A 57,202-nucleotide genomic window follows, 5' to 3' on the forward strand; every position below is an offset into this window, starting at 1 on the left:
GCGAAGTGGGTCGTACCCGCCCTCGCCGGCGTCTTCTATCTCCTCTTGATCGCCCACACGCTGTTCCCGCTCGGCGTTCAGGTGTACCTGCCCTACTTCTCCGATCGGTTCAAGATCACCCTGACCCTCGTCTTCCTCATCGGGTCGACCCTCGCCATGTACTCGCGGAGGATTCCGCTGAACGACTGGATCGGTGCGGCGTGCGGCGTCGTGATGGTCGTCACCCTGTTCACCGGCGGATGGTTCTTCCTGGGGTATCCCGCCTACGCCTACTTCGTGCTCTGGCTCGCGGCTCGGCTGCCCCAGCGCGTCCAGTGGATCGGCGCGAAGAACGACTACTCCTACGGCATGTACGTGTACGGCTTCCTCGTGCAGCAGTTCACCGCGTTCCTCGGCTGGCACCTGCTCGGCTACTGGGCGTGGGTCGTGCTCACGATCGCCGTCACCGCAGGGTGCGCCTGGCTGAGCTGGCACCTCGTCGAGAAGCGGGCGATGGCGTTGAAGGACCGTGGACCGGGCCGAGGCATCGCCTTCCTCTCGCCGCGGTCTCGTCCAGTACCATCGAATGTCGACTCGCCTACAGCTAAGGACACCGCTTCGTGACTGCATCAACCCTCGGGACCGTTCTCGTGACGGGAGGCGCCGGCTTCATCGGCTGCGCGCTCTCGCACAAGCTGGCTGCGGCCGCGGAGCGCTGGGTCGTCATCGACAAACTGCACCCGCAGGTGCACCCGAGCGCGGAGCGCCCGGCGGACCTCCACGAGGCGGCTGAACTCGTCGTCGGCGACGTCACCGACGCCGCGGCGTGGGACGCGCTGCTCGCCGACGTCCGGCCCGACGTCATCGTGCACCTCGCCGCTGAGACCGGGACGGCGCAGTCGCTCCACGCCGCGACGAGTCACGCCGAGGCGAACGTGGTCGGCACGACGGAGATGCTGGACGCCCTGGGGCGCGCCGGGCAGGTCCCCGGGCACTTCGTCCTGTCGTCGAGTCGCGCGGTCTACGGCGAGGGGCAGTGGCAGCGGGAGGACGGCACCGTCTTCGAGCCGGGACAGCGTTCGCACGCCCAGTTCGAGCGGGGTGAGTGGGACTTCCCGGCGGCGAAGCCGTTGCCGAGCCGTGCCGCGGTGACGATGCCGGCGCCCACGAGCGTCTACGGCGCGACCAAGCTCGCGCAGGAGCACATCCTGTCGGCATGGACGGCCGCCCACGACGCGAAGCTGACCGTCCTGCGACTGCAGAACGTCTACGGTCCCGGTCAGTCGCTCATCAACTCCTACACGGGCATCGTGTCCCTCTTCTCCCAGCTCGCCATGGACGGCGGCACCATCCAGGTCTACGAAGACGGCCGGATCGTCCGCGATTTCGTGTTCATCGACGACATCGCCGAGTCGTTCCGAGCCGTCATCACGGCGGGGCCCTCGGCAGACGTGTCGCGCTTCGACATCGGGTCCGGCGTCGGCACGACGATCCTGGAACTCGCGCAGGCGATCGCGGCGTACCACGGGGCTCCGGCTCCGATGATCAACGGCAAGTACCGCGACGGCGACGTCCGGCACGCCGAGTGCAGCATCGAGGACTCGCTCGCGGGTCTCGACTGGGCTCCGGCCTGGGACGTCACGCGCGGTGTGGCGGCACTGCAGGAGTGGATCGCCGCCCAGCGTGGCAGCGACGTCCGGGGATAACGGCGTGTCGCCCGAGGCTGCGCGCCGCGGGCCGAACGGAGCCGTCCTGATCCTCCTGGCCACCGCCGTCGGCGGGGGAGCGGGGTACCTGCTGCAGATCGTCACCGGGGTCGCGCTCGGGACCGCCGCCTACGCCTCGTTCGCGGTCTTCTGGTCAGCGCTCTACCTGCTCGTCAGCGCGTTGTCGGGCGCTCAGCAGGAGATCGCCCGGGCGACGCACCCGCTCGACCGATCCGGGGCGTTGCCCGGGGAGACCCGACGAGCCCCGGTGGTGCGGAACTTCACCCTCGTGGCGGTGGTCGGCATGGCGGCGATCCTCGCCGGTTCGGCCTGGATCTGGGTCGGCGCGGTGTTCCCCGACGACGGTTGGGCGCTCGTGCCACCGCTCATCCTCGGCGTCTCCGCCTACCTGGTGGTGGCGGCCGTCTCGGGCGTGCTGTACGGGCTGTCGTTCTGGGCCGCGGCGGCCGCGATGACCGTCATCGACGGTGTCCTCCGGTTCGCCCTCGTCGGCGGCCTGCTCCTGGTCACCACCGACACCGCCGTCCTCGCCTGGGGCGTCGCCGTGCCGTTCGCCGTCACTCCGGTCGTCCTCTGGCTGTTCATCCGCCGCGGGGTCGTCGGGCGGTTCGCCGTCGACGTCGGTCCGCGGGAACTCAGCTGGAACGTGCTCCGCACCGTCGTCGCGGCCGCGGCGACCGGTGTCATGGTCAGCGGTCTCCCGCTGATGATCCAGGCCACGGGCGACACCGTGTCGCCGGACGCGTTCGGCTCGCTGACGTACGCGATCACCCTCACCCGCGCACCGATCGTCATCGTCGTCCTCGCGTTGCAGAGCTACCTCGTGGTGGTGTTCCGATCCCATGCCGACGCGGTCCTCGGCTGGGTCGCCAGACTCTCCGCGCTGGTCCTCGTCGGTGCAGGACTGCTCGCGCTCCTCGCCTGGTGGCTCGGCCCATGGGCGCTCTCCGTCCTCTTCGGACGCTCCGACGTCCTGGCGGGAGGAACGATCGGCCTGCTCGTCGCGACCGCCGGCCTCGTCGGCGTGCTCTGCGTGACCGGAGCTGCGACGCTGTCACGAGCACAGCACGGCGCGTTCGCGGGCGGCTGGATCCTCGCCGCCGTCGTGACGGTGGGGATGCTGCTCCTTCCCCTCGGGCTGCACGAGCGGACGATCCTGGCGCTGACCGTCGGCCCGCTCGCGGGACTCCTGCTGCAGGGCGCAGCCCTGTTCCGCCAGCCGAGGGCGGACGCCGCCGGAGCAGGCGCCCCGCCCGTGCCGCCGACGGCCTGAGCCGTCGGCCTCAGGAGGAGCGGCCGCCTCGACGTGAGTCTGCCAGCCGCTGCTCCAGTGCGCGGATGCGGAGGTCCTGCAGCGCGACCTCTTCGGCGAGGGTGCGGCTGCGGTTCTCCAGCGTCGTGAGTTCCGAGCTGTGCTGGATGCTGACGAGGAAGAGGATGAGGATGCTGACGAAGAAGACCAGGTTCGTCGGGATCTCGACGCCGATCACGCCGGCTGCCCAGACGAGGACCTGCGGGAAGACGCCGATGACGAGTGCGAGCAGGCCCGCGATCAGCCACCAGATCGCATGGCGTTCGCGGAGCTGGCGCCGACGGAGCATCTCGACGACGAGGCCGAGCGTGAACAGGGCCGCGACGATGCCGAGGATGTACGTGCCGATGGGGATCACGCCGTCACCACCCCTTCGTGGAGCGCGACGGGTGGTCGGATCAGCGCGAAGACGAGCGCGAGACCGGCCCTGGCGAGGTACCGGGCTGCCTTGAACGGATTGTGCGAGGGGGTACCGCCGGCGCGCGGGCGCATGGCGACGGGCACCTGGCGGATGACGCAGCCGGCGCGCGCGGCGATGACGAGCGACTCGATGGTGTCACCGAGGTACTCCGCCGGGTAGTGCTCGGCGAAGAGCCGGACGGCACGAGGACCCGTGGCACGGAAGCCACTGGTGGTGTCGGTGAGCTTCGTCCTGGCGACGCCGCTCAGGACGCCGGACAACACGACCATCGCCCACTTGCGCGGACCCCGGACCTCGTAGTCGCCCTCACCCGCGAACCGCGCACCGAGGACGAGGTCGGCGGACTGCAGCTCCTCGACGAGGCGGACGACACCGGCGGGGTCGTGCTGGCCGTCCGAGTCGACCTGCACCACGTTGCGGTAGCCGTGGGCGAGCGCGTACTTGAACCCCGCACGCATCGCGCCGCCGACCCCGAGGTTGAACGGCAGCTCGGCGACGATCGCTCCGGCCGCACGCGCCTCGGTCGTGGTCGCATCGGTGGAGCCGTCGTTGACCACGAGCACCGCCACACCGGGTAGCTTCTCCTGGACCTCGCGGACGACCGTAGCCACGGACGCTTCTTCGTTGAGTGCTGGCATGACGATGAGGGTGCCGGCGAGGGAGGTCGTCATGTGCGGAATCCTAGCAATCGGAGGGCGGAGCGCTCGGGAGGTGGGGGCGGTCAGACCCTGGCGAACACGTGCTCGAGCAGGGCACGACGCCCTGCGGCGTTGCGGGACCGCAACGCTGCAGGCAGCTCGCTGAGCGCGTTGGCGCGCGACGTCCAGTGATTGGCGGCGGCTCGCGCCGCGCGACTCCACCCCATCGCCGTGAGATCACGTCGTGCCTCGGCGAACAGGGTCCGCTCCTGCCGGAACTTCGATCCGTCCGGTCCGGTGACCGCGGACACGCTCTGGGAGTGCCTGCGGTAGGCGAAGCAGATCTCGTCGTCGAGGACGAGGCTCCCGCCGTCCTTCGTGATCTCGAGGAGCATCGCGAGATCCTGCACGACGTCGAGGTCGAGCCGGAACTGGTGTTTCCGGAGCGCCTCGACCCGCCAGACGAGCGACGGGAAGTAGGTCCAGTTGCCGCGGAGCAGGCTCGTGGCGAGCTGCTCGCCCCGGTATTCGCGAGCCCCTGTCCCGGAGAACCGGTACTTCGCCTTGATCCGATCGGCGAGTGGGCTGGACGGCGTGCCGTGCTCGTCGATGACGGACACGCCGGGCTGGATGATCGAGGCGTCGGGGTGGCCGGCGATGAGTTCGCGCACGCGACGGACGTAGTTCGGCAGCATCACGTCGTCGCAACCCATGATGACGGAGAACTCGCCGGTCATGAGGGACACGCACTTGCGGTAGTTCTTCGATGGGCGCAGGTTCACCTCGTTCCGGAGGTAGGTGATGCGCGGGTCGCCGAGGGCGACGGCCCACTCACCGGGAGCGAGATCCGGGTAGACGTCGTCGACGATCGTCAGCGTCCAGTCGGGGTCGGACTGCGCGAGCACACTCTCCACCGCCGCCTGGAAGTGGTCGAAGCGGCCGTAGAAGGGCATCATGATGTCGAGCGTCACCCGGCTACGCTAGCAAGCTTCGTCCGGCTGTCGAGATCGCCGGGCCGCGAGGGCCCGATCGCGGTTCACCGGGGTCGCGACGCCGTCGGGTCGAGCGTGGCACGGAACACGTCGAGCGTGCGCTCGGCGGTCGACGCCCAGCTGAAGGTGGCGGCTCTCGCCCGTCCGCGCTCGGTGAGGCGCGTCACCTCGGCGGTGTCGGTCGCCAGGGTGCGGAGACCGGCCGCGATCGAGGCGAGGTCGTGGGGATCGACGAACAACGCCGCATCGCCGCACACCTCCCGGTGGACGTCGATGTCGCTCACGAGCACCGGAACGCCGCTGAGCATGGCCTCGAGTGGCGGCAGACTGAAGCCTTCGGCGAACGACGGCACGGCCAGGGCGGTCGTCGTCCGGTAGAGCTCACCCAGCTCTTCCGGGGACAACCAGGACCGCAGGTCCACGAACCGCTCCAGGCCGAGTTCGGCGACGACGGCGCGCAGCGGATCGTCGAGCCCGTGGCTGCCGGTCACGATGAGTCGGGGGCGGACGCGTTCCTCGACGAGGGCGAGTGCTCGGATGAGGCCGTCGTAGTTCTTGTGCGGGCGGCGGTTGCCCGTGGCGAGGATGAAGGGGGCGTCGCGATCCGGTTCCCGGGTGGCCGTCCACGGGGCTGACGCCGCCAGGGGGATGACGTCGATCAGCTCGGGGTCGGTCCCGAGGTACTTCACGATCTCCGCCTTCGAGACCTCGCTGATGGTGATGATGCGGGAGGCCGCCCGAGCGACCTGACGCTCCATCCACTTCACCGGTGCCGTGTAGAACGGTGTCGACATGAGCTCCGGGTGGCTCCAGTACAGCAGGTCGTGCATGGTGACCGCGAGCGGGAGCGCGGTACGTGCCGGTCCGAGCGTCGCGGGTGCGTGGATGATGTCCGCGCGGTTCCGTTTCGCGATCCCGGCGATGCGCCAGAGCTCCCCAGCCGCCCAGGCGAAGCGGTGCTCGCCGCTGATTCCGGTGGCGATGATCTCGCCCGGGAACCAGGAGAGATCACCATGCATCGCCTCCGTGCTGGCGAGACCGACGAGGTCGAACTCCGCCGCCTGCGGACCGACCGCGCGGTAGAGCTCGCGGGTGTAGGTCTCCATGCCACCCTTCGTCCCGGTGAACGACAGGAGATCGACGGCAAGCAGGGGCACGACAGCCGAGCATAGCGGGGGCCGAGGGCCACTCGGGTAAGCTCGGCCGGGTCGATGTGCCTCAGCAGAGGGACGAACCATTCACCGAGGATCAGCGCGAAGCGATCCGGAGCGGACCCCATGACGGAGCAGCACCCTGTGATCCAGACCCCCATGAAGAAGGCCGTCATCACCGGTATCACCGGTCAGGACGGCAGCTACCTCGCCGAGCTCCTCCTCGCGAAGGGCTACGAGGTGCACGGCTTCATCCGCCGCGCGTCGACCTTCAACACCGGGCGGATCGACCACATCTACGACCCCGAGGCGACCCACGACGGTTCGCCCAGGCTCCAGTTGCACTTCGCCGACCTGGCCGACGGCTCGCGCCTGGCGACGCTGCTCGCGGAGATCCAGCCCGACGAGGTCTACAACCTCGCCGCGCAGTCGCACGTGCGGGTCAGCTTCGACGAGCCGGAGTACACGGGCGACACGACCGGCATCGGGACGGTCCGACTCCTCGAGGCCATCCGCCAGATCGGTCTCCACTGCCGCTTCTACCAGGCGTCCAGCTCCGAGATGTTCGGTGCGACACCGCCGCCGCAGAACGAGGAGACCCCGTTCTACCCGCGCTCGCCCTACGGCGTCGCGAAGGTGTACTCCTACTGGATCACCCGGAACTACCGCGAGGCCTACGGGATGTTCGCGGTCAACGGCATCCTGTTCAACCACGAGTCGCCGCGTCGCGGTGGTACCTTCGTGACCCGCAAGATCACCCGTGCCGCCGCGCGCATCGCCGCCGGCCAGCAGGACTTCCTGTACATGGGCAACCTCGACGCCGTCCGCGACTGGGGCTACGCGCCCGACTATGTCGAGGGCATGTGGCGGATGCTGCAGGCCGACGAGCCGACCGACTTCGTGCTCGCCACCAACACCGCGTACACGGTCAAGGACTTCCTCCAGTTCTCCTTCGAGCGGCTCGACCTCGACTGGGAGCAGTACGTCAAGTTCGATGAGCGCTACCTCCGTCCCACCGAGGTCGACGCGCTGATCGGCGACTACGCGAAGGCCGAGTCGGTCCTCGGCTGGTCGCCCAAGGTGCTCCCGCCCCGGCTCGCCCAGATCATGGTCGACTCGGACGTCGCCGAGCTCGAGGCGTCGGGCACGCCCTACATCGACACCGCCGAGGTCTAGGCGCGGTGCGCGTCCTCCTCACCGGTGGTGCCGGCATGCTCGGTTCGAGCATCGCCGAGGTCTGGCCCAAGCTCCGCGCCGCCGACGAGCTGATCGTGGCGACGCGTGCGGACGCCGACCTCACCGATCGAGCCGCCGTCGCAGGCCTCATCGGCCGGACGGCGCCGGACGCGATCGTGCACACGGCGGCCAAGGTCGCCGGCATCCAGGCGAAGCTCCAGCGTCCCACCGACTTCCTGCTCGACAACCTCCTGATCGACACCTCGGTCATCCGGGGCGCGATCGACGCCGGTGTCCCGGAGCTGCTCTACGTGTCGAGTGCTGCGATCTACCCCGAGGGACTCCCGCAGCCGATCGGTGAGGCCGCGCTCCTCAGCGGCACGCTGGAGGGCGCGAACGAGGGCTACGCACTCGCGAAGATCGCCGGGACGAAGCTCTGCGAGTACGCGAGCCGGCAGTATGGGTTCGCCTACCGCGCGGCCGTGCCGTCGAACCTCTACGGCCCGGGCGACGACTACACCCACGGCCAGGCGCATCTGATCGCGGCCGCCCTCGGCAAGGTGCACGCCGCCGTGACGAGCGGCTCCGACGAGGTCGAGGTCTGGGGCGACGGCACCGCCCGACGCGAGTTCACCTACACGCCCGACCTCGCGGCCTGGCTCGTCACGCAGCTCGGCGCACTCGACGCGTGGCCCGTCACGCTCAACCTCGGGCCGGGTGTCGACCACAGCATCACCGAGTACTACGAGGCAGCCGGTCGCGCCGTCGGCTTCACCGGTCGCTTCCGATACGACGCCACCAAGCCTTCCGGTGTCCACCAGCGCCTGCTCGACTCAGCCGCCGCCCGCGCGCTCGGCTGGAACCCCACCACCCCGCTCGCGACCGGCGTCGCCGCGAGCTACCACGCCTACCTCGCAGCTCAGGAGCCACAGACACCATGACCGACGACATCTTCGACTCCGGTTTCCCCCTCGCGACCTCCTCCTGGGATGCCGCGGAATACGCCGCCATCCAGCGTGTCGTCGACAGCGGCCGCTTCACCATGGGTCCGCTCGTGGCGCAGTTCGAGCGCGATTTCGCCAGTGCGTTCGGCGCCGGGTTCGGTGTCATGGTCAACTCCGGGTCGAGCGCGAACCTCCTCGCGATCGCCGCTGCCGTGCTCGACGACCGGGTCGACCTGCAGGCGGGCGACGAGGTGCTGGTGCCCGCCGTGTCCTGGGCAACCACCTACTATCCGCTCCAGCAGTACGGCCTCATCCCGAGCTTCGTCGACATCGACGTCGACACCCTCAACCTGGACCTGGCGCTCGCCGAGGCGGCGATCACCCCGCGCACCAAGGCGATCTTCGCGGTCAACCTCCTCGGCAACCCGAACGACTTCGCGGCGCTCACGGCACTCGCCGAACGTCACGGTCTCCTCCTGTTGGAGGACAACTGCGAGTCCCTCGGCGCGAAGGACGACGGCCGGTTCGCCGGCACGGTCGGCGCGATGGGCACGTTCAGCGCCTTCTTCTCCCACCACATCTCGACGATGGAGGGTGGGATGATCCTGACGGACGACGAGGCCACGGCGCAGATGCTCATCTCGCTGCGAGCCCACGGCTGGACGCGTGGACTCCCCGAGCAGAACGCCGTGCACGACAAGTCGGGCGACGAGTGGGACGACCTCTTCCGCTTCGTCCTGCCCGGCTACAACGTCCGTCCGCTCGAGATGTCCGGCGCGATCGGCATCGAGCAGATCCAGAAGGTCCCACAGCTCATCGCCGGTCGTCGGGAGAACGCCGTGTACTGGACGGAACGCTTCGCCGACCTCGACTCCGTGCGCATCCAGCGCGAGCAGGGCGAGAGCAGCTGGTTCGGATTCTCGCTCGTGCTCGAGGGCGCGCTCGCCGGTCGCCGCAAGGAGGTCGTGCGGGCGTTCGCGGCCGAGGGGATCGAGTCACGGCCCATCGTCGCCGGCAACTTCACGAAGAACCCGGTCATGAAGTACCTCGACGCGAGGGTCCCGGCCGAGCTCCCCGCCGCCGACAAGATCCACGAGGACGGGCTCTTCGTCGGCAACCACCACTTCCCGGTCCACGCCGGGATCGACCGCGTGTACGACGTGGTGGCCAAACTCTCCTAGGCTGGGTCTGCGCGGTCGCCCCTCCGGTCCGCAGCAGCTTCCGTCCCACTGTCCACCTCTTCCCCCGACCGACGAGGACCGTGCACCGTGAACCAGCCGATCAACGCGCCATCGAACGACGTCCTGAGCCTCCCCGAGGCGGCCTCGCGCCTCCTCGGATGCAAGGCGGTGCTGTTCGACCTCGACGGCGTCATCACCCCGACCGCCGAGATCCACATGCACGCGTGGGCGAAGCTCTTCACGGACGAGCTCGTCGCCCGCGGGATCACCGAGCCGTACACCGACACCGACTACTTCCGGTACATCGACGGCAAACCGCGGTACGACGGGGTCCGGGCGATGCTCGCGTCGCGCGGTATCACGCTCCCCGAGGGTTCACCGACCGACGCCCCCGAGCTCGAGACCGTGTGCGGCCTCGGCAACCGGAAGAACTCGGTTTTCACCGCGGTGCTCGAGGAGGACGGCATCGCGGCCTATCCCGGCTCCCTGTCGTTCCTCGACGCGGTCGAGCAGGAGGGTCTCCAGGTCGCCGTGGTGTCGAGTTCCAAGAACGCCGAGGTCGTCCTCCGAGCGGCAGGGCTCCGTGAGCGGTTCCCGGTCGTGATGGACGGCGTCGTCGCCGCGCGCGAGGGGATCGCCGGCAAGCCCGCGCCGGACACCTACGTCGAGGCCGGTCGTCTGCTCGGCTACGCTCCGTCGGAGTGCGTCGTCGTCGAGGACGCGCATTCCGGGGTCGAGGCCGGCCGCCGCGGCGACTTCGGTCTCGTGCTCGGCGTCGACCGCGGTATCGGACACCAGGCGCTCATCGATGCCGGCGCGGACATCGTGGTCGATGACCTCGCCGACCTCGTCGACCCACTGCGGTCGGCTTCGCGAACAGCCGGGCCGGACGCGCCGGCCGACCCACAGACCCCCACGGCACCCCACGACTCCTCCGAGGACCAGGCATGAACCACATCACCAGCGACCCGCTCGACCGTCACCGGTTCCCACTCGACGACTGGGCGCTCGTCGAGACGCACGTCGACGCGGACGACGAGGGAACGACCGAGACCCTCTTCGCGCTCGGCAACGGCTACCTCGGTTTCCGCGGCAACGTCGAGGAGGGCCGCGACGGCCACGTCCACGGGACGTTCATCAACGGGTTCCACGAGACCTGGCCGATCCGTCACGCCGAGGAGGCGTTCGGCTTCGCCCGCGTCGGTCAGACGATCGTCAACGCGCCCGACACGAAGGTCGTCCGCCTCTACGTCGACGACGAGCCGCTGATCCTCAACGACGCCGACCTGCTGAGCTTCGAGCGTCGGCTCGACTTCAAGACCGGTGTCCTCAGCCGCGAACTCGAATGGCGGACGCCCTCCGGGAAGCGGGTCCACATCCGTTCCCGTCGCATGGTGTCCTTCACCGACCGCCACCTCGCGGTCCTCGACTACGAGGTCACGTTGCTCGACGCGGATGCGTCGCTCGTGCTCTCCAGTCAGATCATCAACCGCCAGGACCGTCAGGACGACTACCTGACGAACGCACCCGAGCCGGGGATGGGCGACCCGCGCAAGGCGGAGTCCCTCACCGAGCGGGTGCTGCAGCCTCGCTACAAGCTCATCGACGGTCCACGAGCGATGCTCGGGTACCAGACGACGAACTCCGGCATGACGATCGTCGCCGGCGCCGACCACACGATCGAGACCGAGAACGAGTACGAGGTCTCGACGCACATCGAGTCCGACCTCGCGAAGCACGTGTACACGATCCGCGGTCGCGCGGGCGTGCCCACGAAGCTCACCAAGATCATCAGCTACCACACCTCGAACGCCGTCCCGCCGAAGGAACTCGCCGACCGCTGCGCCCGCACGCTCGACCGTTCCGCCGAGAACGGCATCGAATCCGCGATCCGCAACCAGGAGCTGTGGCTGGAGGACTTCTGGGCGCGCTCCGACGTCGAGGTCCACGGACAGCCGGCCATCCAGCAGGCGACGCGCTGGAACCTCTTCCAGCTGGCGCAGGCGTCCGCACGCACGGACGGCGGCGGTGTCGCGGCGAAGGGTGTGTCCGGGTCCGGGTACGGTGGCCACTACTTCTGGGACACCGAGGTCTACGTCCTCCCGTTCCTCAGTTACACGGCGCCGCTCGTCGCACGGAACGCCCTCCGGTTCCGCCAGAACATGCTCGACGCCGCCCGCTCCCGCGCGACCGAGCTCAACCAGCACGGTGCCCTGTTCCCGTGGCGCACGATCAACGGGCTCGAGTCGTCGGCGTACTACGCGGCCGGCACGGCGCAGTACCACATCGACGCCGACATCTCCTACGCGCTGCGGCAGTACGTCGCGGCGACGGGGGACGAGGACTTCCTCGCCCGCGGAGCCGTCGACATCTTCGTCGAGACGGCGCGCATGTGGGCCGACCTGGGCTTCTGGCGCGCGAACGGCAAGGACTCGTTCCACATCTACGGGGTCACGGGACCCGACGAGTACACGACCGTCGTGAACGACAACCTCTACACGAACGTCATGGCACGGGCGAACCTGCTGTCGGCCGTCGAGGCCGTGGAGCGCCTCCGCGAGGACGACCCGGCCTCCTTCGAGCGCTTGGTCACGCGGCTGTCGCTCGACGACGCCGAGGTCCGCGAGTGGCAGCGCGCCGCCGAGCACATGCACATCCCCTTCGACAAGCGGCTCGGCATCCACCCGCAGGACGCCCAGTTCCTCGAGAAGGAGCTGTGGGACCTCGATCACACCCCTCCTGAGCACCTCCCGCTGCTCCTGCACTTCCACCCGCTCGTCATCTACCGGTTCCAGGTGCTCAAGCAGGCGGACGTCGTGCTGGCGCTGCTCCTCCAGGGCGACCACTTCACCGACGAGGAGAAGCTCGCCGACTTCGACTACTACGACCCGCTGACGACTGGCGACTCGACTCTGTCGGCGGTCGTGCAGTCGATCATCGCCGCCGAGGTCGGGTACCAGCGGCTCGCGCTCAAGTACTTCTGGTCGGCGCTGTTCGTCGACCTCGCGAACCTGCACCGCAACACCCCGGACGGTGTGCACGTCGCCTCCACCGGTGGCGTGTGGAGCGCGCTCGTGCTCGGCTTCGCGGGCATGCGCGACCACGGCGGCGTGATCTCCTTCTCGCCGCGCCTGCCGGTCGACTGGCAGGGCATCACCTTCCGACTCACGGTCAAGGGCACGCGGGTGCGCATCTCCGTCCGGCGCACCGAGATGCGGTTCACCGTCGAGGAGGGCGATTCCGCCTCGTTCGTCGTCGGCGGGGGCAACGTGCTCGTCGAGGCCGGGACGACGGTCACCGTTCCGCTCGACAACCAGGGTCCGCACCTCGTCGGCGAGCCGAGCGCGAGCGACATCGAGGGCAGCCGCCGTGCCGACGGTTCGCTCATCACCGTGTCGATGCCGACCATCGCGCTCGGGCCGGCGGACACCGAGTCGATCCCGGTCATCCAGCCGCAGTCGGAGTAGGCACCGACCGTCGTCCGCTGTTCCGCTCGACCGACCGTCGAGTGGGTCAGTGGACGGTCGGTCGGCTCCCGGCCCCGGGAGACGGCTCGACGCTAGACCGTCAGGGCCCGTCGGAAGGTCTCGAGCGTCTGGGTCGCCGTGCGCTCCCAGGAGAACCGCTCAGCCTGTTCGAGACCGGCCGTGGCCAGTCGTCGCATCTCATCGGGCCGGGTCACGGCGGTGCGCATGACCGCCGCGATGCTGTCGAGTGACGTGGGGTCCAGGTACAGGGCCGCGTCGCCGCACACCTCGTGGTAGACGGGGATGTCGCTCATCATGACGGGGAGGCCGACCATCATGGATTCGAGTGCCGGGAGGCTGAAACCGTCGACGAACGAGGGCATCGCCATGATGGTCGCTCGTCGGTAGAGCTCACCCAGTTCCTCGCTCGTGAGCCAACCTTTGAGTTCGACCCAGTCCTGCATGCCGGTCTCCTCGACGACCGCCTGCAGGGGATCCTCTCCGTGGCTGCCGGTGATGACGAGCCGCGGGCGTTCGTGCTCGGCCAGGAACGGCAGGGCGCGGATGAGGCTCGCCCAGTTCTTGTGCGGGCGGCGGTTCCCGGTCGCGAGCACGAACGGGCGCTCCTGATCCGGTTCGCGGTCGCCGTCGATCGTCGGCATGGTGCCGGCCAGGGGCACGAGGTCGATCCTGGCCCGCGGGACGTGCAGGTACTTCTCGATCTCGGCGCGTGAGACCTCGCTGATGGTGAGGACCCTGGTGGCGTTCCTGGAGGTGAGGCGCTCCATGAGCTTCACGGGAGCGGTGTACAGCGGCGTCGTCATGAGCTCCGGATTGCTCCAGTACAGCATGTCGTGCATGGTGACGACCGACGGCATCGACGAGCGCGCCGGCCCGAGCGTGGCGGGGGAGTGGATGAGGTCCGCTCCGTGTCGCTTCGCCTGGCGGGCCACCTGGAACAGCTCGCCGTAGGCCCAGATGAACCGGTTCTCGCCGCTGATCCCCGTGTCCACCATCTCGCCGGGGAACCAGGAGCGGTCGAGCCGGTAGCCCTCTCGGCTGGCGAGCCCCACGAATTCGAACTCGCTGCCCTGCCGGCCGATCTCCCGATAGAGCTCGCGGGCGTAGGTCTCCATGCCGCCCTTCGTCCCGGTGTAGGAGAGGAGGTCGACGGCTACGCGGGGCATAAGGCCCGAGGATACCAGCGGGACGGTGGGGATAGGCTGGTGGGCGGTCCGGCGAGCGGTGAGGAGCGGGTCAATGCCAGCAGCACCAGTCGACGCACGCGTCTCCGTCGCCCTCTGCACCTACAACGGTGAGGCGTTCCTCGCCGAGCAGCTGGCGAGCATCGACCGGCAGACCGTACTGCCCGGCGAGATCGTGATCAGCGACGACGAGTCCACCGACGGGACGTCGGCCATCGTCGAGCGCTTCGCCGAGGCGTCGTCGGTCCCGGTGCGCTTCCTGCGGAATCCGACCGCGCTCGGTGTGACACGCAACTTCGAGAGCGCGATCCGTGCCACCGACGGGGACCTGGTCGTCCTGTCTGATCAGGACGACGTGTGGCGGCCCGACCGTCTCGAGCGTGCCCTGGCCGCCTTCGACGCGCGTCCGGAGCTCCAGATGGTGTGCTCCGACGCCCGTCTCGTCGGAGCCGACGGGGCGTCCCTCGGCACCACGCTCTTCGCGTCGCTGTCGATCGGCCCGCACGAACGCGACGGGATCCGGGCTGGTGACGCGTTCGGCGTGCTGTTGCGGCGCAATCTGGTCACCGGTGCGACCGCGATGCTCCGACGAGAGGTCTTCGACGCGGCCGTGCCGTTCCCGGCTCCATGGGTCCACGACGAGTGGTTGGCGATCGTCGCCGCATCGCGCGGACCCATCGAGCTGTTGGACGAACCGCTCGTCGACTACCGGCAGCACGGCGCGAACCAGATCGGGATCGTCGAGCCGACGCTGGCGTACAAGATCTCGAGGCTGATGCAGCCGGGGCGTCAGCGCAATCGGGACATCGCCGACCGCGTCGCAGGGCTCGCGTCGTGGCTCGATGAGCCTCGTGCCCACGCGCCGCTCGCCGATCCCTCGGCCGTCGTCGCCAAAGCGGCCTTCGAGCGGTTCCGGGCCGATCTCCCTCCGGCCCGGTGGCGGCGGATCATCCCCGTCCTGCTCCGTGCCCGACGCGGCGAGTACCAGCGGTATGCGAGCCAGGGGGCTCTCGACATCGTGCGGGATCTGCTGCAGCCGGCCTAGCCTCGGGTCACCTGCCATACGGCCGCGCCGGCCACGACCACGCCGAGCGCGAGGAGGCCGCCCCGCCACGGCGCCCGATGACGCGCGGCGAGGAGGAGCAGTGCCATCACGACGAGTTCCCGGGCGTTCACGAGCCAGGCCGCGAGCTGCAGGTCGTGGAGGGCGACGACGCCGACCGGGAGGGACAGCAGCACACCGACCGCCTTGATGGGACTCGCCCAGCGCATCCGGCTCTCGGCCTGGAGGACTGCCGTGACCGACCAGGCGACGACCGACGGAGCGACCGACAGCGTGAGGACTGGGACGAGTGCCAGGGCGGGGTCCCAGTCGTCTGCGAGGAAGGGGCCCACGACCAGCTCAGCCCCGATGCTCGTCGCCACGGCGGCCACGACCGCCAGGACCAGGGATCGTCGAAGCGAAGCCTCCGTGAGCGCGACGATCTCGGACCCCCGGCCGTCACGTGCCGCTTCGGCGAGGACCGGCCGGAGGACGTTGATCGCAGCCAGCGCCGCCGCGTCGCCGATGCTCCGCGACAGCGACATGGCGAACGCGTACTGGCCCAGACGTGCCCCGCCGGCGAGAGCCCCGATCGAGAGGCGGTCGGTCTGTCCCTGTCCCCAGCCGAGCAGCGAGAACAGTGCCGTGTGGAGGTAGTCGCCCAGGACGTTCACGGTCGGTTCGCGGGAATGCGCGTCGGCGGCGGACGCGCGGGGGAGTCGCGCTGCGCGTCGCCGGTTGAGCAGGGCGAACCCCGCCTCCGCGAGCATCGCCTGCAGGGCGCTGGCGAGGAGCGATCCCGTCGCCAGGAGGGTCGGCACGCTGCAGAGCAGGGAGCCCGTCGACGACCATGCCTGATGCGATGCGATCTCCTTCCATCTCCCAGCTCGCTGCAGCCGGACCAGGGCGTCGATTCCCACGGCCGAAGCCGCCGGGACGAGGACGAACGGCGCGAGGGCGATCGCCTGCCATCGGTCCTCCGCATGATGCGTCAGGACTAGGGCTCCGACGGTCACGGCGAGCGCGGCGCCTCCGATCAGCGCGGACCAGACCCGGAACCGGCGGACGAACCGGTCCCCGGCCTCGGTGTCTCCGTGGACGACGGCGGTCTGCCGGGCGGCCGTGTCGCCGACGGTCTGGACGAGCGTGAGGGCGAGGACCATCCACGCGTACATGCCGACGAGGGATGGCGTGAGCCGGGCGGCCAGGGCGAGCATGATGAGCGCCGACGCCACCCGGGGAAGGATCCGCTCGAGGATCGCCCAGGCGAGATGGATCATCGGCCGTTCAGCGGCATGGCGGTCGACCCGCGCATCGGTCGGCGAGCGCGGTCGTCGCGCCGGCGGGGTCTACGTCGCCGTCGGCGGCCTCGATCGTCGTGATCACAGGTACCACGTCCTCGATCGCAGGCTCTCGACCACGCGTCCTGCTCTCGACGAGAGCCGCTCGACACCGCGTCGACGCCGCGTGCCGTCGCGGCTCGGGATGATGACCTGCAGCGCTCCGACGACCAGGACGATGGGGAGCTCCCAGCCGAATGATCGCGGCATGCCCAGCCCGCGGTGTCGTCGGAACAACCGCACCGTTCCCCGGCCGTAGCCGAAGAACTGCCGAGCCACGGCTCGGAGGTCACCGCGAAGTCGGTACTCGACCACGGCCTCAGGGACTGCGGTGGTCGGGTGACCGGCCGCCGCCGCCCGCCAGAAGAAATCCGTCTCGTCGCCGCCGCCGAGCAGGGTCTCGTCGAATCCACCGAGCCGGTCGAACACCCGTCGTCGGAAACCACAGTTCGCTCCCGCGGGCCATGGATGGAAGCCGTGCACGGTGCTGACCGCTTCCTGCCTCCCCAACCTCGTACCGTCCGGGAGGGTCCGCTCGAGCGCGCCGCCGACGCAGTCCGCGCCGGCTTCCAGCGCGCGCCGGTGAGCCTCGATCCAGCCGACCTGGACGACGTCGTCGGCGTCGCAGAGCAGCACCGCTGAACCCCGTGATGCCCGGACGCCGGTGTTGCGAGCGTGGTTGATACCTGGCCTGCCGCTCGCGTCGACGAGGCGGACGCGCCCGTCCACCTCACTGAACCGGCGGACGAGTGCTGCGGTGTCGTCGACGGAGCCGTTGTCGGCGACGACGATCTCGATGTCGCCGGGCGAGCGCTGAGCGAGCAGGGCTTCGAGTTGCGTGGCGAGGGTACCCGAGCCGTTTCGGCAGGGGATGACGATCGAGTACACGGGCCTCCGGATCTGGCATGAGCGAGGTGACCAACTTTTTCGTCGTCTAACATACCACGTGTGAGATATGAGACTGATGACCGTCGTCCGCCCGCACCTCCCGTTCGACGAGCAGCCGACAGGGTGATCGTGCTCCACGTCACCGACTGCTATGCGGGTGGCATCCCCGTGGCGATCGAGGCGTACGTGCGGAATTCGCCGCCGGGTGTCGAACACCACCTGCTCGCGCAGATCCCGGACGGTGCCCCCGTCGACGACACGCTGTCCGACTGCTTCGCGTCCGTGACCGCCCTCGGACGGCGACCGCTCGCTGCCGTGCGAGCGATCCGCCGCGTGCGCCGTCGGACCGCGGCCGACATCGTGCACGCCCACTCGAGCTTCGCCGGCGCGTACGCCCGCGTGGCCCTGCGCAGTTCGCCGCGGACCCGCATCGTCTACACCCCGCACTGCTACGCGTTCGAGCGCGCCGACCTCTCCGTCTGGAGCCGCCGTGCGTTCCGGGCCGTGGAGTGGCTGCTCTCGTTCAACGTCGAGACCATCGCCGCCTGTTCCGAGGGCGAAGCCGCAGCTGCGGAACGGCGCGGGCCCCTCCGACCGCGCGTCGTCCACGTGCCGAACGTGGTCGCGGTTCCGCTGTGCGATGCCCGCCGAGACGGCCCGGAGCGGCACCGGCCGCTGCTGGTCGCGAGCCTCGGGCGGATCGCTCCGCAGAAGGACCCGATGCGGTTCGCCGACGCCGCGGCGTCGATCCGTGCGCGAGGGATCGAGGTGGTCCCGGTCTGGATGGGTGGTGGTGCGGACGACGACGTCACCCGGTTGGAGGCCTCCGGTGTACACGTCACCGGGTGGATTCCGCACGCCGAGGTGGGCAGGCGGCTCGCGCAGAGCGACGTCTACCTCCATACCGCCGCCTGGGAGGGGTTCCCGCTCGCCGTCCTGGAGGCGGTGCAGGCTGGTGTCCCGACGCTCGTCCGCCCGATCGCCGCGTTCGGGACGCTCCCGGACGCCCTCACGCTCGACAATGGTCTCGAGGCGCTCATCGCCAGCAGGCTGGCCGGGCCCCGGGCCTTCGCCGCGTGGGCCGAGGCGAACGTCGCCCGCTGGTCGGACCGCCTCCGGGGCCACACGCCCGCCCATCAGCGGACGGCGCTCGCCGAGGCCTACCGGATGCCGCAGGTGGCCTGATGCGGGTCGCTGTGGTGCAGTGGGGCCGCACCGGTGCGGGCCCGCTCTTCGCTCAGGAACTGGCTCAGGCGCTTCAGGAGGACGGCTGCGATGTCGTCGTGTCCTATTCCCTCGACGCCGAGGTGGCCGACCGGTTCGTGGCACTCGGTGTGCCGTCCTTCCCGATCCGCACGTATCGCGACAAGCGCGGCGCGGTGCTCGGTCTCCCGCGTCTGCTCTGGGCGGCGTTCCGGCTCGACCGGTTCCTCCGGCGTCATCGCATCGACGTCGTCGTCATCGCCATGGAGCAGCTCTGGCAGGGGGCGGTCGCGCCCGTGTTCCGCTTCGGCGGTCGTCGGAGTCTGCTCTGCGTCCATGACGCGACGATGCACCCCGGGGACTTCTCGCGGCTCGAACACCTCCTGCGTCGTGCCGAGCGCCGAGCTGCGGACGGCGCGATCGTGTTCTCCGAGCCGGTCGCCGCTGCGCTCACGTCGCGTGGTGAATTCAGCGCGGGCCGTGTCCATCAAACCGTCCACGCCGCGTACCAGGTCGACGCGGACCGTGCCGTGGTCCGGTCGACGTACCGGGAGGGTGTTCCGGTCGTCGGATGCTTCGGTCGGCTGTCGGCGTACAAGGGGCTCGGTCTCGGGGTGGGAGCGATCACCGAACTACGACGTCGCGGGACCCGGGTCCGATTGCGGGTCGTCGGGTCCGGGACCGACGACGCTCTCGACCTCCTCCGACACGAGGACGACGAGCTCGAGAACCGCTGGGTCGGTCAGGAGGAGATCGCACAGGTGGTCGGCGGGTTCGACATCGCCCTGTTGCCCTACACCGAGGCCAGTCAGTCCGGTGTGCTCGCCTACGCGATGGCGCTCGGGGTGCCCTCCGTCGTGACGCCGGTCGGCGGCCTCGCCGAGCAGGCGATCGCGTCAGGATCGGGCATCGTGGCCACGGCGGTGACGTCGACCGCGCTCGCCGATGCGCTGGAGGAGATCCTCGCCGACGTCGGTCGCTACCAGACGCTCTCAGCGGCGGGTGTCCTTGCTGCAGCGGGTCCGTTCTCGTGGGCGCGCGTCGCGGCGGACGTGCGCGTCGCCGCAGCATCCGTCGTGTCCGTACGTCGCTGATGCGCGCGGGACGCAGCGGAGGTCGGCCTCCGCGGGGCCGGGGGTGCCGTCGCTCCGGGTCGCAGAGACAGGAGGAGGCACACGGCGACGATCAGCATCGGCGTGAGATGCCGGAGGAACGAGCCGTAGTCCGGCTCGAAGATCGACTGCACGATCAGGAAGGCGAGGATCGCCGCGAACAAGCGGTTCTGGAACGCTGTGAGGATCGGAGCGCCGCGGGGCGCTCGGAGCCTCGCCGACCGGATCGCGGCGATGAGTGATCCCCAGATGACCAGCAGGACGAGCGCCACGACGAGGTAGATCGCCCCGCCGCGGAGCATCAGCGGGATCGGGATGATGAACGAGGCGAAGGTGAGGACACTGTTGACGAATCCGGACACGGGGCCGGCACCGGGGAAGAACTGCACGATCAGGGTGTTGACCGATTCCGCGGTGCGGTGCTCGTTCACCGTCAGGCGGTAGTGGTCGAGGTCGACACCGACGATCAGCGGGAAGACGACGGAGAGCCCGGCGTAGAGCACGAGGACGACCGCCGGGGTGGCCGTCCAGCCGCGCCGTGCTCGCAGCGCGAGCCGGAGCGCCAGATAGAGGCCGGCCACGAGGAACCAGTACGTGCGGAAGCCCTGGGCGTACAGCAGCATCGCGGCCACCGGCACCAGCTCGGCCAACAGACCTCGTCCGCGGTGGGCGATGAGGGCGAGTACCGCGCCCACCGTCAGCAGGTCCTTCGTGTACGCGCCGTGGTAGACCGCGGCGAGCGCGACGCAGCTGATGATGATGGCCCAGTCCACCCACTCGGCCGTCGTCGTCCGGGTGCGTGAGATCGCCGCCGTCAGGACGAGCAGGTAGCTCGCGACACCGACGAGGGCGGCGAGCGTCGGCAGCTCGGCCAGGCCCATCCAGCGGTAGACCGCGGCGATGAGCCGGAACGACGAGTCGGCCTCGGTGAACGTCCCCCGATTCACGCTGATGATCGTGCCCTCGTCGTTCGCGAAGTGCCCGGGCAGTCCTGGTTGCTCGGCTGCCACCCAGGCGAGCGTGAGGAGCGAGGCGATGAGGAGGAGCGAACCGCCGACGAGCGGGCGGTCACGTTCCCGCCCGCTGACATCGGGCGTCCGTCGCGTCAGCTGCCGGCGCCACACGGCCCGGTCGGCGCTGGCCTCCGCGCGGGCCCTGGCCGCGTCCCGCCGCGTCAGCTCCGCGAAAGGCTGCCGGGAGGTCACGGACGGATCGTGTGCTCGAAGCGCAACCTCGGCTGGAGGTCGCCGAACCAGGTCTCCGCGTAGTTCGACAGCTTGCGGTTGTTGTTGTCGAGCGCGACGACCCGGCGGCCCATCTGCAGCCCGATGAGCATGGCGTGGAGGCGATCGGTGACGACCACCTCGCCGCGGGCGATCAGCCGGACGGCGGCATTGAATCGACGTTCGGCTCGCCGCATCCACGCGGCATGATCGCGCTCCATGAGCGGTTTCAACACCGGGTGCTTCGCCGCGCGCCAGCCGAGCCACTCGTGCGCCCGGAGGTCCAGGGGGTCGGCCGGCCAGTCGGCGCTCTCGGAGCCCACGAGCCCACCCGCGCTCTCGCCGTCCGTCCGGGCGATGACGATGCGCCGCTGGGTCGGTTCGGGGGCGTTGATCGGGCCGAGGAGGTGCACCGCGTCCGGCGAGAGGCTGAGGTCCTCGACCTCGTCGCGGAGGAGGTCGTAGGAGGTCTGGTCGCGGACGGCGACCCGAAGGTTGAGCCGGGCGGCGAACCGTCGGGAGAACGCCCGGCGGTCCGCATCCGTGGGGAAGACGACCGACTGCGGTGCCTGGATGAGCAAGGTGTCGGCTGGGAGGCGCTCCGCGAGTTCGTAGCGAGCCTCGCTCAGCACCGGGTAGAGGCCTCCGAGGTTGCCGCCGCCCTGGATGAGGACCGGGATCGACGAGTCCCGGACCCGCTCGGGCATGCTGCCGGCGCTCGAGGTCGTGCGCACGTCGATGCCGTGTGCGCGCCAGAACCTGGCCTGTCCGAGGGCGATGGCTGAATCGCCCGAGTTCCGGTGATCGGGGAACTGGGTGTAGTGGAGTTCGGTGACGCCGCGATGCAGCTCGACGAAGGAGGTCTCGGCGCGCCGTCGCATGGTCTCGAGGTAGGGCATGGGTGCTCCGTCCGGATCGACACCGAGCGTTGCGCTGGAATCGGATACTTCAGTTGGTCGAATACATTATGCTCGATTGTCGCCGGGTCGTCTCGCACGTCGGCGATCGACCTCGCCCACCGCGCCTCGTGCGCGCCGAGGCTCGATCCGATGCACACCAGAACATCCCCAGGGAGGCCACCGCATGCCCTTCGTCGAAGCCCGCCGCTGCTGGGAGCGACGGTGCTCGCGCATGGTCCTCGTCCTCGACCTCCTGGCCGTCACCCTGGCGCTCACCGTGACCCAGCTCCTGTGGTGGGACGCGTACTGGCGCGGGACCGTGGAGGTCGTGGGGCCGTTCGGACGCCGAGACCTCGGCTACCCGGCGGTCACCCTCGCGCTCGCCGTCGCGTGGTGGTCGCCCCTGGCGGCGGCCCGATCGCGCCACCCGCGGGTCCTCGCGGACGGTTGGACACCCTATCGACGGGTCGTGGTCGTGACGACGACGGTCTTCGGCACGGTGGCGATGGCGTCCTACCTCCTCAAGCTCGAGATCGGACGCGGGTTCCTGCTCACCGCCATGCCGCTCGGGGTAGCCCTCCTCCTGGCGGTCCGATGGGGCGCCCGTCGACACCTCCGTGCGCGGCGACGCGGAAGCGCACTCGTCTACCGCACGCTGCTGGTGGGGGACCGCGACCAGGCGGTGCATGTCGCCGAGCGCATGCGCCGGGGCGACTGGGCAGGGCATCGGGTGGTGGGCGTCGCGACCCCGGGCATCGTCGACGATGACCGCATCGTGGGTGCCCCCGTCCTCACCGGGCGGCCCTCGATCGTCGATGCCGCCGAGGAGGTCGAAGCGGACACGGTGATCCTCGTCGGCCCCGTCGAACTCACCCCCGCCGAGCTCCGCCGCCTGGGTTGGGACCTCAGTGAGCGCGGGGTGAAGTTCATCATCGCGCCGACGCTCACGGGGGTGGCCTCGACCCGCCTGTACCTTCAGGCGGTGGCCGGCATCCCGCTCATCCATGTCGACCACCTGGAGCTGTCGCGGCTGGAGGCGGCGGCGAAGCGGGCGTTCGACGTCATCGGTTCCGCGACGCTGCTCCTGCTGCTGGCCCCGGTCATGCTCGCGGTCGCGCTCGCGGTGAAGACGACGAGTCGGGGGACCGTGCTGTACCGGCAGGAGCGCGTCGGCCTGCGCGGCCGCCCCTTCCAGATCCTGAAGTTCCGCTCGATGGTCGCCGACGCCGACACCGGAGCAGCCCTCGCCGTGCAGCAGCACGCGGACGAACTGCTCTCGAAGGCTTCGGACAACCCGCTCGTGACCCCGATCGGACGGATCCTCCGGAAGTACTCGCTCGACGAGCTCCCGCAGTTGTTGAACGTCCTGGGGGGTTCGATGAGCCTCGTCGGTCCGCGGCCGCACCGGGGGTGGGAGGTCGAACGCTACGACCTGCTCGCCCGGCGACGCCTCCTGGTGAAGCCGGGCATGAGCGGACTGTGGCAGGTCAGCGGGCGGTCCAACCTCTCCTGGGACGACTCGGTCGACCTCGACCTGTACTACGTGGAGAACCGGTCGGCCGCGATCGACCTGAAGATCCTCGCGCAGACGGTGCGAGCGGTCGTCGCCCCGGGAACCGATGCACGGTGATCCGGCGCCGCTCGGGGCCGGGTTCAGCGTTCCGGAAGCTTGTGCCGCCAGCTCAGTCCGCCGGCACCGATGACCGCGCAGACGACGAGGAGCAGCCAGCCGCCGCTCAGCAGCAGGCTGCTCTCGGCGGCGCCCGATGCGAGCAGGGTCACGACGATGAGGGCAGCCCAGACGTGCACGACGCTGCGCCGGTTGGTCGCGATGAGCCAGGTCCGCACGAGCGCCAGACCGCCGAGGAGGAGGAACAGGGCGAGCCCGATCAGTCCGAGCTGCAGGTACACGTCCAGGTAGGCGTTCAGCGCCGAGTCGTTCGTGCGGCCGAGGCTCGCGTCGATGAACCGGTACGGGACCGCATCGGAGACCCAGCCGCCCGTCCAGCCCCAGCCGTTGAGCTCGCTCGGGGCCAGGCGTCGCAGGGTCTCCTGCCAGAGTGCGTAGCGCTGCTCGATTTCGAGCCCGAGACCGAGGACGCGGAACACCTCGGATCGGAAGAGGTACCCGATGAGGCCGACGAGCGCGAGGACGGTGAGCAGGACGAACTGCCAGGTGCGGCGCGGTTCCGGCCGGAGTTGCCGGAAGACGTAGAGCACGGCGGTCGCGATGCCGAGGGCCGCGGCGAGGAGCGCGACGCTCGGCGAGCGCGTGCCGAGGATGAGCCCGGCGGCGAGCGCGATGGACCCGATCGTCACCCCGTGCCGCACGGAACGGGTCCGCCATTCGACGACGAAGGTGACGAGACCGAGCAGGGCCGCGATCCCGAGGGCGCTCCGGGTTCCGAAGACCCCCTCCAGCGGACCGCCGAAGGCGAGGTTCCCGCTGATGCCGAGGAACGGCAACGGGGTGTCGATGAGGACGCCGCTCACGACCTCGAGCGCCAGGGACGTGCCGAGGAGCGCGCGGAAGGCGGTGCCCGTCGCCCGGACGATCTGGATGGTGTCGCGGGTCAGCGCGATCACGATGGCGATGAAGGCCCACGCGAGCTGTCCGCCGATGGCGGGCAGGGTCGCGAGGGGCGTGGCGCTCCACACCACCGACACCGCGCTCCAGGCGAGGAACAGCAGGACCGAGATCGGCAGGAGGCCACGCCACTCGATGATGGGGAGGCGTGCGAGGAGGATGCCCGTGCCGATCGTCGTGAGGCCGACGAGCATCGCGCTGAACCCGGCGATACCGATCAGGCTCGTGATGAGGTGCTCACCGAAGGCGGTCGCGACGGCGATGGTGGCGAACGCGGCGGCCAGCGGCGCCGACGACAGGACGCGCGCGGCGACGGAGAACGCGTCGAAGTCCGCCGGTCTCACGCCGGGCTCATCCGCCGATGACGTCGCGCCGGTGCGCGGGTGCGAGGTCGGAGGAGGCCGCGACGGTGGGAACAGGCCAGGCGGGTTCCTGCTTGGTCTTCACCACGAGGAGCACGAGGAGGACCCAGCCGGATTCGATGAGTATCCGGCTCTCCGCGACCGACTGCACAACGAGGGAGACCGCGATGAGGACGGGCGCGAGCGACAGGGCCGTGTACGGCCGCTGTGCGTCGAGGTCGACGCGTGGACGGTCGACGGCCAGGAACCAGGTGCGGGTCAACATGGACAGGACGACCGCGGCGAAGAGCACCAGGCCGACGACGCCGAGTTGGAACCAGACGTCGAGCCAGGCGTTGTGCGCCTGGAGCTGTCGGACGCCGCGTCGGATGACCAGGTCGGTGAAGAGCGGCTCCCACGGTGCCCACGGACTCGAGAAGCCCCATCCGAAGACCGGCCGCTGTTCGATGAGGCGCCACACGGTCGCCCAGATGTCGAGTCGACCGGTGAGGTCCGGGCTCTTCCCGAGCAGGCCGAGGAGTTGCGTCCGGAAGACGACCGCTCCCACCGCACCGACGACCCCGATGCCGAGGAAGCCGAGGTACACCGGCGTCCTCGCCTCCGGGCGAGGTGCCCGACGGATCGCCAGTGCAGCGGCGAGGACCACCGCCGTCACCACGGCGGCGAGCAGGATGGTGGTCGAGAAGCTCAGGAGGAACATCACGACGGAGAGACCGAGACGGATGAGCAGGGTCCAGCGACGTTCCGGGCCGGCCAGCCCGGCTGCGCCGGGCTCGTCGCGGCGCGCCGCCAGCCGGAGCCCGAAGACGATGATCCCGAGCAGCGCCACCACGGCGAGGAGGTTGGCGTTCCCCGAGATGCCCTGGATGCGTCCTCCGGAGAACAGGAGGTCCCGCGACCAATAGTCGAGCAGGGGCGGGTCCGCCGAGTCCCCGGCGTAGAAGTTCGGGAGGACCGGGTGCCGGATGATCGCCGCGACGACGAACTCGAAGAGGAGGGAGAGTGACAGCACCCACGTCACGGCACGGCCGAGGACGCGGATGACCTCGGGCCAGGAGAAACAGCCGGCGAGGGTCACGCCGAGGATGGTGCACAGCGCCGCACCGAGCAGGGTCGCGGCCGTGCCGCTGGGGTAGGCGGACCAGGCGATCGAGACGATCGACAGCACCCCGTAGCCGACGAGTGACCACGGCACCCGGGTGCGGCGCCAGTTCGGGCGGACGACCATCAGGCACGCGAGGGCGGCACCACCTGAGACGAGTGCCACCGCCGTGTAGCCCCAGATGGTGAAGAGGTTCGTCCAGAACGTCCCGGCGAGCACCGCGAACGTCGCGAACACCGCGACGTGCCTGACGACGAGTGCGCGTGTCGTCAGCGCTGCCGGCGGGCGGGGCGGGGCGGGTTCGGTGGACAGCATCGTGCCCCCAGGGTAGCGGCTGCGGCCGCCGCCGAGGCCCTGGTCCAGCGCGGTGGTCAGACGAACGCCGCAGTGCCGGTGATGGCCCGCCCGACGATGAGCGCGTTCATCTCCCGCGTGCCCTCATAGCTGTAGAGGGCTTCGGCATCCGCGAAGAACCGGGCGGCGTGGTAGTCCAGCACGATGCCGTTCCCGCCCATGATCTCCCGTGCCCACGCGACCGTCTCGCGCATCCGCGCGGTGCAGAACGCCTTGGCGAGCGCGGAGTGCTCGTCGCGCTGGGTGCCCTCGTCGAGCATCTGCGAGACCCGGACGCACATCGCCATCGACGCGGTGATGTTCCCGAGGCACTTCGAGAGGAGGTCCTGGATCAGCTGGTGGCCCGCGATCGGCTTGCCGAACTGCACGCGCTCCTTGGCGTAGGCGACCGCCGCCTCGTACGCGCCGACAGCGACGCCGACACTCGACCAGGCGACGCCGGCTCGCGTGAGCCGCAGTACCTTCGCCGTGTCGCGGAAGGAGTTCGCGTGCTGCAGCCGGAGGCGCTCGGGGACCCGGACGTCGTCGAGGGTGATGTCGGCGTTCTGCACCATGCGCAGGCTGATCTTGCCCTCGATCTTGGTCGCGGAGTAGCCGGGGGAGTCGGTCGGCACGATGAAGCCCTTCACCTGACCGTCGGCGGTGTCCTTCGCCCAGATGATCGTGATGTCGCTGAAGGTCGCATTGCCGATCCACCGTTTCGAGCCGGACAGGATCCAGTCGTCGCCGTCCCTGGTCGCCGTGGTGCGGAGCCCCTGTGCGCTGTCCGACCCCGATTGCGGTTCGGTGAGTCCGAAGGCACCGAGGACCTCGCCGGAGGCGAGCTTCGGGAGCCATTCGTCCTGCTGCTCCTGGGAGCCGCACTCGCTGATCGAGCCCATGGTGAGACCGTCCTGCACCCCGACGAAGGTGGAGATCGACGCGTCGATCCGGGAGAGCTCCATCGAGGCGAGGCCGCGGAACACGGCGCTGTTCTCGAACGGCGTCGTCTCCGGCCAGGCCCATCGGGCGACGTCGAGCTCGAGGAGCGGGGTGATGAGGTGCTTCGGGAACTCGGCTCGCTCCCAGTACTCGTTCACGATCGGCTTCGCCTCGGTCTCGGCCCAGGCTCGAAGGCGGGCGATGGCCTCCTGCTCGGGAGCCGTCAGCAGGCTCTCGAAGCCGTAGAAGTCGCTGGCGAGGGGTTCGAAGATCATGGTCCGTTGCTCCATTGCGTCCGCTGGCGCCGGATCGGCGTCCCGGCCAGCCTAGGCAGGTGCGCTCGGCGCGGACAACGGCTTGGTAGTTTGGTGCACGGTGCCGGGCGACCGCGTCGCACGGCTTGTAGGACGACGCCAAGCGGCCCCAGGGTCCGGCTGGCGCGTCACCCTCGTCCGTCGAAAGGGCCCCACCATGTTCGTGCCGCTCCGTGCCACTCCTCGTGACTACGCGTGGGGGTCGTCGACGGCGATCGCGGAGGTGCTCGGGTCCGAGCGCTCAGGGCGCCCGGAGGCGGAACTCTGGCTCGGCGCACACCCCGGGGCGCCGACGCCGATCGCGGATCCGTCGACGGTGGGGGGACACGCCGACCTCGAGCGCTGGCTCGCCGCCGATCCCTCCGCGCTCGGCGGGCACGGCTCGCTGCCGTTCCTCCTCAAGGTCCTCGCAGCGGCTCATCCGCTCTCGCTGCAGGCCCACCCCGACCTGCACCGCGCCGCCGCGGGCTTCGCCGCCGAGAACGCGCGAGGGGTGCCGCTCGACGCCCCGCACCGCAACTACAAGGACGCGCTCCACAAGCCGGAACTCATCGTCGCCCTCCGGGACGGCTTCGAGGCGCTCTGCGGGTTCCGCGAGCTCGATGCGACCGATGCGCTGCTCGCCGAGCTGGTGGCCTCGTCGCCCGATCCGGCTGCTGCGGCGCGCATCACCATGCTCCGCGGGATGCTGGCCGCCCCCGACGGGCTCCGCGACACCGTGCGAACCCTGCTCGAGCAGCTCCCCGGCGGGCTGCTCGACGCCCTCGTCGCGTCCGCCGCTGCTCCCGGTTCGGGTGCATTCGACGCCGAGCGGACCCTGGTCGGACGGCTCGCCCAGGAGTATCCGGGCGATCCCGGCATCGCGGTCGCACTCCTCCTCAATCTCGTCACGTTGCGAGCCGGCGAAGCGCTGTACCTCCCAGCCGGGAACATCCACGCCTACCTCCGCGGCATCGGCGTCGAGCTCATGGCCGCGAGTGACAACGTCCTGCGCGGCGGGCTCACCCCGAAGCACGTCGACGTGCCCGAGCTGCTCGAGGTCCTGGAGTTCGAGCCGCGGCCGGTGCCGTGGCTCACCCCGACGGACCTGGGTGGGGGGCTCAGCCTCTTCGTCCCCGACGTGCCGGACTTCGAGCTGCTGCGGGTGGACCTGTCCGGTGAGCCGTCCGAGCAGGGGTCGTCGTTCCGACTCCCCGGCCCCGGGATCGCGATCGTGGTCGACGGCTCGGTACGGATCACCGGAGCCACCTCGTCCATCGAGCTCGGTCGAGGTGGCTACGCCTTCATCACGCCCGACGAGGCGGAGCTGCGCTTCTCCGGGACCGGGACCCTGTTCCTGGCGACGACCCAGGCCTGACCGCCCGGCCGGGTGGCCCGGTCCACCCAGCTCAGGCGCTCTCCCGCACCCCGAAACTCCGCCGGTAGGCGGCAGGCGTGGTCCCGAGGACGCGGTCGAAGTGGTGACGGAGGACGGCTGCGGTGCCGAACCCGGTGTCGGCCGCGATCCGCTCGACACCGTGGTCGGTCCGTTCGAGCATCTCCTGGGCTCGGAACAGGCGTTGCCGGTTCAGCCAGGCGGCCGGCGTGCTGCCGAGCTCCGAGCGGAAGCGGCGTGCGAAGGTCCGCTCGGACATGTGCGCCTGCCGCGCGAGGCGCCCGATGGGCAGGTCCTCGGCGAGGTGGTCGAGCATCCAGTCGACGACCGGGGCGAGCGACTCGCACTGCTGCGCCGCGACGGGGGAGAGGACGTATTGCGCCTGACCGCCGTCGCGCTGTGGCGGGACGACCATCCTGCGGGCGATGACGTTGGCGCTCGCCGCGCCGTACTCCTGTCGTACCAGGTGCAGACACGCGTCGATGCCGGCCGCGGTCCCCGCGCCCGTGATGACCTTGCGGTCCTCGACGAACAGCACGTCCGGGTCGACGGTGGTGCCCGGGAACGTCGTCTGCTGCTCGCTGGTGTACATCCAGTGGGTCGTGCTGCGCCGACCGTCGAGCAGTCCTGCCTGACCGAGGACGAACGACCCGCTGCACACGCTGAGGACCCAGGCACCCCGTGCCTCCGCCGCTCGGAGGACGTCGAGGTAGGCCTCGTCGACCGCTCCGGCACGCGATCCACCACGACCGGTGATCACCACGAGGTCCGCCTCGGCCGCGAACGACAGGTCGTCGTCGACGACCATGTCGAAGCCCCGCGCACCGTCGTCGCTCAGGTTCATCCGGACCGGACCGGGGTCCTTCGTGACGATGCGGAGGTCGAAGGCGGGACCGCCCTGGTCCGACCGGTCGATGCCGAAGACCTCGCAGACGACGCTGAACTCGAACGGTTGCAACCCCGGAATGGCGAGCAGGGCGACCTTCGACAGCATGGGACCTCCGGATGATCGACTTGGCAGGAATGTGCTCATTTGCGTCCATCCTGCCACTGGTGGCAGTTTTTCGCCATTCCTAGAGTTTCAGACATGTCCATCATCGCACTCGTCATCGGCATCCTCACCGTCCTCATCGCCGTCGTCGCTTCCGCCGCGACCCTCCGTGCCGTCCTGACCGACGGCTATCGCCGTGTCCCCAGCCGTGCCGGCGCACGACGCACGCGCCTCCAGTAGTCTGGTCACTCCGTCTGCAGCACGGCAGGTGGAGGACTCCCTGGAGGAAGCATCGTGGCGTGGCTGGTGACGGGCGGAGCCGGATACATCGGAGCCCATGTGGTGCGGGCCTTCCAAGCGGAGGGGATCGACGTCGTCGTCCTCGATGACCTGTCGAGCGGACACGAGCGCTTCGTTCCTGCGGGTGTGCCGTTCGTCCGCGGAACCCTGCTCGACGGCTCGGTCCTCGAGCGCACCTTCTCCGAGTTCGAGCTGAGCGGTGTCGTCCACGTCGCCGGGTACAAGTACGCGGGTGTCTCCGTGCAGCGCCCGCTCCACACGTACGCCCAGAACGTCACGGCCACCGCGATGCTGCTCGCCGCGATGGAGGAGCACCGGGTGGAGCGCATCGTCTTCTCGTCGAGCGCCGCGGTGTACGGGACCACGGACGTCGACCTCGTCACCGAAGACACCCCGAAAGCGCCCGAGTCGCCCTACGGCGAGTCCAAGCTCATCGGTGAGTGGCTGCTCCGCGACCAGGGTGTCGCCACCGGGCTGCGCCACACATCGCTGCGGTACTTCAACGTCGTCGGCTCCGGGACGGACGAGGTCTACGACACGAGCCCACACAACCTCTTCCCGCTCGTCTTCGACGCGCTCCTCGCCGGACGCACCCCCCGCATCAATGGCAACGACTACCCGACGCCGGACGGCACCTGCGTCCGCGACTACCTGCACGTCGCGGATCTCGCGGCCGCGCACGTCGCCGCAGCCAAGCGGCTCGATGCGGGTGAGCCCCTCGAGGCGGCGTACAACCTCGGAAGCGGGGACGGGTCGAGCGTCGGCGAGATCATGACCGCGATGGCGGAGGTGACCGGGATCGACTTCACCCCCGAGATCATGCCGCGGAGGGCGGGCGATCCCGCACGGATCGTCGCGTCCGGCGCGCTCGCAGCGCGCGACCTCGACTGGCGGATGCGACACGATCTGCGCCAGATGGTGGAGAGCGCATGGCGGGCCAGGCGCGCCGCCGACTGACGTCGCGCGGCCGCACGATCCGCCCCGACGGGCCCCGACACCCAGTTCGGGTCACACGCGGCGCGTCGCGAACCCTCACCTCGTGATTGAGGCTTTACGATGTGCGACTTGACTCGACCATAACTACAAGGGTGTAATTATGTATCGCGCCGCGTGGCGCAGGGTACGAGTAGGTGGGGAGACGGTATGGCGATTCCTGAGTATCGTGCCGGAGTACCCGACGACTGGTTCGTCGATCCGGTCAATCTGGGAGTCCCCGGCGTCCGTCAGCCCGCTGCGGAGGGCGAGGACGACACCCAGCTCTCCTGGCAGACCGATGCGCTGTGCGCGCAGACCGACCCCGAGGCGTTCTTCCCCGAGAAGGGTGGATCCACGCGCGACGCGAAGCGGATCTGCACCAGCTGCGACGTCAAGTCGCAGTGCCTGGAGTACGCGCTCGCGAACGACGAGCGCTTCGGCATCTGGGGCGGCCTCTCCGAGCGCGAGCGCCGGAAGCTGCGCAAACGCGCCGTCTGACGCTTCTTCGAACGCCGACCGAGCCGCTCCCGGCTCACCGGAACGCCCCCGATTCGGGGCGCGCCCGCTCGGTTCCCGCTCTTCCGGCCGGACCCGCTTAGTCTGAATCCGATGTCTCCCCGAGTAACGGCGATTCTCGTGGTGCGCGACGGCTCAGAGCCGCTCGCACGCACGCTCGACGCCCTCCGTGCCCAGACCCGTCCGGCGGACGGGATCATCGCCGTCGCCACCCGCGCGAGTGAGGCGACGATCGAGGAACTCGGCCGCGTCCCCGGCATGAAGCTCGTGACCTCGACCGAGGACCTCAGCTTCGCGCAGGCCGTGGCCGCCGGCGTCCGCGTCACCGATCAGCCGGAGGACGCCGAGCAGATGCTCTGGTTGCTCTCGGAGGACACGGCTCCCGAGCCGACGGCGCTCGCCGCCCTGTTGGGTGCCCTCGAGGTCTCACCGTCCGTCGGTGTGGCCGGCCCGAAGATCCTCGACTGGGACGACGCGTCGTTCCTCCGTCGCTACGGCGAGACGATCACCACCCTCGGTGCGGCGGTCCCGGTGGTCGAGGACGAGCTCGACCAGGCCCAGCACGACACGATGAACGACGTGATGGCGGTCGGTCCGGCCGGCATGCTCGTCCGCCATCAGCTGTGGGACCAGTTGGGCGGCTTCGACCAGGCCCTCGTGGCGGACGACGCCCTCGACTTCTGCATCAGGACCCGCCTCGCGGGCTACCTGGTCGCGGTCGTGCCGACGGCGCGGGTCGCCTCCGCGGGCGAAGGCATCGCCGGGCCCTCCTGGTCGAACCGGCTCGGCGCGCGTCGCCGCCGCCACCGTCAGGCCCGCGCCGCACAGCTCCACCGCCGTCTCGTCTATGCGCCCGGGATCATGGTCCCGGTGCACTGGCTCAGCCTCGTGCCCCTCGCCATCCTGCGGGTCATCGGGCACTTCGTGAAGAAGCAGCCCGAGCTCGTGCTGGGCGAGCTCTCGGCGGCGTTCGCCGTCGCGTTCTCCGGGACGAAGGTCGGGAGCGCCCGGCGCCAGCTCGCGAAGAACCGGACCTTGGGCTGGTCGAGCATCGCCGGCTTGCGGATGCGACTCGACGAGGTGCGACGCAAACGCGCGCTCGCGCGGGAGGCGACGCAGATCGGCTTCATCGGCGAGGAACGCGACCTCCGCTTCTTCTCCGGCGGAGGCGCCTGGGTCGTCCTCGCTACGGCGGTCATCGGAGCGGCGATCCTCGCCCCGCTCCTCGGCGCCACCTACCTCACCGGCGGGGGACTCCTCCCGCTCTCGGCGACGGTCGGCGACCTCTGGCAGCACATCGGCTTCGGGTGGCGCGACGTCGGCCTCGGGTTCGTCGGTGCCGCCGACCCGTTCAGCGCCGTCCTCGCGGTGCTCGGGACCATCACCTTCTGGCAGCCCTCGTTCTCCCTGGTCCTGCTCTTCCTGCTCGCGCTGCCGCTCTCCGCGCTCGGCGCCTGGTTCGCCGCCACCCGACTCACGGAGCGCAGCGGACCCCGTGCGGTGGCGGCGCTGCTCTGGGCGCTCGCCCCGACGCTCCTGACCGCGCTCGCCGACGGTCGTCCCGCGGCCGTCATCGTGCACGTCCTGCTGCCCTGGCTGTTCTACGCGGGTGCGGTCGCGTCCCGGTCGTGGGCCGCAGCCGGCACGAGCGCCTTCCTCTTTGCCGCGATCGTCGCGAGCTCGCCCTCCCTCGCCCCGGCGTTGCTCGTCATCTGGCTCGTGGCGATGGTCTTCGCCGGTCGGGGAGTCGCCAGGGTCGGCCTCGTCCCGATCCCCGCCATCGCGCTGTTCGCCCCGCTCATCTGGCAGCAGGGCATCCATCGCAACAACTGGCTCGGACTCCTCGCCGACCCGGGTGTCGCGACGCCTGCGACCGCGGCGTCCGGCTGGCAACTGTCCCTCGGCTTCCCCGGCGGCAGCCTGGGTGGATGGAGCCAGCTCGGTGCGGCGCTCGGGCTGCCGGGTGCGGCTCCCGTGATCGTGGTGCCCGCGCTGCTCGCGCCGCTCGCGATCGTCGCTCTGCTGGCCCTGTTCCTCCCGGGCTCCCGACGGGCCGTCCCGTTGCTCATCGCGGCGTTCCTCGGTCTCGTGTCGGCAGTGTTCGCCACGCATCTCCTCCTCGCCTCCGCCGCCGGAACGGCCGTCCCTGTCTGGGCCGGTGCGGCGATCAGCCTGTACTGGCTCGGAATCGTGGGCGCTGCGACCCTCGGCCTCGACCGCATCCCACGGTTCCGGGCGGTCCCGGCGCTCGTCATGGCCCTCGCCGCTGCGGTCATCGCCCTCCCACTCGCCCTCGCCCAGCCCCTCGGCACCTCGGTGGTCCGTGAGAGCTCCGGCCGCCAGCTGCCCGCCTATGTGACGGCCGCGACGCAGACCGATCCTCGGCTCGGCACCCTCGTCATCACACCCGGTGACGACGGCACCATCACCGCGGTCGTCATCCGTGGCCAGGGGGAGACGCTCGACGGCCAGTCGACCATCGCCCAGACGGCCCCTGGCGTGTCCTCGGACGACCGCGTCGTCGCCGAGCTCGCCGGTAACCTCGCGTCGCAGAGCGGGCTGGACCCGACGGAGACCCTCGTCGAGCACGGCATCGCCTTCGTGCTGCTGTCGCCGGTCGCAGACGGCGAGGAGCAGACGGTGGCGGGTCAGACCGCCGGCCGCGCGGCGAGTGCGCTCGACGCCAACGCAGCGCTGGTCGCCGTCGGTGACACGACGAGCGGGACGCTCTGGCGCACCGTCGCGGACGTCGGCACCGGCCCCGAGCTCCCCACGTCCAACGTGCTCGGCACCCTCATCGGTGTCGGCCTGGGCGTCGTGTTCCTCATCACCCTGCTCCTGAGCATCCCCAACGGTGCGTCCCGCGACGGGTACCGCGCGGGATCCAGGAAGCCGGCGAAGCTGAAGGGCCGTGCCGCTCGCAAGGCGGCCGCGTCCGGGGCGACGGTCGCGGTGATCGACGACGACGCGACCGGCACCTATGACGACGAGGAACCGACCGCCGCTCTCGACGACGAGGCGGAGGGATCCGCGTCGGCCGACACCGCCGACGGGTCGACCCGTCCCTCCAAGCCGCGTTGGTGGCGCCGGGGTCAGGCCTCCGCCGGGGCACCCGCTCCCGCGTCGGCACAGGCCGAGGCAACCGATGACGCCGTGTCGGTCGATGACGCTCCGTCGACCCCCGACGCCGCGTCGGCCGATGACACCGTCGCTCGCGATGGAACCGGGGTGGTGGTGGAAGACGCCGTCGACCCGGACCCCGACGTGACCGGATCGACGCCGGCCGCCGACGCCGTCGTGGACTCGAACACCACGGCCGACCAGGTCCCCGACGAACCGGCGATCGCCACGGGCGATGCCGTCGTGTCCGAGGCGGATCCGAGCGACGCGACCGTGACGACGCCGGATACCGACACCACCCGCCGGGACACCCCGGGAACGGAGCAGCCGCATGCCCAGTAAGCGCGGAGTCGCCATCACCTCCGGTCGGATCGTCACCGGCCTCGTCGGGATCGGGATCGCCGCGGTCACGATCGCAGCGGCCGGGCAACTGCCCCTCCCGACGGTCGAGATCGCCCCTCAGGACATCCGAGTCACTCCGGTGGCCGGCGACCAGTCGGTCGTGTGCCCTGGGCCGCTACTCGCCCTGGCCCAGGACGCGACGGCCGCCACGGCAGCCGGCTCCTTCGGCCCGGCGAGTGTCGACTTCGGAGCGAACGGGGTGACGCCCACGACGCGTGAGCTGGCCGCACCCGACAACACGAGCGGCGCGGCGGACGGCGGGCCCACGGTGATCACCGTCCCCGGCGCGACCGACGGGACGGTGACCCCACTGAGTGGCGCGCAGTCGCAGATCGCCGCCGAAGCCGAGGTCGCCGGTCTGGCGGCTGCCGCCTGCACGCCGGCCTCGGCCGAGAGCTGGCTCGTCGGTGGGTCGAGCGACATCGGTCGCACCACGCTGGTCCTGCTGAGCAATCCGTCGGCCGTCGATGCGAACGTGACCCTCGAGGTCTTCGGTGCTGCCGGGCGGATCGACGCTCCGGGTGCCGCCGGGATCGTCGTCGCCACCGGCACGCAGCGGGTGATCGCCCTCACCGGCCTCGCGCCCAACGAGCCGACCCCCGTCGTGCACGTGACGAGCGAGGGTGGTCAGGTGGTGGCCGCGCTCCAGCAGAGCACGGTCCGCGTCCTGACCCCCGGCGGCGTGGAGGTCCAGGGGCCGACCGCGTCGCCCTCGACCGACCTCGTGATCCCGGGCGTCGTCGTCACGGCTCCGGCGGCCGCAGGGGCGAGCTCCGACACCGCGTCCGTCGACGACCGGGCCACGGCCCTCAGACTGTTCGCGCCGGGATCCGAGCCCGCCGACGTCGTGATCACCGCCACTCGGGAGAACGCGAAGGACGAGCCGATCGTCATCGACGCCACCATCCAGCCGGGCGTTCCCGGCGAGATCGCCCTGGCCGACCTCCCGGCCGGTGAGTTCTCGCTGGAGGTCACCTCGACCCGACCGGTGGTCGCCGCGGCCAGGACGAACTCGCGCGGCGGAACGCTCGAGGACTTCGCCTGGTTCGGAGCGACGCCCGCACTCGACGACACCGCGGCCTTCACCGTCCCGACCGGGCCGGGGCAGAAGCTCCACGTCTTCAACCCGACCGGCACCGACGCCGAACTCACGTTGACGGGGGCTGACGGCAAGGAGACCACGGCGAAGATCGGGGCAGGCGCGGCGGTGACGCTCGGCGTCGGCTCGGGTCAGAGTTACGTCCTCGCCGGGGGCGACGGCCTCCACGCCTCGATCAGTCTCGCTGCGGCGGGGCGGCTCACATCACTGCCGGTCACACCACCGAACCCGCTGGCGGCGCCGATCAGCGTCTACCCGCGCTGACCGCGGCGGCGGCGGGTCAGAGGAACCGGTAGCGTTCCGGCCCGAGGTCCCAGGGGTCCTTTCCGAGGAGCTCGGCGACGGCGCGGAACACGCAGCTCTCCACCATCATGCGCTGATGCAGCTCGTCGTCCCGGTGGAGCTTGCTCATCCGCTGGATGGGCAGCCGGTACAGGATGATCCGTCGGCGTGCTCGGTCGACGAACCAGCGGTCGACGCCGTCCGTCCCGGAGTTCTGCGCCGGCATCGCGCCGACCTCGAACCTGACGTCGGCGAGTTCGGCGGGCCAGGCTCCGCGGAGGTAGTCGGCGGTGGTGGCGACCGTCAGGTCGAACTGGTCGATCCGGGTGTCGATCGGTGGCACGTCCGGTCCGACGACGCTCGAACGACCGTTGCGACCGTGCCGTGATCGGCGGCGCGAGAGGGCGCCTCGCGTCTCCTCGTCAGCCTGCGCCATGCGTCCAGTCTAGGTGTCGCCGGCGGCCCGGTTCAGACCCGCTCGACCGGCGAGCCGGACGGTGCCGCCGGCGCCCCCGGGCTACGCTGGGGCAAATGGTGGACAGGATGTGTTCGAAGGTCGGCTGCTCGCGCGAGCCCGTAGCGACGCTGACCTATGACTACCGTGACTCGATGGCGGTCCTCGGACCGCTGAGCATCGAGAAGAGTCCACACAGCTACGACCTCTGCTCCATCCATGCCGTACGGCTGAGCGTGCCGCAGGGCTGGAGCGTCGTGAAACACAGCGTCCTCGGCGACGTCGGCTACGGCTCCTGAGCAGCGGCATCCCACCGCGCCGTGCCGATCTCGGGGCCGACATGAAGGTCCACGACGCGTGACGGTCTGCGAGAATGGCGTCATGAGTTCTTCCGCACCGTCTGCCCCCACGACCACCCTGCCCTACAAGGTGGCCGACCTGTCGCTCGCCGAGGCCGGCCGACACCAGCTCCGCCTCGCCGAGAACGAGATGCCCGGCCTGATGGCCCTCCGCGAGGAGTTCGGCGCGAGCCAGCCCCTCGCCGGCGCCCGTATCGCCGGTTCGCTGCACATGACGGTGCAGACCGCGGTGCTCATCGAGACGCTCGTCGCGCTCGGTGCCCAGGTCCGCTGGGCGAGCTGCAACATCTTCTCGACCCAGGACGAGGCGGCGGCCGCCGTCGCAGTCGGTCCGCACGGGACCGTCGAGGCACCGGCCGGTGTGCCGGTCTTCGCCTGGAAGGGCGAGACGCTCGAAGAGTACTGGTGGTGCACCGAGCAGATCTTCGACTGGTCGACCGAAGCGGCCACGGCCGGAGCCGAGTGGACCGGCCCCAACCTCATCCTCGACGACGGTGGCGACGCGAGCATGCTCGTCCACCAGGGCCGTCGGTTCGAGCTGGCCGGAGCGGTCCCCGACACGACCGACGCCGACAGCCACGAGTACAGCATCGTCCTCGACGTGCTCCGCCGTTCGCTCGCCGGCAGCAGCGACCGCTGGACGAAGGTCGCCGCCGACATCCTCGGCGTGACCGAGGAGACCACCACCGGTGTCCACCGCCTCTACGAGCTGGCGAAGCAGGGTGAGCTGCTGTTCCCCGCGATCAACGTGAACGACTCGGTCACGAAGAGCAAGTTCGACAACAAGTACGGCATCCGGCACTCGCTGCCGGACGGCCTCAACCGCGCGACCGACGTACTCATCGGTGGCAAGGTCGTCTTCGTCGCGGGCTACGGCGACGTCGGGAAGGGCGCGGCCGAGGCCCTCCGCGGCCAGGGCGCTCGGGTCATCGTCTCCGAGGTCGACCCGATCTGCGCCCTCCAGGCGTCGATGGACGGCTTCCAGGTCGCGACCCTCGAGAGCGTCGCCGAGCAGGTCGACATCATCGTGACGTGCACCGGCAACTTCAACGTCGTCACCCTCGACCACATCCTCGCGCTCAAGCACCTCGCGATCGTCTCGAACGTCGGGCACTTCGACAACGAGATCGACATGGCCTCGCTCGAGGCGCTCGAGGGCGCCGAGAAGATCGAGATCAAGCCCCAGGTCCACGAGTGGCGCCTCCCCACGGGGCGCAGCGTCCTCGTGCTCAGCGAGGGACGCCTCATGAACCTCGGCAACGCGACGGGGCACCCCTCGTTCGTGATGAGCAACTCCTTCACGAACCAGGTGCTCGCGCAGCTCGAGCTCTGGACGCGGATCGAGGAGTACCCGATCGGCGTGTACGTGCTGCCGAAGCACCTCGACGAGAAGGTCGCTCGCCTGCACCTCGACGCGCTCGGCGTGCAGCTGACGACGCTCACGGGCGAGCAGGCCGACTACATCGGTGTGCCGGTCGAGGGCCCGTACAAGGTCGACCACTACCGCTACTAGGCGGTGTCGCCGGTTCCCCGCCTCAGCGGTCGGGGAACCGGTGCGGCTGACCGCTCAGCACCGGCTGGAGGAGCGACAGGCGCTGACGGGCCGCGAGCTGGGCCTGGTACTCGCGCTCCCGGCGGATGACGGAGACCCCGACGAGGAACGCCTCCGGCGGAGCGATCGGCAGGGGCGACACGAATCGGGACACCTCTGCCGCGAGTTCGGCCGCCAATCGGGTCCTCGTGGCCGGGGTCAGTGAGCCGGCCTGCTTGAGGAACTGGGTGACGCGCCGCGCCAGCGGGTCGGGCAGTCGGGCCACGTCGGCGCCGCCGGCCCAGGCGGCGAGCTGCGGTGGGATCATCGCGACGGGCTCCACCACCCGCGGCAGACGCTCACGTTGGCTGTAGGTCCCGGCGAGCACGTCGCCCAGACGCTTCGAGCGAGCACTGAGCAGGCCGGTGAGTGCGGCGATGCCGCCAGCTGTGGCGTAGATCTCGAAGTACCCGGTGAGGGCGCGGATGAACGCGTGCCGGAAGCCGGGTGCACCCCCGTCGTCCCGGACGATGCGGGCACCGACCACGAGTCTGCCGAGCGACCGTCCGCGGGTGGCGATCTCGACCGCTGCCGGCAGGACGACGAGGCAGAGCACCGTCAGGCCGAGCACGATGGCGGTGAACATCGCGGTGTCCATGGCGACCCCGGACAGGATCCAGGAGAACATCGCGAGCATGAGGCCGACGAACACGAGGATCGACACCACGTAGTCGATGATGGCGCCCGCCGCGCGCAGGATGAACCCGGTGGGCCGCACGTCGAGGGCGACGGCCTCGCCGGTGATCAGCTCGGTGCCGTCGTCCAGCGTCGTCTCGTGCAGCGGGACCCGGGCCGGTTCGGACATGTGCTCCATTCAAGCAGATGCGCGGGGGACCGGCCATGGAGCGCCGCCAACGCGTAGCATGGCTGCGATGGACCTCGACGCCTACTCCGCAGCCCACCGCCAGGAATGGGACCGCCTCGACGCGCTCGGCAAGCAGCGGTTCTTCAGCGGGCCGGAGGCCGATGAGCTGATCGACCGCTATCAAGCCGGGGCGACCCAGCTCTCCGCGATCAAGACGACGGCCGGATCGACCCTCGTCGGCGACCGCCTCTCGGTGTCGCTGTCGCGGGCGCGCCTCCGGTTCACCGGGGCCAGTGCGAACGTGTTGTCGAGTGTCCCGCGGTTCTTCGTCCTGGCCCTGCCGGCCGCGCTCTACCGGGTCCGGTGGGTGACTCTCGCGGTCGCGGTCGCGACGGTCGTCATCGCGACCCTGTACGCCGTGTGGATCGCCGGCAACCCGCAGGTCCTCGCGAACCTCGGGACCGACGCCCAGCTCAAGCAGTACGTCGAGGACGACTTCGTCGCCTACTACTCCAACAACCCGGCTGCGAGCTTCGCCGGCCAGGTGTGGACGAACAACGCGTGGATCGCGGCGCAATGCGTGGCGTTCGGCATCAGCGGCGTCTGGGTCCCGTACATCATCGTCACCAACGCCCAGGGGGTCGGGCAGGCCGCAGGGGTGATGTTCGCCTACGGCAAGGGTGACGTATTCTTCGAGTACATCCTCCCGCACGGCATGCTCGAGCTCACGGCGGTGTTCGTCGCGGCAGCGGCGGGTCTCCGCATCTTCTGGGCCTGGGTGGCACCAGGGCCACGGACGAGGGGCCAGGCGCTTGCCGAGGAGGGCCGAGCGCTGTTCACGATCGCCATCGGGCTGGTGATCGTGCTCTTCGTCTCGGGGCTCGTCGAGGGCTTCGTGACGCCGGCACCGTGGCCGTGGGCGGTCAAGATGCTCATCGGCGGGGGAGCGCTCGCCGCGTTCCTGACCTACATGTGCTGGTGGGGCGGTCGCGCGTACCGCTCGGGGGAGCGCGGCGACCTGGCTGAGTTCGAGGCCGGCGCGAAGCGGATCGTCGCCGGCTGACGGCTACTCGCCGGCTTCGGATCGTGCGCGGCGCTCGGCGTTCCTGGCGTTGACCCGGGCGTTCTCGGCGTTCACCTCGGCGTGGACGGCACGCTCCTGCACGAGCCATGCGGGCAGCGTGCGGAGCAGCTCCTGGATCTGTTCGGTGGTCAACGCCTCGGTGATCTCGGCGCGAGCCAGACCGGAGGTCGACACGCCCAGCTTGCGGGCGACGACGTCGCGCGGGTGCGGTCCGTTCTTGCGGAGCTCGACGAGCCAGTCCGCCGGGTTCGCCTGCAGTTCGAGGAACGCCGACCGCGTGATCGGCTCCTCCTGGAACGACGCCGGGGTCGCCGGCAGGTAGACCCCGAGCTTCTTCGCCGCGGTCGCCGGTTTCATGATCTGTTCGCTCGCACCCATCCGCTCAGCGTACCTCGCTGCAGTGTCCTCGCCCAACCGGCCCGGATCACCCGTCGACTGAGCTGCAGTAGTGTGGCAAGCCGAGCAGTGGAGGCTTCGATGGACAGGCAGGACGACCAGGTCGATGGGATCGAGATCGGCGACGACGGGATCGGCGCCGACACGGTGCCGGAGAACGTCCCGCCGGTGCTGACCGTCGCCTACGCACGCGGCGTGAACCCGGGGAAGTGGGCGCGCATCTGGAGCGAGCGCCGTCCGGACGACGAACTCCGCCTGATCCGGGTGGACCTCGACGAGCAGCGAGCGGTCCTGGCCTCCGGTGCAGCGGACGTCGTGCTCGCCCGGGTCCCGATCGACCATGACGGGCTGAACACGATCGCCCTGTTCGAGGAGCTCCCCGTCGTCGTCTTCGCCAAGGGCGCTGTCCTCGGAGCCGAGGACACGGTCGGGATGGCCGCGCTCGCCGACGAGCAGCTGATCATGACGCCGCTCGTCCTCGAGTGGGCCGAACGTGCCGCCGCGCTCGGGTTCGACGCCTCGGCGGCGCCGTTGACCGACGACCCGGAGGCCGCGGTCGAGCTGGCCGCGTCCGAGGTCGGAATCGTCGTGGTCCCGCAGTCGGTCGCGCGACTGCACCAGCGGAAGGACGTGGAGTACCGTCCGATCGCCGATCTTCCATCCATCCCGGTCGTGCTGGTGTGGCCTCAGGACCGCGAGGACGAAGCCGTGGAGGAGTTCATCGGCATCGTGCGCGGACGCACGGCCAACAGTTCGCGACGGTCCGCCCCGACCGAGCAGGCCGCCGCTCCTGCACCGCAGCAGGCCGCGAGACGACGGAAGAAGCCGAAGGCCGGCTCGACCCAGGGCACCGCCGCCGGGACGAGCCGGGGCGCCCAGCTCGCCGCGCGGAAGGCCAAGCAGGAGGAGCTCGCCCGGGAACGCCGCAAGAAGCGCAAGGGCCGCTGATCCGTTCTCCCGGGTCCCGCCGGCACGCGGAGGGACCCCGTCGATCGGCGACGGATCGGGTCAGAGTCGACCGGAGGCCTTGAGCGCGATGTAGGCGTCGGCGAGCGCCGGAGGCAGGGTCTCGGGTGAACCGGTGACGACGTCGGCCCCGAGCTGTCTGATCGCCGCCGACACGCGTTCGATGTCGAGCAGGGCGCGTTCGGCCGCAGCGGCGCGGTACACGGTCTCGCGGTCGCCGCGGTCGCGCGTGGCCTCGAGGGTCGCCGGGTCGACGACGCTCGTCACGACCACCGTGTGGCGCTGCGTGAGCTGGGGGAGGACGGCGAGGAGCCCGCGCGCGGCCCCGGGGGCGTCGATCGAGGTCTGCAGGACGACGAGGGCGCGCTGGTTCGTGATCTGTCTGACCTGGCCGGGGACGGCGTCCCAGTCGGTCTCGATGAGTTCCGGGTCGACGAGCGCCATCGCGTCGACCATCCTCGAGAGGAGTTCGGCACCGGTCGCGCCCTGGACGCGACCACGCACCCGCCGGTCGTAGGCGAGATAGTCGATGCGGTCCCCGGCTCTCGTGGCGAGCGCGGCCAACAGGAGCGCGGCTTCGAACGCCGTGTCGATGCGCGGCTCATCGGCGATGCGGGCAGCCGAAGTGCGGCCGGTGTCGGTGACGATGACGACCCGGCGGTCACGCTCGGGCCGCCAGGTGCGGATCATGACGTCGCCGCGTCGTGCCGTGGCACGCCAGTCGATCGAACGCACGTCGTCACCTCGCACGTATTCGCGGAGGGAGTCGAACTCGGTGCCCTGACCGCGGACCATGACGCTCGTCGCGCCGTCGAGTTCGCGGAGGCGTGCGATCCGGCTCGGGAGGTGCTTCCGGGAAGTGAACGCTGGAAGGACCCGGAGATGCCCGGCGCTGTTCAGCGTCGCCTGTCGAGCGAAGAGACCGAGCGGACCGGACGACCGCACCGTGACCTGGGACACCCGTCGCTCGCCCCGACGGAACGGGGTGAGCACCAGGCTGAGGCTCCGCCGCTCACCGGGCGGGAGGTCGACGCGGAGTCGCTCGGTGGGCGCGCCGGCCGATGGTTGCCAGGCGTCGCGCACCAGCGCCCGGACGCGGCGACGTCCTCGGTTGGTGAGGAAGAGGGTGCTCGTCGCCGAGTCACCGAGCCTGACCCGGGACGGCAGCTGCCGCTGCAGGACGATGTCCCGAGGCGAACCGGCGACCGCCAGGTCGAGCGCTCCGAGCGCGGCGGCGAGCACGAGCCACGCGATGAACGCCGGAGCGGCGTCGCCCGTGAGCACGCCGAGCACCACGATCGGCACGATGCCGAACGCGACGAGCGCGACGAACCTCCCGGTGACGGCCATCTAGATGGGCACCTGCACCTGCTGCATGATCGAGCGCAGGATCGCGTCGACCGAGACACCCTCGAGCTCGGCCTCGGGTCGCAGCTGCATGCGGTGGCGCCACACCGGGAGGACCATCGTCTGCACGTGGTCGGGGGTGATCGACTGGTAGCCGCTCAACCAGGCCCAGGCCTTCGCCGACGCGAGGAGGGCGGTCGTCCCTCGGGGGCTGACGCCGAGCCGGACGGACGGGCTGCGCCGCGTGGCGCGCGCGAGGTCGACGATGTAGGCGAGGACGTCGGCGCTGGCACCCACGCGTCCGACCTCGAGCTGCGCCGCTCGCAGATCGGCCGCGCCCATGACCGGCAGGACACCCGCAGCCGTGAGGTCGCGCGGGCTGAACCCGGCGGAATGCCGCCGGAGCACCTCCACCTCGACGTCGCGTTCGGGCACGTCGAGGACGAGCTTCAGCAGGAAGCGGTCGAGCTGCGCCTCGGGGAGTGTGTAGGTGCCCTCGTACTCGATCGGGTTCTGCGTGGCGGCCACGATGAACGGGTCCGGGAGCGGGAGGGAACGGCCGTCGACGCTGACCTGGCGCTCCTCCATCGCCTCCAGCAGGGCGGACTGGGTCTTCGGGGGCGTGCGGTTGATCTCGTCGGCCAGCAGGATGTTCGTGAACACCGGGCCCTCGCGGAACTCGAACTCCCCGGTCTTGGCGTCGTAGACGAGGGAGCCCGTGACGTCGCCGGGCATGAGGTCGGGCGTGAACTGCACACGCTTCGTGTCCAGACTGAGCGCGTGGCTGAGTGATCGGACGAGCAGCGTCTTCGCGACGCCGGGCACACCCTCGAGGAGCGCGTGGCCCTTGGCGAGGAGCGCGATGACGAGCCCGGTGACGGCGGCGTCCTGACCCACGACGGCCTTGCCGACCTCGACGCGGACCTGGGCGAGTGCTCGCCGGAGGTCGTCCGGGTTCGGTGCGGTGGATCCTGGCACGGGGGCGTCGGTCATGGATGGTTCCTTCCGGTGAGGTCCGTGGCGCGCGCGACGGCGGCTTCGAGATCGAGCAGGTGATCGGACAGGGAGACGAGCTCGGCGTCGCTCGTCGGTACGGCGTCGAGCAGGACGGACCGCACGTGCCGAGGGTCGAGTCCGGCGAGTCCGGCGACCGTGTCGGCGACCTCGACGACCGAGGCGTGGCGCGAGAGGCCCACGGCGACCGCGAGGCGGGACACGGTGCCGATCCGCAGCGCGTCCAGCGCCCGCTGACGGTTGCCGGACCGCTGGTAGAGGCGTGCGCGCCCCCCCATCGTCTCGCTCGCACGGACCGCGACGGGCAGGTCCTCGATGACGAGCGGGCCGAAGCGCCGCCCGCGCCAGAACATGGCCAGGATCGCCGTGATGATGACGGTGCCGGTGACCCCGGCGACCCAGCTCGGCGTCAGCGCGTCGAGGCTCGGGGGGCCGGTGACGGGCACGTCGGCGAGGCTCGGCAGGTACCAGACCAACTGCTCGGTCGAGCCGAGCAGGCCGAGCGCGAGGGCGGCGTTCCCCGCACGGTCGACGACGTCGTTCGTCAGGGCGTCGGCCGAGCCGAGGAGCACCCGTGCGCCGTCCGCCTGCGTCACGACCGCGCTCCCGCCGCTGTCGGCCGTGAAGCAGCCCTCGGCGTCGGCGTCGGTGGTCGTGTACAGCGTCCAGCCACCGGTGACCGTCCCCGCCCGCTCGGCGGTGGGGTCGCCGCAGTCGGACGACAGGACGTCGGAGGCATCCGAGCTGCCCGCGAACGAGACGCCGGGGAACAGGGTGCGGAGCGCCGCGGCCCGGGGGGTGACGACGACGAGTCCGGCGTCGGCGTCGCCCAACCGCTCGAGCTGCGAGGCGTCGAGCAGCCCGCTGGGATCGAACAGGAGGACGGTGCTGTCGGTGTCCTCGACCGCCTCGAGCGTCGCATCGAGCGTGGTGGTCTCCGTCACGGTGACGCCCTCCTGACGGAGCACCTGCGCGAGCGCGCGTCCGCCGTTCGGGGTCTGGTTGCCCGGACTGAGCAGCGCCGCGTCGATCGACGCGCCTCGCGTCGCGAACATGAGCACGAGGGCGATCCCGACCGCGAAGACCGCCGCGATGATCCAGAACCGGTTCCGTCGCAGCCGGGTCCGCAGCCGTGGTGTGGCGACGTCGGGCTCGGGCTGCCCATGCTCCGTGGGCTTCGTCGTGAGCGTCACCGGACCAGCTCCTCGGGGTCGGCGAGGAGCTGCGGCGCGGCGACGGAGAGCCGCGCGTCGAGTGCTTCGAGCTCCCGGTACTGTGCCTCGGTACCCGTCGCCTCGAGGTAGCGGACGGCGTCGAAGACGTCCGCGGCCTCCGCGAGCGCGCGCCCGTCCTGCGGGAACGCGGCCGCCGCCCGGGCGGCGAAACCGTGCGCCGTCGTGCCGGGGGTGACCACGACGATCGTCCGCTCGGACAGTCCGCGAGCGATCGCCCGATACAGCTCCTGGAGCGCGAGTGTCCAGTCGCCGGCCGCGGCGGCGGTCCTCGCGTCCTGACGCAACCGCTCGGCGGTCCGATCGTCGCGTTCGCCGAAGAGGTCGAGCTGACGGGCGCTCCGCCGGTTGAGGCGGGGGAGGCCCCACACGATGAACGCGATGACGATCCCGACGACGACCACGGTCATCGCTATGATCGGGAACAGGCCGGTGAAGGGGCCCTCACCCGGTACCCGGAGGGAGTTCACCCAGTCCCAGAACGCCTTCGACACGATGTCCCACAACGACGGTTGCGCCGTCTGGTACTCGGGCTTCGACAGCTCACGCTGCAGGAGGTCCCGGGCGCCCGGTGCATCCGGGACGAGCGGGACGTCGAGGCGCGACGCGAGGAACAGCGGGCTCATCGGGTCGCTTTGCCCCCGGCGGCGGCGTCGAAGGGGTTGTCGACCGTCTCGCGACCGCCCGCGCGCGCCTCGACGAACCGCGCGAGGTCGAGGTCGAGCCCCTCCTTGCGCATCCGCAGGTCGACATAGATGACCGCCGACGTGGCACTGATGACGACGACCGTGATCGCGCCGATGATGACGGAGACGAGCAGGGACAGGCCCTGCGCGGCGATGGTGGCGACGATCATGGTCGCCTCCGAGTCCACCCCGACGAACAGCACGGGGACGAGACTCGCGAGCAGGCTGATCGGGGTCGCGACGACCTGCGACGCGACGCTGACGACCGATGAGACGAGGAACTGGACGCCGAAGGTCCGCCAGAAATAGCCGTCGGTCAGACGCCAGGAGCGAGCGAGCGAGGGGAACACCTTGCCGTTCTCGAGGACGATGATGCTCGGTGTGAGGGAGAACTTCGTCCCGAGCCACACGGAAGCGGCGATCAGGACGAGCAGGGCGCCGATGCCCATGACCACCGTCAGGACCACGCCCGCGGTCCCGCCGAGACCGGTCAGCACGAATCCGAGGCCCACGGCGACGGCGATGAACACCGTCACGACACCGATCAGGAGGAAGGTGTAGCCGATGAGCGGCAGGAAGCGCGCTTTCGTGCGCCGCCAGAGCGCGCCGAGCGGCAGCTTCTCACCGAGGGTGCCGCGAGCGACCTCTTGCGCGATGATGCCCTGCAGGATCGCGCTACCGGCGATCGAGACCGCCACCGGGATGAGGAAGGACAGGATGATGGCCGTGATGGCCCCGGCGCTGATGGCGTCCTCCTCGCCAGGGGCCGCCTGCGACAGCCGGCTCAGCGAGAGCCAGGTGACGACGCCGACGATGACGAGGGAGAGGACGGCGGTGAGCCCCTGCAGCAGCAGGGCGCTCCCGAACGTCGCCTTCGGGTTGCGGCGCAGCACGAGGAAGGGCGCGCCGAACAGATCGCTGAAGGACAGCGGCCGGAGCGGGATGAGCCCCGGCTTCGGCGGTGGTGCCCATCCCTGTTGGGGACCCGGGGCCCAGGACGCACCGGTCGCGTAGGGATTCGCGTCGTAGGCGGCGGTCGGAGCCGAGGGAGGGGTCCCGTACCCGGGCTGCTGAGCCTGGGTGTACGGCTGGGTGTACTGGGGCGGGACCTGCTGCGGATACGGCTGCTGGCCGTATCCCGGCTGTGGGTACGCCGCCTGCGCCGGATACCCGGGCTGCTGCGGGTATCCCTGCTGCGGCGGATAGCCGGGTTGCTGCGGGGCTCCCTGTGGGGCCAGCGGCGGAGAGCCGGGCTGCTGTGGATACCCCTGCTGCGTTGGGGACGGCTGCGGTGTCGCCTGCTCCGGCGCCACCGGCTGCTGTGGCCCCTGCGGCGTCGCCCACGGGTTCGGATCCTGATCGCCCATCTCGCCCCCGGCTCGCTGTTCCGTGTCCATCAGCAACACCCCCTCGCCGTCTCGAACCCCTCCATGTTGTCACACCGAGCCTGCCCGCGACCGGCGGTTCGGCGGTTCTCCTGGACACTTCGACTACGCTGAGGCGAGACGTAAGGACACCGGTCAGGCAGCGCGGCCGGCCGGTCACACCCGAGACGGAGCTATGAACGCACGCATTCTCGTCGTCGACGACGACACCGCACTCGCCGAGATGATCGGCATCGTGCTGCGCACCGAGGGCTTCGAGCCGTCGTTCTGCGCGGACGGCGGCGGCGCGCTCCAGGCGTTCCGCGACACCAAGCCCGACCTCGTCCTCCTCGACCTCATGCTCCCGGGGATCGACGGGATCGAGGTGTGCCGCCTGATCCGTCAGGAGTCCGGCGTCCCGGTCATCATGCTGACCGCGAAGTCCGACACCGCGGACGTGGTGAAGGGGCTCGAGTCCGGCGCCGACGACTACATGGTGAAGCCGTTCAACCCGAAGGAGCTCGTCGCCCGGATCCGCACGCGGCTGCGCGCGCCGGCCGCCGACCTCGCGGAGACCCTCCGCATCGGCGACCTCACCGTTGACGTCGCGGGCCACGAGGTCCGTCGCGCCGACGGCGTCATCGGGCTCACGCCGCTGGAGTTCGACCTCCTCCTCGCACTGGCCAGCAAACCCCAGCAGGTCTTCACCCGCGAGATGCTGCTCGAACAGGTCTGGGGATACCACTACAAGGCCGACACCCGACTCGTGAACGTCCACGTGCAGCGGCTCCGCGCCAAGGTAGAGGAAGACCCCGACAACCCGAAGATCGTCATGACGGTGCGTGGCGTCGGATACCGCGCCGGCGCGGTCACCGGCTGATCCGACATGGCCTCCCGACTCGCCGGCTGGGCGGCCGACTGGCGGCTGTGGCGGAGGTGGCCGCAGCAGGTGCGCTCGCAGTGGCGGCGCTCGCTGCAGTTCCGGACGGTCGCCATCACGGTCGGCCTCTCGGGACTCGCCATCCTCCTGACCGGCGCATACCTCTCGTTCAGCATCGGCAACGACCTCTTCCAATCCCGGCTGCAGCAGGCGCTCGGCGGCTCCGGTCGCGCCATCGCGTCCGCGCAGAGCATCCTCGACGCGTCCGACGCCAGCGAGCGGGTCGCCCTGCAGCAGCTCATGGGGACCGTGCGGACCGATCTCCAGACGACGTCCGGCAGCAGCCTCATCGCCGCCTACCGAGCACCGGGCCAGGACTTCAGTCAGGTCACACCCCCGGGCTTCGAGTCGCCGGGGCTCGGCGGCGGTGTCATCTCCGACGCGCTGACCGAGGCGGTCCGGGCCGACCCGGACACCCTCCAATGGCAGTCGGTCACCCTCACCGCGGCCGACGGCTCGTCGACGGCCGGCATCGTCGTGGGCTCGGAGGTCTCGATGCCGACCGCCGGCTCCTACGAGATCTACCTCGGCTACGACCTGAGCGAATCGGAGCAGACGCTCGGCTTCGTGCAACGGACCCTCTTCGTCGCGGGCGTCGGCCTCATGATCCTCGTCGGTGGTGCCGCGTGGTTCATCGTCCGCTTCGTCGCGACACCGATCCGGTCCGCCGCCGAGACGAGTCAACGTCTCGCCGGCGGTGACCTGGACGTGCGGATGCCCGAGAAGGGCGAGGACGAGCTCGCCATCCTCGCCCGCTCCTTCAACGGGATGGCCGCCAGCATGCAGAAGCAGATCAAGGAACTCGCGGAGCTCTCGCTCGTGCAGCAACGGTTCGTCTCGGACGTCTCGCACGAGCTGCGCACGCCCCTGACGACCATCCGCCTGGCCGGCGACGTGCTCTACGACCAGCGCGACTCCTTCCCGCCGGCCACCGAGCGGACGGCCGAGCTCCTCCACGACCAGGTCGGGCGGTTCGAGATCCTGCTGGCCGATCTGCTGGAGATCAGCCGCTACGACGCGGGCAGCATCGAACTCGAATTGGAACCGACGAGTCTCGTCCATCTCGCCGAAGAGGTCGTGGAGGAGCTCCGCCCGCTCGCGGAGCCCACCGGTTCGGACCTCCGGATCGTCGCACCGGGTGGCTACTCTGCGGTCCCGATGGACCCGCGGCGTATCCGGCGGATCGTGCGCAACCTCGTCGGCAACGCCATCGAGCACGGCGAGGGCAAACCGATCGTGGTGTCGGTGGACAGCAACGAGTCCTCGGTCGCGATCGCGGTGCGCGACTACGGCCAGGGCATGACGCGCGAGGCGACCGAGCGCGTGTTCGACCGCTTCTGGCGCGCGGACCCGTCGCGCAAGCGCACCATCGGCGGGACCGGGCTCGGGCTCGCGATCTCCCTCGAGGACGCGGTCCTGCACGAGGGGTGGCTGGAGGTCTGGTCGGAGCCCGCCGCCGGCTCGTCCTTCCGCCTCACCATCCCACGCGAACCCGGGACGGAGATCGTCCGCTCGCCCATCAGCCTGCCGCCCGACGATGCGATCGAGTCCATCGTCGACGAGCTCACCGCGCCGACGACCCGCTCACTCCCGACCGTGCGATCGACGGACGACGACAAGGAGGATGCTCGTGGTTGACGTCCCCGCACGATCGCCGAGACGACGGTCCGCAGTACGTCGGATCGCTGCGGCGGCGCTGCCGATGCTCCTCGTGATTGTGCTCACCGCCTGCGTGGGCATCCCGCGGGGCGGTTCCGTGCAGGACGGCGGCACGGTCGAGGGGGACGGCGGCGACGTCGACGTCAACTTCATCGCGCCGGGCCCCGCCGAGGGGGCGACGCCGGAGCAGATCCTCCGGGGCTTCATCGACGCCGCCGCGAGCCCGCAGAACAACTACGAGATCGCGCGGGAGTTCCTCGCACCGGCGCTCCGGTCCGACTGGGATCCCGACGCCGGAGTGACCATCGACCAGGGCGGCCGCACGTTCGCCCCGGTCGCCGACACGGTGCAACTCACCGTCAGCCCCGTCGCGGCGGTCGATGATCGGGGTGAGTACCGCGAATCGGGGAACTCGTCGCCGCTCAGCTGGACCTACTCCTTCGAGCAGGTGCGGGGGGAGTGGCGCATCGCGGCTGCTCCGCCTGGCATCGTCCTCGAGTCCTCGACGTTCGCCGACGTCTTCGCGGCGTACTCCCTGAGCTACTTCGACCCGAGTTTCACCCGACTCGTCCCCGACCAGCGCTGGTTCCCCTCGCGAGCGTCGACCGCGACGAGGATCGTCGGGGCGCTCCTCGACGGACCGGCCGAATGGTTGAAGGGCGCGGTGGCGACGGCGTTCCCCGAGGGGACCTCGCTCACGAGTGACGCCGTTCCGGTCGAGGCAGGGACCGCGCGCGTGGACCTGACCAAACCGGCCCTGCAGGCGGACGCGGTCACCCTCCAGCGGATGCAGCTCCAACTGAGCAGCAGCCTGGTGCAGCTTTCGGGCAGCGTCGGCGGGGTCGCCGCCGTCTCGAACGTCGCGATCACCGTCGTGGGCAACTCCACGCAGACGGTCTCGCCGCTGTCGCTCGCCGCACCACGCGTCGACCCCCGGGCACTCGTCCAGCGCGGGGACGAGTTCGGCTTCGCCTCGGGGAACCGGCTCGAGGCCGTGCCGGGGATATCGGCGGCGGTCGTGGCGGCCGGGGCCGACGCGGCCGTGTTGTCCGCCGACCATGACCAGGCCGCGGTCCGTTCCGCCGCCGGCGTCACGGTGATCCAGGCGGACGGCGACGTCCGGCTCGTCGACAACCGCCAGGGCCTCCTCCCGCCGACGATGGACCCGTTCGGCTTCACCTGGACGGTCCCGGCAGCGGCGCCGTCCGCACTGCTCGCGCACGACGCCGCGGGTGGCACGGTGCAGGTCGCGACGAGCTGGACCGGCGCGTCCACGATCGATTCGATCCAGGTGTCCCGGGAGGGAACGCGCCTCGTCGCGCTGCTCAGGGACGGGACGCAGTCGCGGCTCGTGGCCGCCGCGATCATCCGCGGTGACCGCAACGCGCCGTTGCGACTCGGCGACCCCGTGGAGCTCCGGGTGATGTCCACGGAGGCGACGACCGTCACCTGGGTCGACGACATCACGGTCGCCGTCCTGCTGGGCGGCGGTGACGGGACGACGATCGTCACGCAGCAGATCGGCGGCCGCTCCGCGCCCGTGCCCAAGCTGGCGGACGTCACGAACCTGGTCGGGGGCAACGGACCGACGCAACTGCGCGCCCTCACGAGTGACGGCCGGCTGCTGTTGCCCCGTGGATCGAGCTGGCAGGAGGCGGGCAGCGACGTCCGGTTCATAGCGACCCAGCTGGGGTCGCCGGACTGAGTGAGCGCGCTCCACAGCGCGTCCGAAGTCCCGGAGCCGTCTGCGTCTCGGACGATGCGCCACCGGACGCGCTGCGTGGGCGCGACCATCGGATGATGCGATCCTCGTCGAGTCGAAGTGCGCCCCTCGCTCATGTCCGCGAAGCCTGCCTGGACGCGTGGGCCCTGCTGGTCCCGGTCACGTGCGCCGGATGCGGTGCGCCGGACCGTGGGCTGTGCGACGACTGCCTCGGGCGGCTGGTCCGGCCGGCGGCCTCCGACGACGATGCCCACCTCGTGCGGTGGAGCGATGCGGGCGGTACCCCCGGTCTCGCCGCCCGTCGGTACGACGAGTTCGTCGGCGCCGTCCTCCTCGCCTACAAGGAGGACGCCCGGACCGGCCTCGTCCGTCCGCTGGCCGCCGCGCTCGAACCGGCGTTCCGGTCCGCCGTGCTCGAGGCGAGCCGGGCGATGGGCGGCGTCTCGCCGGAGATCGCGACGATCCCGGCCAGGCGATGCGCCGCCCGCGATCGGGGCTTCCATCCGATGGAGCAGCTCGTGCGTCGGCTCGGCACCAGACCGTCGCGCCCGCTGCGGTGGGCGCGGCAGCCAGCCGACCAGCGGGACTTCGGTCGGGCTGAGCGTCTGGAGAACCTCGCCGGGGCACTGGTCGCGGCGCGGCGGCTCGACGGGCGCCGATTCCTCCTCGTGGAGGACGTCGTCACGACGGGGGCCACCGTCGGGGAGGCCGTTCGGGCGATGCGCGACGGTGGTGGTCTCGTGGTCGGTGTCGTGGCCCTCGCCAGGGTCGGACCGTGAACGGACGGCGGGTCACGAGGCCGGAAGATGAACGTTCCCTGAACACCGCTGATGACTTCCGCAGGCTCGGGCACTACGGTGGCAGAACGGCGTGAAAGGACCGCCCGGGACCGGGTGGTCAGCCGGATGAGGAGGTCGAACGTGGATATCAACATCGTCGGACTTGGACTCGGCATCACCGATCGGTTCCGCGAGTACGCGACCGAGAAGGCGGAGAAGGTCGCCCATCTGGTCGAGCAGGCGCAGTCGCTCGACATCAAGGTGTCCCGCCATCACGACGCCAACGGGCGCAAGGGCGAGGACCGTGTCGAGCTGACGCTCGTCGGCCCCGGACCGTTGGTTCGTGCGGAGTCGACCGGCTCCGACAAGTACGTGGCCTTCGATCTCGCGATCGCGCGGATGCTCGAGCGCGTCCGCCGCTCGAAGGACCGCAAGAAGGAGCACCGTGGCAAGCACCGCACCTCCTTGCACGCCGCCAGCAGCGAGGGGTTCAGCGGCGTCGACATCACCCCTGCCGCACCGGAGCTGCTCGAGCAGGTCGCGACCGGCAGCGTCGCGACGCTGACCCACGAGGACGAGGAGCAGGAGGCGTACTCTCCCGTCGTCATCCGCACGAAGGAGTTCCCCGCGGAGTGGATGAGCGTCGAGGACGCCGTCGACCGCATGGAACTCGTCGGCCACGACTTCTTCCTGTTCATCGACGCCTCGTCGGAGCGGGCGAGCGTCGTGTACCGCCGCAAGGGCTGGGACTACGGCGTGATCAGCCTCGAGGACGGCTCGAACTAGCGTCCTGCACCCCGACCGACGCGGTCGCCCGGTTCGCCGGGCGGCCGCGTCGTGGCATGTCGGTGCCGACCTCGAAGACGGCGTCGTGCACGCGCAGGCGTGCCGAGGTCGCCTCGAGCCAGTCGAGTTCGGCCAGGGAGCGTCGCCGTCTGGCTTCGAGCCCGATCCACGCGATGTCACCCTGCGGCGTCGGGGGGAGCGCCGAGAGGTCCTCGTCGAGCTGCTGCACGAGATCGAGTGCCCACGCGCGTTGGACGGCGATGACCCCGAACACGTCGACGCCCTCGAGTGACGCTGCGAGGGCGACCTTGTTCGGGAGCTCGTCGCGCGAGGCGCTCGCCGTGACGGGTGTCGCCCACCAGCGTTCGAGCACGTCGCGCCCGTCGGCGGTGATGCGGTAGAAGACATGCCCCTGTGCGTCCACGGCGGCGCGCTCGACGAGCCCGTCCCGCTCGAGACGATCGAGGGTCGCATAGGCCTGGCCGACGTTGAGCGGTGTGTCGGGCGTCGTCCGCCGGTCGAACTCGCCACGCAGACGGTACCCGTAGTCGTCACCGAGCGCGAGGATCGCGAGCAGACCGTGCTTGACCGACATCGAACCTCCATGAATTACCTACGCGGTAGGGTGTCGCCAGCCTAGTGAGCCGTCCGTCCCGCGCTGCGGCGGCGCTCCGTCGACATCCGTCCGCCCCTCGATACACAGCGTCCACTCAAGGGACTCCCCGCTAACATGTTCAGAGGACTGCCCCGTTCTGGTGCACCCCGTCCGTCCCGGTCAGTCGACCAGGACGGAGATCAGGAACACGTAATGGAGAGCAATTCGTGGCCTCACCACTTGAGAAGATCCTTCGCGTCGGCGAAGGTCGCATCCTCCGGAAGCTGACCAGCCTCACGAAGGCGGTCAATGCCCTCGAGGACGACTTCACGGAGTTGAGCGACGAGGAGCTGAAGAGCGAGACCGTCGAGCTGCGCGAGCGCTTCGAGAACGGCGAGACCCTCGACGACCTCCTCCCCGAGGCCTTCGCCGCGGTGCGCGAAGCTGCACGCCGCACGATCGGCATGCGCCACTTCGACGTGCAGATCATGGGTGGGGCCGCGCTCCACCTCGGCAACATCGCCGAGATGAAGACCGGTGAGGGCAAGACGCTCGTCGCGACCCTTCCGGCCTACCTCAACGCCATCGCCGGCAAGGGCGTGCACATCGTCACGGTGAACGACTACCTCGCGTCGTACCAGTCGGAGATCATGGGGCGCGTCTTCCGTGCGCTCGGCATGACGACCGGTGTGATCGTCGAGGGGCAGACGCCGGAGCAGCGTCGCGAGCAGTACGCGGCCGACATCACCTACGGCACGAACAACCAGTTCGGCTTCGACTACCTCCGCGACAACATGGCGTGGCAGGCCAAGGACATGGTCCAGCGCGGTCACTTCTTCGCCGTCGTCGACGAGGTCGACTCCATCCTCATCGACGAGGCACGGACCCCGCTCATCATCTCCGGGAAGGCCTCCGGTGAGGCGAACCGCTGGTTCCAGGAGTTCGCCCGGCTCGCGGTACGACTCGAGCCCGGTGAGGACTTCGAGGTCGACGAGAAGAAGCGCACCGTCGGCGTGCTCGAGCCCGGCATCGAGAAGGTCGAGGACTACCTCGGCATCGACAACCTCTACGAGTCCGCCAACACCCCGCTCATCTCCTTCCTGAACAACGCGATCAAGGCCCGCGCGCTCTTCAAGAAGGACAAGGACTACGTCGTGATGAACGGCGAGGTGCTCATCGTCGACGAGCACACCGGTCGCATCCTGGTCGGACGTCGCTACAACGAGGGCATCCACCAGGCGATCGAGGCCAAGGAGGGCGTCGCCGTCCAGGCCGAGAACCAGACCCTCGCGACCGTGACGCTCCAGAACTACTTCCGTCTCTACGAGAAGCTGTCCGGCATGACCGGTACGGCCGAGACCGAGGCGGCGGAGTTCATGTCGACGTACAAGCTCGGCGTCGTCCCGATCCCGACCAACCGCCCCATGCAGCGCATCGACCAGTCGGACCTCGTGTACAAGAACGAGGAGGCGAAGTTCGCACAGGTCGTCGAGGACATCGTCGAGCGCCACGAGCAGGGCCAGCCGGTCCTCGTGGGCACGACGAGCGTCGAGAAGAGCGAGTACCTGTCGCGGCTCCTCGCCAAGAAGGGCGTCAAGCACGAGGTCCTCAACGCGAAGAACCACGCGCGTGAAGCCGCGATCATCGCCCAGGCCGGCCGACTCGGCTCGGTCACCGTCGCCACCAACATGGCCGGTCGTGGAACCGACATCATGCTCGGCGGCAACGCCGAGTTCCTCGCTGTCGCGGAGATGAACGCCAAGGGCCTCAGCCCGATCGACACCCCCGAGGAGTACGAGGCCGCGTGGGACGAGGTCTTCACCGAGGTGAAGGCAGCGGTCAAGGAGGAGGCCGACAAGGTCATCGACGCCGGTGGACTCTACGTCCTCGGTACCGAACGCCACGAGTCGCGCCGCATCGACAACCAGCTGCGCGGTCGCTCCGGTCGTCAGGGAGACCCGGGCGAGAGCCGGTTCTACCTGTCCCTCACCGACGACCTCATGCGCCTCTTCAACGCCGGAGCCGCGGAGAGCCTCATGGGGCGCCAGAACGTGCCCGACGACCTCGCGATCGAGTCGAAGATCGTGAGCCGCGCGATCCGCAGTGCCCAGTCGCAAGTCGAGGCGCGGAACGCGGAGATCCGCAAGAACGTGCTCAAGTACGACGACGTCCTCAACCGGCAGCGTGAGGCGATCTACTCCGACCGCCGCCACATCCTCGAGGGAGACGACCTCCACGATCGTGCGCAGCAGTTCCTGGAGAGCGTCGTCGACGACGTCCTCGACGAGCACACCGGCGAGGGTAACGGCGACGACTGGGACTTCGACGCACTCTGGGCAGAACTGAAGACGCTCTACCCCGTCGGCCTGACGATCGACGAGGTCGTCCAGGAGGCCGGGACGAAGGGGCGGATCAACCGCGACTTCATGCGCCGCGAGATCCTCTCCGACGCCAAACTCGCCTACACCAACCGCGAGGAGTCGCTCGGTGCCCCGGCGATGCGCGAGCTCGAGCGCCGCGTCGTCCTCCAGGTGATCGACCGCCGCTGGCGCGACCATCTGTACGAGATGGACTACCTGAAGGACGGCATCGGTCTCCGGGCCATGGCGCAGCGCGATCCGCTGGTCGAATACCAGCGTGAGGGCTACGCGATGTTCCAGCAGATGATGGGCCAGATCCGTGAGGAGAGCGTCGGCTTCCTGTTCAACCTCGAGGTCGAGGTCGCCGGCGAGGTCGATGCCGGCACGGCCGCACCGGCGATCACGGCCAAGGGCCTCACGCAGGAGACCCCCGACACCGAGAAGCTCAGCTACTCCGCACCG

At 70.2% G+C, this 57,202-nt stretch carries 50 protein-coding genes (2 of these 50 only partly in view); 28 read left to right on the plus strand and 22 right to left on the minus strand.

Annotation, left to right across the window (positions count from 1 at the left end):
* The 3 genes in view from HOW07_RS14975 to HOW07_RS14985 are tightly spaced (at most 4 nt apart) and all read left to right on the plus strand, a layout consistent with a single transcriptional unit that may run on beyond the window.
* A protein-coding gene (locus tag HOW07_RS14975; RefSeq protein WP_175117714.1) for an acyltransferase crosses the window boundary here: on the plus strand, positions 1-603 show its 3' end. The gene continues 627 nt to the left of window position 1, outside the view; 603 of the gene's 1,230 nt are visible here — the last part of the coding sequence; its start codon lies off the left edge, out of view; the stop codon is at positions 601-603.
* A complete protein-coding gene (locus HOW07_RS14980) occupies positions 600-1,685 on the plus strand; it encodes an NAD-dependent epimerase/dehydratase family protein (protein WP_175117715.1) in 1,086 nt (361 codons plus the stop codon). Before HOW07_RS14975 ends, HOW07_RS14980 begins: the two co-directional genes overlap by 4 nt.
* Positions 1,686-1,689: 4 nt before the next feature.
* Complete coding sequence (locus HOW07_RS14985) at positions 1,690-2,979, plus strand: hypothetical protein (RefSeq protein WP_175117716.1); 1,290 nt, start codon at positions 1,690-1,692, stop codon at positions 2,977-2,979.
* A gap of 10 nt (positions 2,980-2,989) precedes the next feature.
* Here HOW07_RS14985 and HOW07_RS14990 read toward each other — a convergent pair whose 3' ends face one another.
* From HOW07_RS14990 to HOW07_RS15005, 4 genes are all read right to left on the minus strand, one after another.
* On the minus strand, positions 2,990-3,376 hold the full coding sequence (locus HOW07_RS14990) for a DUF2304 domain-containing protein (RefSeq protein ID WP_371743694.1): 387 nt from the start codon (positions 3,374-3,376) through the stop codon (positions 2,990-2,992).
* The gene (locus HOW07_RS14995) at positions 3,373-4,110 is read right to left on the minus strand and encodes a glycosyltransferase family 2 protein (protein WP_175117717.1); all 738 of its coding nucleotides are present in this window, start codon (positions 4,108-4,110) and stop codon (positions 3,373-3,375) included. Before HOW07_RS14995 ends, HOW07_RS14990 begins: the two co-directional genes overlap by 4 nt.
* A gap of 50 nt (positions 4,111-4,160) precedes the next feature.
* Positions 4,161-5,048, minus strand: coding sequence for a glycosyltransferase (locus tag HOW07_RS15000; protein ID WP_175117718.1), 888 nt, complete (start codon positions 5,046-5,048; stop codon positions 4,161-4,163).
* Between the two features lie 65 nt (positions 5,049-5,113).
* A complete protein-coding gene (locus HOW07_RS15005; protein WP_175117719.1) occupies positions 5,114-6,226 on the minus strand; it encodes a glycosyltransferase family 1 protein in 1,113 nt (370 codons plus the stop codon).
* Between the two features lie 153 nt (positions 6,227-6,379).
* Here HOW07_RS15005 and gmd point away from each other — a divergent pair, with 153 nt between their 5' ends.
* From gmd to HOW07_RS15030, 5 genes are all read left to right on the plus strand, one after another.
* Positions 6,380-7,396 (plus strand): GDP-mannose 4,6-dehydratase, encoded by a 1,017-nt coding sequence (gene gmd, locus HOW07_RS15010; protein ID WP_175117861.1) that lies wholly within the window; start codon positions 6,380-6,382, stop codon positions 7,394-7,396.
* Between the two features lie 5 nt (positions 7,397-7,401).
* Positions 7,402-8,337, plus strand: coding sequence for an NAD-dependent epimerase/dehydratase family protein (locus HOW07_RS15015; RefSeq protein WP_175117720.1), 936 nt, complete (start codon positions 7,402-7,404; stop codon positions 8,335-8,337).
* Entirely contained in the window at positions 8,334-9,521 is a 1,188-nt protein-coding gene (locus HOW07_RS15020) for a DegT/DnrJ/EryC1/StrS aminotransferase family protein (RefSeq protein ID WP_079002825.1), read from the plus strand. Before HOW07_RS15015 ends, HOW07_RS15020 begins: the two co-directional genes overlap by 4 nt.
* Positions 9,522-9,644: 123 nt before the next feature.
* Positions 9,645-10,472, plus strand: coding sequence for a beta-phosphoglucomutase family hydrolase (locus HOW07_RS15025; RefSeq protein WP_175117862.1), 828 nt, complete (start codon positions 9,645-9,647; stop codon positions 10,470-10,472).
* Positions 10,469-12,988, plus strand: coding sequence for a glycoside hydrolase family 65 protein (locus tag HOW07_RS15030; protein WP_064295207.1), 2,520 nt, complete (start codon positions 10,469-10,471; stop codon positions 12,986-12,988). Before HOW07_RS15025 ends, HOW07_RS15030 begins: the two co-directional genes overlap by 4 nt.
* A gap of 92 nt (positions 12,989-13,080) precedes the next feature.
* Here the strand turns inward: HOW07_RS15030 and HOW07_RS15035 are convergent, their stop codons facing one another.
* Entirely contained in the window at positions 13,081-14,175 is a 1,095-nt protein-coding gene (locus tag HOW07_RS15035) for a glycosyltransferase family 1 protein (protein ID WP_175117721.1), read from the minus strand.
* Between the two features lie 73 nt (positions 14,176-14,248).
* Here HOW07_RS15035 and HOW07_RS15040 point away from each other — a divergent pair, with 73 nt between their 5' ends.
* Positions 14,249-15,238 (plus strand): glycosyltransferase family 2 protein, encoded by a 990-nt coding sequence (locus tag HOW07_RS15040; protein WP_175117722.1) that lies wholly within the window; start codon positions 14,249-14,251, stop codon positions 15,236-15,238.
* On the opposite strand, the gene HOW07_RS15045 is transcribed toward HOW07_RS15040, so the two are convergent.
* Together HOW07_RS15045 and HOW07_RS15050 are read right to left on the minus strand one after the other, a co-directional pair.
* Complete coding sequence (locus HOW07_RS15045; protein WP_175117723.1) at positions 15,235-16,515, minus strand: lipopolysaccharide biosynthesis protein; 1,281 nt, start codon at positions 16,513-16,515, stop codon at positions 15,235-15,237. The two genes, HOW07_RS15040 and HOW07_RS15045, sit on opposite strands and share 4 nt — an antisense overlap.
* 102 nt (positions 16,516-16,617) lie before the next feature.
* Positions 16,618-17,463: a glycosyltransferase gene (locus HOW07_RS15050; protein WP_175117724.1), complete on the minus strand. Its 846-nt coding sequence runs from the start codon at positions 17,461-17,463 to the stop codon at positions 16,618-16,620.
* Positions 17,464-17,586: 123 nt separating this feature from the next.
* Between HOW07_RS15050 and HOW07_RS19880 the strand changes: the two genes are divergently transcribed.
* A complete protein-coding gene (locus HOW07_RS19880; protein WP_175117725.1) occupies positions 17,587-18,648 on the plus strand; it encodes a glycosyltransferase in 1,062 nt (353 codons plus the stop codon).
* A complete protein-coding gene (locus HOW07_RS15060) occupies positions 18,648-19,760 on the plus strand; it encodes a glycosyltransferase family 4 protein (RefSeq protein WP_175117726.1) in 1,113 nt (370 codons plus the stop codon). Before HOW07_RS19880 ends, HOW07_RS15060 begins: the two co-directional genes overlap by 1 nt.
* Here HOW07_RS15060 and HOW07_RS15065 read toward each other — a convergent pair.
* Positions 19,646-20,983: a hypothetical protein gene (locus HOW07_RS15065; protein WP_175117727.1), complete on the minus strand. Its 1,338-nt coding sequence runs from the start codon at positions 20,981-20,983 to the stop codon at positions 19,646-19,648. The genes HOW07_RS15060 and HOW07_RS15065 overlap by 115 nt on opposite strands.
* Positions 20,980-21,900, minus strand: coding sequence for a polysaccharide pyruvyl transferase family protein (locus HOW07_RS15070; protein WP_175117728.1), 921 nt, complete (start codon positions 21,898-21,900; stop codon positions 20,980-20,982). The genes HOW07_RS15065 and HOW07_RS15070 overlap by 4 nt, the downstream gene beginning before the upstream one ends.
* Before the next feature lie 184 nt (positions 21,901-22,084).
* Here HOW07_RS15070 and HOW07_RS15075 point away from each other — a divergent pair, with 184 nt between their 5' ends.
* Positions 22,085-23,530, plus strand: a complete 1,446-nt coding sequence (locus tag HOW07_RS15075) for a sugar transferase (protein WP_175117729.1) — start codon at positions 22,085-22,087, stop codon at positions 23,528-23,530.
* 23 nt (positions 23,531-23,553) lie between these two features.
* Here the strand turns inward: HOW07_RS15075 and HOW07_RS15080 are convergent, their stop codons facing one another.
* Genes HOW07_RS15080 through HOW07_RS15090 form a run of 3 tightly spaced genes read right to left on the minus strand, consistent with a single transcriptional unit; the run spans position 23,554 to position 27,501 of the window.
* A complete protein-coding gene (locus tag HOW07_RS15080) occupies positions 23,554-24,831 on the minus strand; it encodes an O-antigen ligase family protein (RefSeq protein ID WP_175117730.1) in 1,278 nt (425 codons plus the stop codon).
* Between the two features lie 7 nt (positions 24,832-24,838).
* Complete coding sequence (locus tag HOW07_RS15085; protein ID WP_175117731.1) at positions 24,839-26,266, minus strand: O-antigen ligase; 1,428 nt, start codon at positions 26,264-26,266, stop codon at positions 24,839-24,841.
* Positions 26,267-26,322: 56 nt separating this feature from the next.
* Positions 26,323-27,501 carry an acyl-CoA dehydrogenase family protein gene (locus HOW07_RS15090; RefSeq protein ID WP_175117732.1) on the minus strand — a complete coding sequence of 393 codons (1,179 nt, stop codon included), beginning with the start codon at positions 27,499-27,501 and terminating at the stop codon, positions 26,323-26,325.
* 196 nt (positions 27,502-27,697) lie between these two features.
* On the opposite strand from HOW07_RS15090, the gene manA reads away from it, so the two are divergent.
* Positions 27,698-28,897, plus strand: coding sequence for a mannose-6-phosphate isomerase, class I (gene manA / locus HOW07_RS15095; protein ID WP_175117733.1), 1,200 nt, complete (start codon positions 27,698-27,700; stop codon positions 28,895-28,897).
* Positions 28,898-28,928: 31 nt separating this feature from the next.
* On the opposite strand, the gene HOW07_RS15100 is transcribed toward manA, so the two are convergent.
* Positions 28,929-29,909, minus strand: coding sequence for a GlxA family transcriptional regulator (locus HOW07_RS15100; RefSeq protein WP_175117734.1), 981 nt, complete (start codon positions 29,907-29,909; stop codon positions 28,929-28,931).
* Between the two features lie 93 nt (positions 29,910-30,002).
* Between HOW07_RS15100 and HOW07_RS15105 the strand changes: the two genes are divergently transcribed.
* From HOW07_RS15105 to HOW07_RS15125, 5 genes are all read left to right on the plus strand, one after another.
* Entirely contained in the window at positions 30,003-30,146 is a 144-nt protein-coding gene (locus HOW07_RS15105) for a hypothetical protein (protein ID WP_153303456.1), read from the plus strand.
* Positions 30,147-30,200: 54 nt separating this feature from the next.
* Entirely contained in the window at positions 30,201-31,163 is a 963-nt protein-coding gene (gene galE, locus HOW07_RS15110; protein ID WP_121291869.1) for a UDP-glucose 4-epimerase GalE, read from the plus strand.
* 186 nt (positions 31,164-31,349) lie between these two features.
* Complete coding sequence (locus tag HOW07_RS15115) at positions 31,350-31,679, plus strand: WhiB family transcriptional regulator (RefSeq protein ID WP_079002812.1); 330 nt, start codon at positions 31,350-31,352, stop codon at positions 31,677-31,679.
* Between the two features lie 111 nt (positions 31,680-31,790).
* Positions 31,791-35,159, plus strand: a complete 3,369-nt coding sequence (locus HOW07_RS15120) for a glycosyltransferase (RefSeq protein WP_175117735.1) — start codon at positions 31,791-31,793, stop codon at positions 35,157-35,159.
* Positions 35,149-36,582, plus strand: a complete 1,434-nt coding sequence (locus HOW07_RS15125; RefSeq protein ID WP_121291867.1) for a DUF5719 family protein — start codon at positions 35,149-35,151, stop codon at positions 36,580-36,582. Before HOW07_RS15120 ends, HOW07_RS15125 begins: the two co-directional genes overlap by 11 nt.
* Positions 36,583-36,598: 16 nt before the next feature.
* On the opposite strand, the gene HOW07_RS15130 is transcribed toward HOW07_RS15125, so the two are convergent.
* On the minus strand, positions 36,599-37,036 hold the full coding sequence (locus HOW07_RS15130) for a metallopeptidase family protein (protein WP_175117736.1): 438 nt from the start codon (positions 37,034-37,036) through the stop codon (positions 36,599-36,601).
* Between the two features lie 107 nt (positions 37,037-37,143).
* Between HOW07_RS15130 and HOW07_RS15135 the strand changes: the two genes are divergently transcribed.
* Entirely contained in the window at positions 37,144-37,353 is a 210-nt protein-coding gene (locus HOW07_RS15135; RefSeq protein WP_369808449.1) for a DUF3499 family protein, read from the plus strand.
* An 82-nt stretch (positions 37,354-37,435) separates the two neighbouring features.
* A complete protein-coding gene (gene ahcY, locus HOW07_RS15140) occupies positions 37,436-38,926 on the plus strand; it encodes an adenosylhomocysteinase (protein ID WP_064295225.1) in 1,491 nt (496 codons plus the stop codon).
* A 22-nt stretch (positions 38,927-38,948) separates the two neighbouring features.
* Here ahcY and HOW07_RS15145 read toward each other — a convergent pair whose 3' ends face one another.
* On the minus strand, positions 38,949-39,809 hold the full coding sequence (locus HOW07_RS15145) for an RDD family protein (protein WP_085513390.1): 861 nt from the start codon (positions 39,807-39,809) through the stop codon (positions 38,949-38,951).
* A 67-nt stretch (positions 39,810-39,876) separates the two neighbouring features.
* Between HOW07_RS15145 and HOW07_RS15150 the strand changes: the two genes are divergently transcribed.
* A complete protein-coding gene (locus tag HOW07_RS15150) occupies positions 39,877-40,872 on the plus strand; it encodes a stage II sporulation protein M (RefSeq protein ID WP_079707261.1) in 996 nt (331 codons plus the stop codon).
* 3 nt (positions 40,873-40,875) lie between these two features.
* On the opposite strand, the gene HOW07_RS15155 is transcribed toward HOW07_RS15150, so the two are convergent.
* Entirely contained in the window at positions 40,876-41,271 is a 396-nt protein-coding gene (locus HOW07_RS15155; RefSeq protein WP_056012681.1) for a DUF5997 family protein, read from the minus strand.
* Positions 41,272-41,370: 99 nt separating this feature from the next.
* Between HOW07_RS15155 and HOW07_RS15160 the strand changes: the two genes are divergently transcribed.
* Positions 41,371-42,237, plus strand: coding sequence for a LysR family substrate-binding domain-containing protein (locus tag HOW07_RS15160; protein ID WP_175117737.1), 867 nt, complete (start codon positions 41,371-41,373; stop codon positions 42,235-42,237).
* A 60-nt stretch (positions 42,238-42,297) separates the two neighbouring features.
* On the opposite strand, the gene HOW07_RS15165 is transcribed toward HOW07_RS15160, so the two are convergent.
* From HOW07_RS15165 to HOW07_RS15185, 5 genes are read right to left on the minus strand one after another with little or no spacing between them, the layout of a single operon-like run.
* A complete protein-coding gene (locus tag HOW07_RS15165) occupies positions 42,298-43,605 on the minus strand; it encodes a DUF58 domain-containing protein (RefSeq protein WP_175117738.1) in 1,308 nt (435 codons plus the stop codon).
* The gene (locus tag HOW07_RS15170; RefSeq protein ID WP_121291863.1) at positions 43,606-44,595 is read right to left on the minus strand and encodes a MoxR family ATPase; all 990 of its coding nucleotides are present in this window, start codon (positions 44,593-44,595) and stop codon (positions 43,606-43,608) included.
* Complete coding sequence (locus tag HOW07_RS15175; RefSeq protein WP_217485355.1) at positions 44,592-45,809, minus strand: DUF4350 domain-containing protein; 1,218 nt, start codon at positions 45,807-45,809, stop codon at positions 44,592-44,594. The genes HOW07_RS15170 and HOW07_RS15175 overlap by 4 nt, the downstream gene beginning before the upstream one ends.
* Positions 45,806-46,474: a DUF4129 domain-containing protein gene (locus HOW07_RS15180; protein ID WP_175117739.1), complete on the minus strand. Its 669-nt coding sequence runs from the start codon at positions 46,472-46,474 to the stop codon at positions 45,806-45,808. Before HOW07_RS15180 ends, HOW07_RS15175 begins: the two co-directional genes overlap by 4 nt.
* Positions 46,471-47,931, minus strand: a complete 1,461-nt coding sequence (locus tag HOW07_RS15185) for a hypothetical protein (protein ID WP_175117740.1) — start codon at positions 47,929-47,931, stop codon at positions 46,471-46,473. Before HOW07_RS15185 ends, HOW07_RS15180 begins: the two co-directional genes overlap by 4 nt.
* A gap of 163 nt (positions 47,932-48,094) precedes the next feature.
* Here HOW07_RS15185 and mtrA point away from each other — a divergent pair, with 163 nt between their 5' ends.
* The 5 genes from mtrA (at position 48,095) to hpf (ending at position 53,785) form a co-directional block, all read left to right on the plus strand.
* Positions 48,095-48,778, plus strand: a complete 684-nt coding sequence (mtrA, locus tag HOW07_RS15190) for an MtrAB system response regulator MtrA (protein ID WP_064295232.1) — start codon at positions 48,095-48,097, stop codon at positions 48,776-48,778.
* Positions 48,779-48,784: 6 nt separating this feature from the next.
* Positions 48,785-50,476, plus strand: coding sequence for an MtrAB system histidine kinase MtrB (gene mtrB / locus HOW07_RS15195; RefSeq protein WP_064295233.1), 1,692 nt, complete (start codon positions 48,785-48,787; stop codon positions 50,474-50,476).
* Entirely contained in the window at positions 50,469-52,202 is a 1,734-nt protein-coding gene (locus HOW07_RS15200; protein ID WP_175117741.1) for an LpqB family beta-propeller domain-containing protein, read from the plus strand. The genes mtrB and HOW07_RS15200 overlap by 8 nt, the downstream gene beginning before the upstream one ends.
* 275 nt (positions 52,203-52,477) lie before the next feature.
* Positions 52,478-52,999, plus strand: coding sequence for a phosphoribosyltransferase family protein (locus HOW07_RS19885; RefSeq protein ID WP_175117742.1), 522 nt, complete (start codon positions 52,478-52,480; stop codon positions 52,997-52,999).
* Between the two features lie 141 nt (positions 53,000-53,140).
* Positions 53,141-53,785 (plus strand): ribosome hibernation-promoting factor, HPF/YfiA family, encoded by a 645-nt coding sequence (gene hpf, locus HOW07_RS15210; RefSeq protein WP_064295235.1) that lies wholly within the window; start codon positions 53,141-53,143, stop codon positions 53,783-53,785.
* Here the strand turns inward: hpf and HOW07_RS15215 are convergent.
* Complete coding sequence (locus HOW07_RS15215; protein ID WP_064295236.1) at positions 53,760-54,380, minus strand: PadR family transcriptional regulator; 621 nt, start codon at positions 54,378-54,380, stop codon at positions 53,760-53,762. The two genes, hpf and HOW07_RS15215, sit on opposite strands and share 26 nt — an antisense overlap.
* 227 nt (positions 54,381-54,607) lie before the next feature.
* Between HOW07_RS15215 and secA the strand changes: the two genes are divergently transcribed.
* Positions 54,608-57,202 carry the 5' portion of a preprotein translocase subunit SecA gene (gene secA / locus HOW07_RS15220; protein ID WP_064295237.1) on the plus strand. It continues 234 nt past the right edge of the window, so 2,595 of the gene's 2,829 nt are visible here — the first part of the coding sequence; it begins with the start codon at positions 54,608-54,610; its stop codon lies off the right edge, out of view.

It is taken from the genome of Plantibacter sp. MCCC 1A11337 (genome assembly GCF_013349365.1).
Taxonomy (GTDB): domain Bacteria; phylum Actinomycetota; class Actinomycetes; order Actinomycetales; family Microbacteriaceae; genus Plantibacter; species Plantibacter flavus_A.

What these genes read in the sequence shown, in the direction of transcription:
- HOW07_RS14995 (WP_175117717.1), bottom strand. Translation starts at nt 4,110, where the DNA reads ATGACGACCTCCCTCGCCGGCACCCTCATCGTCATGCCAGCACTCAAC.
- gmd (WP_175117861.1), top strand. Translation starts at nt 6,380, where the DNA reads ATGAAGAAGGCCGTCATCACCGGTATCACCGGTCAGGACGGCAGCTAC.
- HOW07_RS15020 (WP_079002825.1), top strand. Translation starts at nt 8,334, where the DNA reads ATGACCGACGACATCTTCGACTCCGGTTTCCCCCTCGCGACCTCCTCC.
- HOW07_RS15030 (WP_064295207.1), top strand. Translation starts at nt 10,469, where the DNA reads ATGAACCACATCACCAGCGACCCGCTCGACCGTCACCGGTTCCCACTC.
- HOW07_RS15035 (WP_175117721.1), bottom strand. Translation starts at nt 14,175, where the DNA reads ATGCCCCGCGTAGCCGTCGACCTCCTCTCCTACACCGGGACGAAGGGC.
- HOW07_RS15040 (WP_175117722.1), top strand. Translation starts at nt 14,249, where the DNA reads ATGCCAGCAGCACCAGTCGACGCACGCGTCTCCGTCGCCCTCTGCACC.
- HOW07_RS15045 (WP_175117723.1), bottom strand. Translation starts at nt 16,515, where the DNA reads ATGATCCATCTCGCCTGGGCGATCCTCGAGCGGATCCTTCCCCGGGTG.
- HOW07_RS15060 (WP_175117726.1), top strand. Translation starts at nt 18,648, where the DNA reads ATGCGGGTCGCTGTGGTGCAGTGGGGCCGCACCGGTGCGGGCCCGCTC.
- HOW07_RS15070 (WP_175117728.1), bottom strand. Translation starts at nt 21,900, where the DNA reads ATGCCCTACCTCGAGACCATGCGACGGCGCGCCGAGACCTCCTTCGTC.
- HOW07_RS15075 (WP_175117729.1), top strand. Translation starts at nt 22,085, where the DNA reads ATGCCCTTCGTCGAAGCCCGCCGCTGCTGGGAGCGACGGTGCTCGCGC.
- HOW07_RS15085 (WP_175117731.1), bottom strand. Translation starts at nt 26,266, where the DNA reads ATGCTGTCCACCGAACCCGCCCCGCCCCGCCCGCCGGCAGCGCTGACG.
- HOW07_RS15090 (WP_175117732.1), bottom strand. Translation starts at nt 27,501, where the DNA reads ATGATCTTCGAACCCCTCGCCAGCGACTTCTACGGCTTCGAGAGCCTG.
- manA (WP_175117733.1), top strand. Translation starts at nt 27,698, where the DNA reads ATGTTCGTGCCGCTCCGTGCCACTCCTCGTGACTACGCGTGGGGGTCG.
- HOW07_RS15100 (WP_175117734.1), bottom strand. Translation starts at nt 29,909, where the DNA reads ATGCTGTCGAAGGTCGCCCTGCTCGCCATTCCGGGGTTGCAACCGTTC.
- HOW07_RS15105 (WP_153303456.1), top strand. Translation starts at nt 30,003, where the DNA reads ATGTCCATCATCGCACTCGTCATCGGCATCCTCACCGTCCTCATCGCC.
- HOW07_RS15115 (WP_079002812.1), top strand. Translation starts at nt 31,350, where the DNA reads ATGGCGATTCCTGAGTATCGTGCCGGAGTACCCGACGACTGGTTCGTC.
- HOW07_RS15120 (WP_175117735.1), top strand. Translation starts at nt 31,791, where the DNA reads ATGTCTCCCCGAGTAACGGCGATTCTCGTGGTGCGCGACGGCTCAGAG.
- HOW07_RS15125 (WP_121291867.1), top strand. Translation starts at nt 35,149, where the DNA reads ATGCCCAGTAAGCGCGGAGTCGCCATCACCTCCGGTCGGATCGTCACC.
- HOW07_RS15130 (WP_175117736.1), bottom strand. Translation starts at nt 37,036, where the DNA reads ATGGCGCAGGCTGACGAGGAGACGCGAGGCGCCCTCTCGCGCCGCCGA.
- HOW07_RS15135 (WP_369808449.1), top strand. Translation starts at nt 37,144, where the DNA reads ATGTGTTCGAAGGTCGGCTGCTCGCGCGAGCCCGTAGCGACGCTGACC.
- ahcY (WP_064295225.1), top strand. Translation starts at nt 37,436, where the DNA reads ATGAGTTCTTCCGCACCGTCTGCCCCCACGACCACCCTGCCCTACAAG.
- HOW07_RS15145 (WP_085513390.1), bottom strand. Translation starts at nt 39,809, where the DNA reads ATGTCCGAACCGGCCCGGGTCCCGCTGCACGAGACGACGCTGGACGAC.
- HOW07_RS15150 (WP_079707261.1), top strand. Translation starts at nt 39,877, where the DNA reads ATGGACCTCGACGCCTACTCCGCAGCCCACCGCCAGGAATGGGACCGC.
- HOW07_RS15155 (WP_056012681.1), bottom strand. Translation starts at nt 41,271, where the DNA reads ATGGGTGCGAGCGAACAGATCATGAAACCGGCGACCGCGGCGAAGAAG.
- HOW07_RS15160 (WP_175117737.1), top strand. Translation starts at nt 41,371, where the DNA reads ATGGACAGGCAGGACGACCAGGTCGATGGGATCGAGATCGGCGACGAC.
- HOW07_RS15165 (WP_175117738.1), bottom strand. Translation starts at nt 43,605, where the DNA reads ATGGCCGTCACCGGGAGGTTCGTCGCGCTCGTCGCGTTCGGCATCGTG.
- HOW07_RS15170 (WP_121291863.1), bottom strand. Translation starts at nt 44,595, where the DNA reads ATGACCGACGCCCCCGTGCCAGGATCCACCGCACCGAACCCGGACGAC.
- HOW07_RS15180 (WP_175117739.1), bottom strand. Translation starts at nt 46,474, where the DNA reads ATGAGCCCGCTGTTCCTCGCGTCGCGCCTCGACGTCCCGCTCGTCCCG.
- HOW07_RS15185 (WP_175117740.1), bottom strand. Translation starts at nt 47,931, where the DNA reads ATGGACACGGAACAGCGAGCCGGGGGCGAGATGGGCGATCAGGATCCG.
- mtrA (WP_064295232.1), top strand. Translation starts at nt 48,095, where the DNA reads ATGAACGCACGCATTCTCGTCGTCGACGACGACACCGCACTCGCCGAG.
- mtrB (WP_064295233.1), top strand. Translation starts at nt 48,785, where the DNA reads ATGGCCTCCCGACTCGCCGGCTGGGCGGCCGACTGGCGGCTGTGGCGG.
- HOW07_RS15215 (WP_064295236.1), bottom strand. Translation starts at nt 54,380, where the DNA reads ATGTCGGTCAAGCACGGTCTGCTCGCGATCCTCGCGCTCGGTGACGAC.